General features: G+C 57.2%; 59 protein-coding genes (1 of these 59 only partly in view). 26 read left to right on the forward strand and 33 right to left on the reverse strand.

All coding sequences use genetic code 11. The features are described from left to right. Both GOW93_RS09920 and GOW93_RS09925 read right to left on the reverse strand, forming a co-directional pair. A protein-coding gene (locus GOW93_RS09920; protein ID WP_170383614.1) for a YbjN domain-containing protein crosses the window boundary here: on the reverse strand, positions 1-290 show its 5' portion. 211 nt of this gene lie to the left of the window's left edge; the window shows 290 of its 501 coding nt (coding positions 1-290); the start codon lies at positions 288-290; its stop codon lies beyond the left edge, outside the window. 310 nt (positions 291-600) lie between these two features. Then, positions 601-849, reverse strand: coding sequence for an accessory factor UbiK family protein (locus tag GOW93_RS09925; RefSeq protein ID WP_170383616.1), 249 nt, complete (start codon positions 847-849; stop codon positions 601-603). 97 nt (positions 850-946) lie between these two features. Between GOW93_RS09925 and lgt the strand changes: the two genes are divergently transcribed. The 5 genes from lgt to GOW93_RS09945 all read left to right on the forward strand — a co-directional run bounded on the left by lgt (position 947) and on the right by GOW93_RS09945 (position 5,174). Then, positions 947-1,843: a prolipoprotein diacylglyceryl transferase gene (gene lgt, locus GOW93_RS09930; RefSeq protein WP_170383618.1), complete on the forward strand. Its 897-nt coding sequence runs from the start codon at positions 947-949 to the stop codon at positions 1,841-1,843. After that, positions 1,840-2,907, forward strand: a complete 1,068-nt coding sequence (locus GOW93_RS09935; RefSeq protein WP_170383620.1) for a class I SAM-dependent methyltransferase — start codon at positions 1,840-1,842, stop codon at positions 2,905-2,907. Before lgt ends, GOW93_RS09935 begins: the two co-directional genes overlap by 4 nt. Next, positions 2,904-3,662: a peptidoglycan editing factor PgeF gene (gene pgeF / locus GOW93_RS09940; RefSeq protein ID WP_170383622.1), complete on the forward strand. Its 759-nt coding sequence runs from the start codon at positions 2,904-2,906 to the stop codon at positions 3,660-3,662. The genes GOW93_RS09935 and pgeF overlap by 4 nt, the downstream gene beginning before the upstream one ends. Positions 3,663-3,931: 269 nt before the next feature. Beyond that, the gene (locus GOW93_RS20840; RefSeq protein ID WP_302477006.1) at positions 3,932-4,060 is read left to right on the forward strand and encodes a hypothetical protein; all 129 of its coding nucleotides are present in this window, start codon (positions 3,932-3,934) and stop codon (positions 4,058-4,060) included. Positions 4,061-4,391: 331 nt separating this feature from the next. Next, complete coding sequence (locus GOW93_RS09945; RefSeq protein WP_170383624.1) at positions 4,392-5,174, forward strand: Hint domain-containing protein; 783 nt, start codon at positions 4,392-4,394, stop codon at positions 5,172-5,174. Positions 5,175-5,291: 117 nt separating this feature from the next. Here GOW93_RS09945 and GOW93_RS09950 read toward each other — a convergent pair whose 3' ends face one another. Next, positions 5,292-5,792 (reverse strand): Lrp/AsnC family transcriptional regulator, encoded by a 501-nt coding sequence (locus GOW93_RS09950; protein WP_170383626.1) that lies wholly within the window; start codon positions 5,790-5,792, stop codon positions 5,292-5,294. A gap of 223 nt (positions 5,793-6,015) precedes the next feature. On the opposite strand from GOW93_RS09950, the gene trxB reads away from it, so the two are divergent. The 4 genes from trxB to GOW93_RS09970 all read left to right on the forward strand — a co-directional run bounded on the left by trxB (position 6,016) and on the right by GOW93_RS09970 (position 11,095). Further along, positions 6,016-6,957 carry a thioredoxin-disulfide reductase gene (gene trxB / locus GOW93_RS09955; RefSeq protein WP_170383628.1) on the forward strand — a complete coding sequence of 314 codons (942 nt, stop codon included), beginning with the start codon at positions 6,016-6,018 and terminating at the stop codon, positions 6,955-6,957. A gap of 3 nt (positions 6,958-6,960) precedes the next feature. After that, positions 6,961-7,419, forward strand: a complete 459-nt coding sequence (locus GOW93_RS09960) for an RES family NAD+ phosphorylase (RefSeq protein ID WP_170383630.1) — start codon at positions 6,961-6,963, stop codon at positions 7,417-7,419. A gap of 70 nt (positions 7,420-7,489) precedes the next feature. Further along, positions 7,490-9,160 (forward strand): adenylate/guanylate cyclase domain-containing protein, encoded by a 1,671-nt coding sequence (locus GOW93_RS09965; RefSeq protein WP_170383632.1) that lies wholly within the window; start codon positions 7,490-7,492, stop codon positions 9,158-9,160. Positions 9,161-9,376: 216 nt separating this feature from the next. Beyond that, positions 9,377-11,095: a bifunctional sulfate adenylyltransferase/adenylylsulfate kinase gene (locus GOW93_RS09970; protein ID WP_170383633.1), complete on the forward strand. Its 1,719-nt coding sequence runs from the start codon at positions 9,377-9,379 to the stop codon at positions 11,093-11,095. 71 nt (positions 11,096-11,166) lie between these two features. Here the strand turns inward: GOW93_RS09970 and GOW93_RS09975 are convergent, their stop codons facing one another. The 3 genes from GOW93_RS09975 to GOW93_RS09985 all read right to left on the reverse strand — a co-directional run bounded on the left by GOW93_RS09975 (position 11,167) and on the right by GOW93_RS09985 (position 12,775). Beyond that, a complete protein-coding gene (locus tag GOW93_RS09975; RefSeq protein WP_170383634.1) occupies positions 11,167-12,045 on the reverse strand; it encodes a PhzF family phenazine biosynthesis protein in 879 nt (292 codons plus the stop codon). Positions 12,046-12,131: 86 nt separating this feature from the next. Continuing rightward, entirely contained in the window at positions 12,132-12,356 is a 225-nt protein-coding gene (locus GOW93_RS09980; protein WP_170383636.1) for a DUF1150 family protein, read from the reverse strand. 5 nt (positions 12,357-12,361) lie between these two features. Next, positions 12,362-12,775, reverse strand: a complete 414-nt coding sequence (locus GOW93_RS09985) for an Hsp20 family protein (protein ID WP_170383638.1) — start codon at positions 12,773-12,775, stop codon at positions 12,362-12,364. A gap of 165 nt (positions 12,776-12,940) precedes the next feature. On the opposite strand from GOW93_RS09985, the gene GOW93_RS09990 reads away from it, so the two are divergent. Beyond that, positions 12,941-13,165, forward strand: a complete 225-nt coding sequence (locus tag GOW93_RS09990) for a YdcH family protein (RefSeq protein WP_170383640.1) — start codon at positions 12,941-12,943, stop codon at positions 13,163-13,165. An 87-nt stretch (positions 13,166-13,252) separates the two neighbouring features. Here GOW93_RS09990 and GOW93_RS09995 read toward each other — a convergent pair whose 3' ends face one another. Continuing rightward, on the reverse strand, positions 13,253-14,638 hold the full coding sequence (locus GOW93_RS09995) for an FAD-binding oxidoreductase (RefSeq protein WP_170383642.1): 1,386 nt from the start codon (positions 14,636-14,638) through the stop codon (positions 13,253-13,255). Between the two features lie 161 nt (positions 14,639-14,799). Between GOW93_RS09995 and purE the strand changes: the two genes are divergently transcribed. Together purE and GOW93_RS10005 are read left to right on the forward strand one after the other, a co-directional pair. Beyond that, a complete protein-coding gene (gene purE, locus GOW93_RS10000; RefSeq protein ID WP_170383644.1) occupies positions 14,800-15,288 on the forward strand; it encodes a 5-(carboxyamino)imidazole ribonucleotide mutase in 489 nt (162 codons plus the stop codon). Then, a complete protein-coding gene (locus tag GOW93_RS10005; RefSeq protein ID WP_170383646.1) occupies positions 15,281-16,348 on the forward strand; it encodes a 5-(carboxyamino)imidazole ribonucleotide synthase in 1,068 nt (355 codons plus the stop codon). The genes purE and GOW93_RS10005 overlap by 8 nt, the downstream gene beginning before the upstream one ends. Positions 16,349-16,397: 49 nt before the next feature. On the opposite strand, the gene GOW93_RS10010 is transcribed toward GOW93_RS10005, so the two are convergent. From GOW93_RS10010 to GOW93_RS10035, 6 genes are all read right to left on the reverse strand, one after another. Further along, complete coding sequence (locus GOW93_RS10010) at positions 16,398-17,549, reverse strand: alpha-D-ribose 1-methylphosphonate 5-triphosphate diphosphatase (RefSeq protein WP_170383648.1); 1,152 nt, start codon at positions 17,547-17,549, stop codon at positions 16,398-16,400. Next, the gene (locus tag GOW93_RS10015) at positions 17,546-18,319 is read right to left on the reverse strand and encodes an esterase/lipase family protein (RefSeq protein WP_170383650.1); all 774 of its coding nucleotides are present in this window, start codon (positions 18,317-18,319) and stop codon (positions 17,546-17,548) included. Before GOW93_RS10015 ends, GOW93_RS10010 begins: the two co-directional genes overlap by 4 nt. Positions 18,320-18,357: 38 nt before the next feature. Continuing rightward, a complete protein-coding gene (locus GOW93_RS10020; protein ID WP_170383652.1) occupies positions 18,358-19,200 on the reverse strand; it encodes a DMT family transporter in 843 nt (280 codons plus the stop codon). Between the two features lie 175 nt (positions 19,201-19,375). After that, a complete protein-coding gene (gene groL, locus GOW93_RS10025) occupies positions 19,376-21,019 on the reverse strand; it encodes a chaperonin GroEL (protein WP_170383654.1) in 1,644 nt (547 codons plus the stop codon). Positions 21,020-21,075: 56 nt separating this feature from the next. After that, a complete protein-coding gene (groES, locus tag GOW93_RS10030; protein WP_039523824.1) occupies positions 21,076-21,363 on the reverse strand; it encodes a co-chaperone GroES in 288 nt (95 codons plus the stop codon). A gap of 152 nt (positions 21,364-21,515) precedes the next feature. Then, a complete protein-coding gene (locus GOW93_RS10035) occupies positions 21,516-22,190 on the reverse strand; it encodes a DUF2161 domain-containing phosphodiesterase (protein WP_170383656.1) in 675 nt (224 codons plus the stop codon). A gap of 135 nt (positions 22,191-22,325) precedes the next feature. On the opposite strand from GOW93_RS10035, the gene GOW93_RS10040 reads away from it, so the two are divergent. From GOW93_RS10040 to GOW93_RS10055, 4 genes are all read left to right on the forward strand, one after another. Continuing rightward, positions 22,326-23,306 carry a TraB/GumN family protein gene (locus GOW93_RS10040; protein ID WP_170383658.1) on the forward strand — a complete coding sequence of 327 codons (981 nt, stop codon included), beginning with the start codon at positions 22,326-22,328 and terminating at the stop codon, positions 23,304-23,306. Between the two features lie 110 nt (positions 23,307-23,416). After that, complete coding sequence (locus GOW93_RS10045; protein ID WP_170383660.1) at positions 23,417-24,337, forward strand: manganese-dependent inorganic pyrophosphatase; 921 nt, start codon at positions 23,417-23,419, stop codon at positions 24,335-24,337. A 153-nt stretch (positions 24,338-24,490) separates the two neighbouring features. Continuing rightward, entirely contained in the window at positions 24,491-25,366 is an 876-nt protein-coding gene (locus tag GOW93_RS10050; protein WP_170383661.1) for a TIGR01459 family HAD-type hydrolase, read from the forward strand. 100 nt (positions 25,367-25,466) lie between these two features. Next, positions 25,467-25,910: a MaoC family dehydratase gene (locus tag GOW93_RS10055; protein WP_058275518.1), complete on the forward strand. Its 444-nt coding sequence runs from the start codon at positions 25,467-25,469 to the stop codon at positions 25,908-25,910. Between the two features lie 82 nt (positions 25,911-25,992). Here the strand turns inward: GOW93_RS10055 and GOW93_RS10060 are convergent, their stop codons facing one another. Further along, on the reverse strand, positions 25,993-26,982 hold the full coding sequence (locus GOW93_RS10060; protein ID WP_170383663.1) for a methylenetetrahydrofolate reductase: 990 nt from the start codon (positions 26,980-26,982) through the stop codon (positions 25,993-25,995). After that, on the reverse strand, positions 26,979-27,560 hold the full coding sequence (locus tag GOW93_RS10065; protein WP_170383665.1) for a methylenetetrahydrofolate reductase C-terminal domain-containing protein: 582 nt from the start codon (positions 27,558-27,560) through the stop codon (positions 26,979-26,981). The genes GOW93_RS10060 and GOW93_RS10065 overlap by 4 nt, the downstream gene beginning before the upstream one ends. A gap of 258 nt (positions 27,561-27,818) precedes the next feature. Here GOW93_RS10065 and GOW93_RS10070 point away from each other — a divergent pair, with 258 nt between their 5' ends. From GOW93_RS10070 to GOW93_RS10080, 3 genes are read left to right on the forward strand one after another with little or no spacing between them, the layout of a single operon-like run. Beyond that, a complete protein-coding gene (locus GOW93_RS10070; protein ID WP_170383667.1) occupies positions 27,819-28,751 on the forward strand; it encodes a bifunctional riboflavin kinase/FAD synthetase in 933 nt (310 codons plus the stop codon). Further along, entirely contained in the window at positions 28,748-29,221 is a 474-nt protein-coding gene (locus tag GOW93_RS10075; protein ID WP_170383668.1) for a YcgN family cysteine cluster protein, read from the forward strand. Before GOW93_RS10070 ends, GOW93_RS10075 begins: the two co-directional genes overlap by 4 nt. Further along, on the forward strand, positions 29,221-30,255 hold the full coding sequence (locus GOW93_RS10080) for a threonine aldolase family protein (RefSeq protein ID WP_170383670.1): 1,035 nt from the start codon (positions 29,221-29,223) through the stop codon (positions 30,253-30,255). The genes GOW93_RS10075 and GOW93_RS10080 overlap by 1 nt, the downstream gene beginning before the upstream one ends. An 11-nt stretch (positions 30,256-30,266) precedes the next feature. Here the strand turns inward: GOW93_RS10080 and GOW93_RS10085 are convergent, their stop codons facing one another. Then, positions 30,267-30,869 (reverse strand): 2-hydroxychromene-2-carboxylate isomerase, encoded by a 603-nt coding sequence (locus tag GOW93_RS10085; protein ID WP_170383672.1) that lies wholly within the window; start codon positions 30,867-30,869, stop codon positions 30,267-30,269. Positions 30,870-30,977: 108 nt separating this feature from the next. Between GOW93_RS10085 and GOW93_RS10090 the strand changes: the two genes are divergently transcribed. Further along, positions 30,978-31,997, forward strand: coding sequence for a ribose-phosphate pyrophosphokinase (locus GOW93_RS10090; RefSeq protein WP_170383674.1), 1,020 nt, complete (start codon positions 30,978-30,980; stop codon positions 31,995-31,997). Between the two features lie 65 nt (positions 31,998-32,062). Beyond that, positions 32,063-32,512 (forward strand): ribose 5-phosphate isomerase B, encoded by a 450-nt coding sequence (gene rpiB / locus GOW93_RS10095; protein WP_170383676.1) that lies wholly within the window; start codon positions 32,063-32,065, stop codon positions 32,510-32,512. 30 nt (positions 32,513-32,542) lie between these two features. Here the strand turns inward: rpiB and GOW93_RS10100 are convergent, their stop codons facing one another. The 7 genes from GOW93_RS10100 to GOW93_RS10130 form a co-directional block, all read right to left on the reverse strand. Next, complete coding sequence (locus GOW93_RS10100; protein ID WP_170383678.1) at positions 32,543-32,893, reverse strand: H-type lectin domain-containing protein; 351 nt, start codon at positions 32,891-32,893, stop codon at positions 32,543-32,545. A gap of 118 nt (positions 32,894-33,011) precedes the next feature. Beyond that, positions 33,012-33,422 (reverse strand): F0F1 ATP synthase subunit epsilon, encoded by a 411-nt coding sequence (locus GOW93_RS10105; RefSeq protein ID WP_170383680.1) that lies wholly within the window; start codon positions 33,420-33,422, stop codon positions 33,012-33,014. A 12-nt stretch (positions 33,423-33,434) separates the two neighbouring features. Next, entirely contained in the window at positions 33,435-34,859 is a 1,425-nt protein-coding gene (gene atpD / locus GOW93_RS10110) for a F0F1 ATP synthase subunit beta (protein WP_170383682.1), read from the reverse strand. An 18-nt stretch (positions 34,860-34,877) separates the two neighbouring features. Beyond that, the gene (locus GOW93_RS10115) at positions 34,878-35,756 is read right to left on the reverse strand and encodes a F0F1 ATP synthase subunit gamma (RefSeq protein ID WP_170383684.1); all 879 of its coding nucleotides are present in this window, start codon (positions 35,754-35,756) and stop codon (positions 34,878-34,880) included. 12 nt (positions 35,757-35,768) lie between these two features. Further along, positions 35,769-37,307, reverse strand: a complete 1,539-nt coding sequence (atpA, locus tag GOW93_RS10120; RefSeq protein ID WP_170383685.1) for a F0F1 ATP synthase subunit alpha — start codon at positions 37,305-37,307, stop codon at positions 35,769-35,771. Beyond that, a complete protein-coding gene (locus tag GOW93_RS10125; RefSeq protein WP_170383688.1) occupies positions 37,308-37,868 on the reverse strand; it encodes a F0F1 ATP synthase subunit delta in 561 nt (186 codons plus the stop codon). It abuts the gene before it with no gap. Between the two features lie 301 nt (positions 37,869-38,169). Further along, on the reverse strand, positions 38,170-38,904 hold the full coding sequence (locus GOW93_RS10130) for a class I SAM-dependent methyltransferase (RefSeq protein ID WP_170383690.1): 735 nt from the start codon (positions 38,902-38,904) through the stop codon (positions 38,170-38,172). A 61-nt stretch (positions 38,905-38,965) separates the two neighbouring features. Here GOW93_RS10130 and gloB point away from each other — a divergent pair, with 61 nt between their 5' ends. From gloB to GOW93_RS10145, 3 genes are all read left to right on the forward strand, one after another. Next, positions 38,966-39,733 carry a hydroxyacylglutathione hydrolase gene (gene gloB, locus GOW93_RS10135; RefSeq protein WP_170383692.1) on the forward strand — a complete coding sequence of 256 codons (768 nt, stop codon included), beginning with the start codon at positions 38,966-38,968 and terminating at the stop codon, positions 39,731-39,733. A 173-nt stretch (positions 39,734-39,906) separates the two neighbouring features. Beyond that, entirely contained in the window at positions 39,907-42,231 is a 2,325-nt protein-coding gene (gene clpA / locus GOW93_RS10140) for an ATP-dependent Clp protease ATP-binding subunit ClpA (protein WP_170383694.1), read from the forward strand. Then, positions 42,232-43,182, forward strand: coding sequence for a M23 family metallopeptidase (locus GOW93_RS10145; RefSeq protein WP_170383696.1), 951 nt, complete (start codon positions 42,232-42,234; stop codon positions 43,180-43,182). Between the two features lie 3 nt (positions 43,183-43,185). Here GOW93_RS10145 and GOW93_RS10150 read toward each other — a convergent pair whose 3' ends face one another. The 3 genes from GOW93_RS10150 to GOW93_RS10160 all read right to left on the reverse strand — a co-directional run bounded on the left by GOW93_RS10150 (position 43,186) and on the right by GOW93_RS10160 (position 46,605). After that, entirely contained in the window at positions 43,186-44,823 is a 1,638-nt protein-coding gene (locus GOW93_RS10150) for a peptidoglycan -binding protein (protein WP_170383698.1), read from the reverse strand. Between the two features lie 3 nt (positions 44,824-44,826). Further along, positions 44,827-46,005, reverse strand: coding sequence for a biopolymer transporter ExbB (locus GOW93_RS10155; RefSeq protein WP_170383700.1), 1,179 nt, complete (start codon positions 46,003-46,005; stop codon positions 44,827-44,829). 69 nt (positions 46,006-46,074) lie between these two features. Beyond that, positions 46,075-46,605, reverse strand: coding sequence for a gamma-glutamylcyclotransferase (locus GOW93_RS10160; RefSeq protein WP_170383702.1), 531 nt, complete (start codon positions 46,603-46,605; stop codon positions 46,075-46,077). Positions 46,606-46,672: 67 nt separating this feature from the next. Here GOW93_RS10160 and GOW93_RS10165 point away from each other — a divergent pair, with 67 nt between their 5' ends. Further along, positions 46,673-47,674 carry a DUF2125 domain-containing protein gene (locus GOW93_RS10165; protein WP_170383705.1) on the forward strand — a complete coding sequence of 334 codons (1,002 nt, stop codon included), beginning with the start codon at positions 46,673-46,675 and terminating at the stop codon, positions 47,672-47,674. On the opposite strand, the gene GOW93_RS10170 is transcribed toward GOW93_RS10165, so the two are convergent. The 4 genes from GOW93_RS10170 to GOW93_RS10185 all read right to left on the reverse strand — a co-directional run bounded on the left by GOW93_RS10170 (position 47,671) and on the right by GOW93_RS10185 (position 51,981). Then, positions 47,671-48,501 (reverse strand): extensin-like domain-containing protein, encoded by an 831-nt coding sequence (locus GOW93_RS10170; protein WP_170383707.1) that lies wholly within the window; start codon positions 48,499-48,501, stop codon positions 47,671-47,673. The genes GOW93_RS10165 and GOW93_RS10170 overlap by 4 nt on opposite strands. Next, the gene (locus GOW93_RS10175) at positions 48,498-49,418 is read right to left on the reverse strand and encodes a prephenate/arogenate dehydrogenase family protein (RefSeq protein ID WP_170383709.1); all 921 of its coding nucleotides are present in this window, start codon (positions 49,416-49,418) and stop codon (positions 48,498-48,500) included. The genes GOW93_RS10170 and GOW93_RS10175 overlap by 4 nt, the downstream gene beginning before the upstream one ends. Further along, a complete protein-coding gene (hisC, locus tag GOW93_RS10180; protein ID WP_170383711.1) occupies positions 49,415-50,500 on the reverse strand; it encodes a histidinol-phosphate transaminase in 1,086 nt (361 codons plus the stop codon). The genes GOW93_RS10175 and hisC overlap by 4 nt, the downstream gene beginning before the upstream one ends. A 65-nt stretch (positions 50,501-50,565) precedes the next feature. After that, positions 50,566-51,981, reverse strand: a complete 1,416-nt coding sequence (locus GOW93_RS10185; protein WP_170383712.1) for an aminotransferase class V-fold PLP-dependent enzyme — start codon at positions 51,979-51,981, stop codon at positions 50,566-50,568. 103 nt (positions 51,982-52,084) lie between these two features. Between GOW93_RS10185 and GOW93_RS10190 the strand changes: the two genes are divergently transcribed. After that, the gene (locus tag GOW93_RS10190; protein WP_170383714.1) at positions 52,085-52,546 is read left to right on the forward strand and encodes an Lrp/AsnC family transcriptional regulator; all 462 of its coding nucleotides are present in this window, start codon (positions 52,085-52,087) and stop codon (positions 52,544-52,546) included. Positions 52,547-52,833: 287 nt separating this feature from the next. Here the strand turns inward: GOW93_RS10190 and rpsD are convergent, their stop codons facing one another. The 3 genes from rpsD to GOW93_RS10205 all read right to left on the reverse strand — a co-directional run bounded on the left by rpsD (position 52,834) and on the right by GOW93_RS10205 (position 55,701). Continuing rightward, positions 52,834-53,454 (reverse strand): 30S ribosomal protein S4, encoded by a 621-nt coding sequence (rpsD, locus tag GOW93_RS10195; protein WP_170383716.1) that lies wholly within the window; start codon positions 53,452-53,454, stop codon positions 52,834-52,836. Positions 53,455-53,659: 205 nt separating this feature from the next. After that, the gene (locus GOW93_RS10200; RefSeq protein ID WP_170383718.1) at positions 53,660-54,169 is read right to left on the reverse strand and encodes a hypothetical protein; all 510 of its coding nucleotides are present in this window, start codon (positions 54,167-54,169) and stop codon (positions 53,660-53,662) included. A gap of 1,163 nt (positions 54,170-55,332) precedes the next feature. Continuing rightward, positions 55,333-55,701, reverse strand: a complete 369-nt coding sequence (locus GOW93_RS10205; RefSeq protein WP_170383720.1) for a hypothetical protein — start codon at positions 55,699-55,701, stop codon at positions 55,333-55,335. Between the last annotated feature and the right edge of the window lie 805 nt (positions 55,702-56,506).

Here is a 56,506-nt window from a genome sequence, read left to right on the forward strand (position 1 = left end):
TAGGTAAACGCTCCGGCCCAACACTGATCATTCATCTTGTTCAGAAGCTCATACAATTCGGATTCACGATCCGAGGGGGGCTCCATTTCGAACGAACACACCATACGCAGGGTTTCGTCATAATTCGACCAGGCCAAAGTGATCGAATATGTGCGCCACTGCCCTTCGACGGCCATGGCAATCTGATCATCCCCGATCCGGTCAAAGTCCCAGTCGTGATGTTCGGCAAGATGTTCAACAATATCGATCGGATGAAGGTCTTCTTCGAGAAACTGCTCGGAAAGGGCCATAATGCCACCTCACTAATCTCTAGCATTTCGGGGCTGGCAGCGCCCCAGCGCTAGTTGCCTGCTCTACAAGCCGGGCTTCCCCCATGGGCCTGTACTAAATATGGTGCGATGCGAGATGGGTTCTGACAACCCTATTTCTTGGGGATAACAGCAATAAGTTGTGGACGAATGGCAACGGCGATCAAAATATTGGCACTGGCCGCAGCTTTGCCTTGATTAATTTTCACAAGGCGCCAAGATGCACGACACTGCACAACCCGAACCCGGATTGCGCGGCGGATAGCTTTAGCCCGAAATCAAGTTTAAGACGTTATTTGTCCAGCTTCGCCTCTAGCGCTGCGATACGCGCTTCGAGCGCTGCGTTTTCTTCACGCGCTTTCTGAGCCATCGCGCGGACAGCGTCAAACTCCTCACGCGTAACGAAATCGCGGTCGGCCAGCCAACGGTCCATCATCGACTTCATTGCATTCTCGGCCTCTTCCCGAGCGCCCTGCGCCACGCCCATGGCGTTGGTCATCAGCTGGGAAACATCGTCGAGGATCTTGTTGCGGGTTTGCATGGCTTTACTCCGAAATCGCGGTTGGTCTTTATATGGGGAAAGATTACGCCGGGCTCAAGGTTGACTTGCCCCGCAAACCCCGGGCAATGAGACGCACATGCAGGCTGTTCTGAATTTCCCCGATCTGTCGCCCGAATTGTTCTCGATCTCGTTGTTCGGGATGGACTTTGCACTCAGATGGTACGCTCTGGCCTATATCGCCGGTATTTTGATTGCATGGCGGATGGGGGTGATGGCACTAAAACGCCCAGCCTTGTGGCCAAATAAAATGCCACCGATAAAGCCCGAACAGCTTGAGGACCTGATCACCTGGATCATCCTTGGCGTGATTTTGGGCGGGCGGCTTGGGTTCGTGCTGTTCTATCAGCCTGCCTATTACCTTTCGAATCCAATTGAGATTCTGAAAGTCTGGCAAGGCGGCATGGCCTTCCATGGCGGACTGTTGGGTGTCGTAGTCGCATCTTACCTATATGCGCGGCGGCACCAGATTTCTGCTCTTTCTCTGGCCGACCTGATTGCGCACACAGTGCCGCCCGGCCTGTTGCTGGGGCGCCTGGCAAATTTCATCAATGCCGAACTTTGGGGACGGCCCAGTGAACTACCTTGGGCGGTCGTTTTCCCCGGTACCGCCGCGCAGAATTGCCCCAGCGTCTTGGCCGGAATGTGCGCGCGGCACCCTTCGCAACTGTACGAAGCGGCGCTTGAGGGCCTTTTGCTTGGTGCCATACTTCTATGGCTGGTCTATCGCCGCAGGGCGTTTCACAAGCCCGGCATGATTATGGGCGTCTTTCTTGCTGGATACGGAGCGTCGCGGTTTATTGTCGAGTTTTTCCGCCAGCCGGATGCACAGTTCATCTCACCCGGCAACCCGCTGGGTCTGGCTTGGCATATTGGGGGATACGGGCTTACGATGGGGCAATTGCTATCGCTGCCGATGATCGCGCTTGGCCTATGGTTCGCTCTGCGCATACGGCAGACCAGGAGCACGCCATGACCCTGAAGAAGCACCTGCTGGAACGGATCGCACAAGACGGCCCGATGAGTGTCGCCGACTATACAACCGAGTGCATGCTGCACCCGACACACGGTTACTACACCACCCGCGACCCATTGGGGGTAAAAGGTGACTTCGTCACAGCCCCTGAAATCAGTCAGATGTTTGGAGAACTGATTGGTCTGGCTCTGGCCCAAAGCTGGCAGGACCAGGGGCATCCTGAACATTTCGTTCTAGCCGAACTGGGACCGGGGCGCGGCACCTTGATGGCGGATATACTGCGCGCCACGGCTCGTGTGCCTGGGTTTCACGACGCGGCCGAAGTTGTTCTTTTCGAGGCCTCGCCCACCTTACGGGCCATCCAAGCAAAAACACTAAAGGGCCATGAACCGCGCTGGATCGGCTCTGTTGCGGACCTGCCCGAAGCGCCGCTATATCTGGTCGCGAATGAGTTCTTCGACGCCCTGCCCGTCCGCCAGTTTGTGCGCGATGGCAACGGCTGGCGGGAACGCCTGATCGGCTCTGAGGACGGCGCTCTCACCTGGGGGCTCGGACCGCAGGCGGAACAGGTGGCGCTTAAGGACAGGCTGAACGACACCAAGGATGGCGATCTGGTTGAACTTTGCGCGGCAGCGATCCCCATCATCACTGTGATCGCGGGGCGAATAGGAACCCATGGCGGCGCGGGTGTAATTGTGGATTACGGCGACTGGCATTCCCAAGGCGACACGTTTCAGGCCGTGCAGGCGCATGAACATTGCGACCCGCTGGCCATGCCTGGCAAGGCCGATCTGACAGCACATGTGGATTTCGAACCGCTGGCTTTGGCAACACGGGCTGCCGGCTGCGCCCATTCGCGCCTGACGTCGCAGGGAGTGTTCCTTGAACGGCTGGGAATCACCGCCCGTGCGCAGGCCTTGGCCACACAACTTGACGGGCCAAAACATGATGAACTTGTTGCCGCGCATCGCCGGTTGACGCACCCTGAGGAAATGGGAAATCTGTTCAAAGTTCTGGGCCTATACCCTTCCCCTTCTTCACCGCCGCCGGGACTGGAGCCATGACCTTGGAAATTCTGACCTCAGATTTGCTAGACCCACTGCGCCACGGCTTCTTCAGCCGCCGTGGCGGGGCTTCTTCGGGAATCTTTGCGGGGCTCAACTGTGGTTATGGCTCCTCTGATCAAACCGAGGCCGTCACGATCAATCGCAATCGCGTAGCCGACGCTATGGAGGTCGAACCCGAATCGATGATTGGCATACACCAGTTCCATTCACCTGTGGTTTTGACTGTGGACGCCCCCATAAATGGCGAAAAACCCAAGGCTGATGGCGTGGTCACGGCCACTCCGGGGCTGGCCCTGACGATTCTCACAGCCGACTGCCAACCGGTCCTTTTCGCCGACACTAACGCAAACGTGATCGGAGCTGCTCATGCAGGGTGGCGCGGCGCGCGGGACGGGGTACTCGAAGCAACGCTGGATGCGATGGAAGCCCTGGGCGCAAAGCGAGAAAACACCATGGCGGTGATTGGCCCGTCCATCTCACAAGCCGCTTATGAAGTAGGGCCTGAGTTTCTGGATGAATTCGTAGTGGAATCTCAGGAAAACCTACGATTCTTTGCAAATGGGAAAGGTGACAGGCTGCAATTCGATTTACCCGGTTATGGCCTTCACAGGCTGCGCCAAGCGGGTATCGGTCAAGCTGAATGGACACGCCACTGTACCTACTCCGACCCCGAGAGATTCTACTCTTATCGACGGTCGACCCACGCGAAGGAAGCCGACTACGGCCGCCTGATTTCCGCCATAAAACTTTAAGGTCAAACGCCAATTGTGGCGATTTCGCCGCTTTTTCGCCACATTTCTCGTGTCTTCTAACTCTCGAGAATTTGAAATTTATTGTCCGCTCTCAGATGTTTATCGGTCGATTCTCAAGAAGGGCGCGGCAATACAAGGCAAAAGGAATCGGAAATCTTCGTATGTCCTGAATTCAACCCGGATCAGCCTTATCGCCGCCGCAATGGTACTGCAGATTGGATACTGAGAGGAAAGCGGGACGAATGTCCCCACAGCGAGCAGGACACAACATGAAGACGAAATCGCGCTTTCTTAGCGCCGTGATTGCGGCCACCGGAAAGCAAGAGCTGGAAATGCCGTGGAAACGCGTCTCCAGCCAATCTGTCAGGGTTGTACGCCGTCTGGCGACGCGACGCTGATCTGCCAAACCCTTGGGGCCAAGCTGCCGGTTTCAAGGGAAAAGACGCGCAACGGAGGGGTGCTCCGATCCGCTGCGTGACCTGCTGACAACATTTTGTTCAGACAGGATCGGAGCGTGTATCGCCGGCAATTACGCCTGCGTTTGTTATGAGTTTGTCTGGGGGGTCAATGTGATGACCACGAATGTAGGAATAGTTAATGAGACAGGCGTCCTTTGCGTTTGTCATCCTGCGGTCACCGTTCTCTTTCAAGGCAATAAAGGAACCGAACAGGCGGGTCTGTATGGGAGTTCAGCCTGCCTGCGCGGAAACTAGAGGGGACGGAATTGTAATGGCTATTCCAAATTCTTTAGCGCGCGCCGCTAAGAATGCCGTAGAAACATCGGCATTGCTGCGGGACGCGCCAAGAACGGCGACAAAGCAAAAAGCGCAGTTGCGGCGCTATGAAGTTAGTACGCTAATGGAAAACGGGGATGTCGTTCAGACCCGCCACATCGCGCCAGCGCTGCAGGTGTTCGAGGACGCATTCTGCGCCTTTACCCGTGGCTCGCTGGTTGAAACCGAAACAGGACCGATGGCAATCGAGGACCTGCTGCCCGGCGACACCGTTCTGACGCAGAACGGCAGATCGGAAACAGTGCTTTGGAAAGGGTCAGTCACGCTGATCCCTGGTCGCGAAGATTCCCGGGGCCGGACACGCCCCCTGACCCGGATCATGGCCGATACGTTTGGCATGCAAAAGCCTATGTCAGGTGTGATTGCCGGTCCAGCTGCACGCTTGCTTGCCACGCCCGGACATCTTCGGCATCTGCATGGGGGTGGACCGGTCCTGACACCGATTCACGAGTTTCAGGATGGCACAAGCGTGGTCGAAACATTGCCGCCGACACCGGTCGAGTTGTTTCACATCTGCCTCAAGCGGCACGCAGTCATCAATGTCGACGGGTTGCAGTTCGAAACCTACCACCCCGGGCTCAACGCGGTGCGCAGGATAAGCCATTCGCTGCGGTCAATCTATCTGAACCTGTTTGCGCATATCGATTCACTGAATGATTTCGGCCCGCTGGCCTTGCCACGCGCCGGAGACGGAGAAGTGGATGCAATAACCGCTTAAATCTTAATGAGTTCTGCAATGTGGGGGCATTATGCAGTTAGTTCTAAGTTGGGTCTTGTGTATGATGGTGACAGCCTTGCTACCACCAGTAGAACCACATCCTACGTCACATAGGGATTAGGCTGTCCTGCTCATCCGTTCTTCCAGAACGTCAAAAGGCACGCCGGGCTCATCTTTTGCGCCGCGAATGACGAGCGAGGTTTTGACGCTGGCCACGTTTGGCGTGGTCAGCAAATCGCCTGTCAGGAACTGCTGAAAACTGCTCAGATCCGGCGCGACGCATTTCAAGATGAAGTCAACTTCGCCGTTCAGCATGTGGCATTCCCGAACCAGCGGCCATTCGCGGCAGCGTTCTTCGAATGCGCTCAGTTCAGTTTCAGCTTGGCTTTCCAAGCCGACCATCGCAAAGACCTGAACCTCGAATCCCAACTCACGCGAGTTTACATCGGCATGATAGCCACGGATCAGGCCCGATTCTTCCAGCGTCCGCACGCGGCGCAGGCAAGGCGGGGCCGAAATTCCCACGCGTTTTGCCAATTCGACATTGGTCATACGACCGTCTGCCTGCAATTCCGCTAGTATCTTGCGGTCAATCTCATCCAGCCGTATCGCGACCATCAAATACTCCTGATTTTTCGGTTGTTATAACAGCGCCCAACGGATGCGCAATAATCTTTCGTGAGTGCGCAATATTGTTTATTTACAATTTCTTTTTTGCTCACCATTTGCCGGACCCAAAACCGCTGTCAAAAGGAAGGGGCTTTAAGCGCGGCACAGGGGTCGCTATATCCATCCGCTAAGGGCCAAGTGCCCACATCAGGCAGATCGAGTTGGGGGTACCATGGCCGAAACACGTCACACTAAGGTTCTGATCATTGGGTCGGGACCGGCCGGTTATACTGCGGGTGTTTACGCAAGCCGCGCGATGCTGGAGCCTATTCTGGTGCAGGGTATCGAACCTGGTGGTCAGCTGACCACCACCACAGATGTCGAGAATTACCCCGGCTTTACCGAAGTTCAGGGCCCTGATTTGATGGTCAAGATGCAGGACCACGCAAAGGCGATGGGCTGCGAAGTGATCGGCGACATCATAAGCGATCTGGACGTCAGCAAGCGCCCCTTCACCGCTAAAGGTGACAATGGCACAACCTACACCGCTGACGCAGTCATTCTAGCCACCGGTGCCCGCGCCAAATGGCTGGGCCTGCCGTCGGAAGAGAAGTTCAAGGGCTTTGGCGTGTCTGCTTGCGCCACCTGCGACGGCTTCTTCTATCGTGGACAAGAGATCGTCGTGATCGGCGGCGGCAACACCGCCGTGGAAGAAGCACTGTTCCTGACCAACTTCGCCAGCAAAGTCACCCTGATCCATCGTCGCGATGAACTGCGCGCCGAAAAGATCCTGCAGGACCGTCTGCTAAAACATGAAAAGATCGAACCGATGTGGTTCCATGAGCTGGAAGAAGTCGTCGGCACCGATGCGCCTCTGGGTGTCGAGGGCGTGCGCGTCAAGAATGTGAAAACCGGCGAAATCACCGAGATCCCCTGTAAGGGCGTATTCGTGGCCATCGGCCATGCCCCGGCCAACGAGTTGGTAAAGGAATCGCTGGAAACCCATATGGGTGGTTACGTCGTGACAAAGCCAGGCTCGACCGAGACTTCGGTGCCGGGTGTGTTCGCAGCAGGCGACCTGACCGACCACATTTACCGCCAGGCCGTCACCAGCGCCGGTATGGGCTGCATGGCCGCGCTGGATGCCGAAAAGTTCCTGGCTGAGAACGAGTAAGCGATGCTGAACTTCTCCGGCCCAGTCTGGAGAATTCTGTATCAGTCACAAATCGCCGCCCCTTTGGCCGCCGCACAGGCACCTGAGGGGCGCTTTCATCATTCGGGACAAGCCGCGCTTTACTGCTCGCTCAGTGCCGAGGGAGCCGGCGTCGCCATCAGGCGTTATGTCTGTGCGAACGATCCACCGCGGGTATTGCAACGCGCCCAGGTTTCAAACGCAAGACTGGTCGATCTGCGCGGTCAACCCGGCGCCTCGATTGTCTGGCAGGACATCCGCGAACAGCAAGGAACGTCGCCGAAATGGAGCTATTCCGACAGCGCCCGCGACATTGGGGCTGACGGCCTGATGTACAGTTCACGGACCCGCCCCGAGCTTAGCCACATCGTACTTTTCGAATTCACTTCCGCCCTGATCCGCGCAGACACTCTGGCCATACCCTGGTCTCCACCCTACCTATAGCCACGAGCTTGACCCGCTCGTGCAGCCGTATCAGACTCGGGGATAAGCAAAGCGAATGCAGGTGGCTTGATTGAAAAGCGTGTTATGGCAAGGCGGGTGGACAACCCGGCTGAGGATCACCAGCGGCCTGGTCCTGTTCACATTTGCATTCTTTCATTTCATCAATATCGGGCTGGGTCTGTTTCACACTGACTATCTGCACGGCATGCAGGATGGCCGCCACGCCATTACCCGGCATGATCTGGGCAGCGTGATCCTGTATCTCGCGCTATTTGTTCATGCCGGACTGGCCCTCTATTCCATCAGTCAGCGCCGGACGCTGCGAATGCCGTTCGCCGTGGCGTCACAAGTTGTTCTGGGGCTTCTGATTCCGCTGCAATTGATCTCGCACATCGTGCACACGCGCTATGCCCACGAAATCTACAACGTCAATGACGAGATGGGCTATATCATCATTCTTATGTGGCCCAACTCTGCAATCTGGATGCAGAGTCTTCTGCTGCTGGTCGTTTGGGTCCACAGCTGTATTGGCTTGCACATGTGGCTACGGCTGACTCAATGGTGGCCCAGAATGGTGCCCTATCTGATCGGCCTGGCGGTGTTTATACCGTCATTCGCGCTGGCCGGGTTGCTGACCGAAGGGCGGCGTATTTGGGCCGACTTCGCCGATCCATTCCTGCGCGATCAATATATCGAACACTATAATTGGCCGTCGCCCGAGGCGTTTCAGACCATGTTCAGTGTCAAAAACAATGCTCTGGCTGCATTTGCGGTGGCTTTGGGGGTTTCACTGGCTGTCTTTTTCATCCGCAAGCTGTGGCGTCGGCGTCATTCGGTAAGAGTGAAATATGTCGATGGCCCCGAGATCGTGGCAGAAAAGGGCATGACTCTGCTTGAGATTTCGCAGGCCAACAGCATTCCACATACATCTCTGTGCGGGGGCAAGGGGCGTTGCACCACTTGCCGCGTGATCATCGAAGATGGCGGCGACACACTTCCCACCCCCAGCGATGTCGAGGCTCGCAGCCTTGCAGCCGTCAGCGCCCCCGAAGGCGCGCGGCTGGCCTGTCAAATTCGCCCAACAGAACCGATCACAGCGTTCCGAATGTTCCGCCCGGATGGAGGGCGCAGCCGGGCACATGCCAGTCAGGGGCAGGAACGCGAACTGGCGGTTTTGTTTCTGGACATGCGCGGTTTCACATCTCGAACGACCGGCCAGTTGCCCTATGACATCGTGTTCCTGCTGAACCGATTTTTTGATGCGATTGTCCCCGCGATCACAGCAGATGGCGGGGTGGTCGACAAATACATGGGCGACGGGTTGCTGGCAGTGTTCGAAACCTCAAGCTCGGAAAGTTCGGCAAAGGCAGCACTGCAGGCTGCTGCTGATGTCAGCCGCGCCCTGGACCGCTTTAATAAACAGCTTGAAACCGAAGGCAGCCCACGCATCCGTATTGGCATGGGCCTGCACCTGGGCGATCTAGTGTTGGGTGAAATTGGTGCCGATGGAAATTCTGCCCGCACCATCATTGGCGACGCAGTCAATGTGGCCAGCCGCTTGGAAAGCGAGACCAAGGCGCTTGGTGTGGAACTATTGGTGTCGGTGGAACTGCTGCACGCTGCGGGTCATGAAGGCGACCTGAGTAACATGCGTTCCTTTACGCTTCGCGGCGTTAACCAGCCGGTCTCGGCCCTTCCGCTGGCTGACGCTTCCGAACTTGCCGTGCATTGGGCCACATAAGAACACACGCACAAAATTTAGCCGATTGCCGCGCATCAACGGGAATATGGTCGCGAAAAACCGCACATGGCGGAAAATCCTTCCAATCCCAGCAAAAACCGCGCATATCGTCCTTTGTTTAGTAAATGTATATGGACTTCGACCTTCAGCCGAGGCACATGCGCCTCAAACACCTCTGAATCACCGGTAGAACCGCACTTCGACAAGAGTATTCCTATGACGATGTTAAGCAATCTGGCCCCGATCCCCGAACTGTACGTTTCGTACGAGTCGGCCCAGAAACTAAAAGTAGAAGCCGCCGACTTGACCAGCTGGGATCTGAGCCCGCGTCAGATCTGCGATCTGGAACTGTTGATGAACGGCGGGTTCAACCCGCTCAAGGGCTTCCTGTCCGAGGCCGACTACGACGGCGTCGTCGAAAATATGCGTCTGGCCGACGGCACCCTTTGGCCGATGCCCATCACCCTGGACGTCAGTGAAGATTTTGCCGAAAGCATCGAGCTGGGACAGGACATCGCCCTGCGCGATCAGGAAGGTGTCATCCTCGGCACCATGACCGTGACCGACCGCTGGACCCCGAACAAGGCCCGCGAGGCGGAGAATGTCTTTGGCGCTGATGACGATGCGCACCCGGCGGTGAACTATCTGCACAACGTGGCTGGCAAGGTTTATCTGGGTGGTCCCGTTGTGGGCATCCAGCAACCTGTCCATTATGACTTCCGCGGTCGCCGCGACACTCCGAACGAACTGCGCGCTTATTTCCGCAAACTGGGCTGGCGCCGCATTGTCGCGTTCCAAACCCGCAACCCGCTGCACCGCGCGCACCAGGAATTGACCTTCCGCGCCGCCAAAGAGGCACAGGCCAACCTGCTGATCCATCCGGTTGTCGGCATGACCAAACCGGGCGATGTCGACCACTTTACCCGCGTGCGCTGCTACGAAGCCGTTCTGGACAAATACCCGGCGTCGACCACCTCGATGTCGCTGCTGAACCTGGCCATGCGCATGGCTGGCCCGCGCGAGGCAGTCTGGCATGGGCTGATCCGCGCAAACCATGGCTGCACACACTTCATCGTTGGCCGCGATCACGCTGGTCCGGGCAAAAACTCTGCTGGTGAAGATTTCTATGGCCCCTATGACGCGCAGGATCTGTTCCGGCAGTTCCAGGACGAGATCGGCGTTGAAATGGTCGACTTCAAGCACATGGTTTATGTGCAGGAACGCGCCCAGTACGAGCCCAATGACGAGATCGCCGACAAGGATAACGTGACAATCCTGAACATCTCGGGCACCGAATTGCGCCGCCGTCTGCGCGAAGGTCTGGAAATCCCTGAGTGGTTTTCTTTCCCCGAAGTGGTCTCAGAACTGCGCCGCACGTCTCCGCCCCGCGCGGAACAAGGCTTTACCGTGTTCTTCACCGGTTTTTCGGGTTCGGGCAAATCCACCATCGCCAACGCACTTATGGTCAAGCTAATGGAGATGGGCGGCCGTCCGGTGACACTGCTGGATGGTGACATCGTTCGTAAGAACCTGTCCTCGGAACTGGGTTTCTCGAAAGAGCACCGCGACCTGAACATCCGCCGCATCGGTTACGTGGCCTCGGAAATCACCAAGAACGGCGGTATCGCCATCTGTGCGCCGATCGCGCCATATGCCACCACCCGCCGCGCGGTGCGCGAAGACATCGAACAGTTCGGTGCCTTCTGCGAAGTCCACGTTGCGACCAGCATCGAGGAATGCGAACGTCGTGACCGCAAGGGCCTCTACAAACTGGCACGTGAGGGCAAGATCAAGGAATTCACCGGCATCTCGGACCCTTATGATGTGCCCCAGAACCCCGAGCTGAGCGTCGAAACCGAAAATGTCGACGTCGACAACTGCGCCCATCAGGTGCTGCTCAAGCTGGAAAGCATGGGCCTGATCGCAGGCTCTTAAACGCTACTTACATTTTGCAAACGGCCTCCGGTTTTCGGGGGCCGTTTTCATTTACTGCCATTTGGTGATTTTTACACCGGCAAATCTACTTCGCCACGCATCAACACATGGCCGCGACCTGCCACCTTGATGCCGGTCATGGCATCAGCAGGGCCGACACGCGTGACGACTGCCTGACCGGGGCGCCCCAAATCGTGGCCCTGCTCGGCTATGAAACTGTCTTTTGGCATCAAACCGTATTTCCACAGATAGGCCGCCATCGCGCCGGTTGCTGATCCGGTAAACGGGTCTTCGGGCGGGCTGGGCGGCGCCATAAGCAGGCGCGAGAATGTATCACTTGCCTCAGTCGCGCCTTTCAGCGTCACCAGGAAAGGTTCTGCCATATCCGACCCCGAATAGCCGGCTTTCGCAGCTATCTTGGGAAGTGCGTCAACATTCAGCTTTGCTGCACGCAAAGCGTGATGATCGCGCAGAACGGTAATGCAGAAGGGCAAGCCAGTAGATACAAATTGCGGCGGAGAGATTATCGCGTCCTCAGGAAGATTGACGGCAGTTGCCACCAGACCGGCCGGGACAAGATCGCCGAATTGCGGCGCGACTTGCGTCATCTCAATCTCATCCCCTTGCAGACGGATTGTGACGATCCCGGCATTCGTCTCCAGTGTCAGTGCATCGCCTTCGAACTGGCCACGAGAGCGCATCGCTGCCACGGTTGCAATGGTGGGATGCCCAGCGAAAGGAATCTCCTTACTGGCCAGAAAATAGCGCACCCGTATATCCGCCACATCGGAAGGCCCGGTGAAGGTGCATTCGACCAAAGAGGTTTCACGCACATACGCCGTGCAGATATCCTCGGGCAGAATCGCTCCGCCATGAACCACGGCACAGCCATTTCCGCCAAATGCGTGGTCACTAAAGGCGTCTACCCAGTCAAAGTCAAACCAGCTCATGTGTCGCCCCTTTTAGATATGCGAACCGCTAAATGTCCGCATTTCTCGCCTGCGGGGCGACAGTTGTCACGGGGAAATCCTATGGATCAGTGCACGGCAACCGGAGAAAAGTCGTGCTCGCGCGCCAGAACGAATGCCAGCTTGCGATCGGCGACCAGCGCCAGCTGCTGACCGTCGGAATCATGGACCGCATAAAGCTGATCCAGATCACCGGCCTGCTCTCGCACTTCCCGAGGCAGATCAGCAACGTCGACTGCTTTTACATAGACGATCCGATTGCCTTCGGCTTTCAGTTCGATCGGTGTATTCATAGCTCTCACCCCTTCTTTATGTTGATCGTTTGCACCACGGTTTCAGGTATGGCGCGGGTCAGATCCACATGCAGCAGACCATTTTCCATGATCGCCTCGCCCACTTCGACACCATCGGCCAGTACAAACATGCGCTGGAACTGACGCGCCGCGATGCCGCGATGCAGGAATATGCGCCCCTCGCTGTCGTCACGTTGGCGGCCCCGTATCACCAATTGGCGATCCTCGATCGTGATCGACAGATCCTGTTCAGCAAACCCGGCCACTGCCAAGGTAATGCGATACGAAAAGTCCGAGGTCTGTTCGATGTTATAGGGCGGGTATCCTTCGTTGCCAGCCTTTGCAGACCGCTCCAGAAGGCGTTCCAACTGCTCGAACCCCAAAAGATGCGGGTATGAGCCAAGAGTAAGTTTTGACACGTATTATCGTCCTTTATTGCCAAAGCGACGTGTGATGCGGTCCCAATTCTGGCAACCGCGTACAGTAGAATATGGGAATATGCAGGGATGTCCACAAGGTCTGGCCGGATAAACCCTGACACACTATCTTGTGTGGTAAGCACCACAACAAATACTGAGTCGCCTATGAACGCGCCCACCGATCTTTCGATGAAAACAGACGAGGTTTTACGGGTTGAGCTGGAGGTTTTCCGCCGCCAACACCGTGATCTGGATGAAGCGATCGAGGCGCTACAAGCCACTGGTACGGCCGATCAGCTGACAGTCAAGCGGCTGAAAAAGCAGAAACTTCGTTTGAAAGACATTATTCGCCTGATCGAAGACCGCCTGACGCCTGATATCATTGCCTAATATACCCACTATCGGGGAAATGGCCTGAGCGTTACGCCCACCCAACCAAAATTGGGTGAGCCTTATTCAGAAATTGCAGGGCTTTAGTCAGGGTGCAATATTTGCGTTTGCGCTGAAGAAGTTGGTTGGATCATATTTCCGTTTAACCTCCTTCAACTGGCTCAGATTTTCACCAAAAGCTGTTTCTATCGCACTGTCCTCGTCGGCACCCAGATAGTTCAGATAGGTTCCCCCTGTTGAAAACGGCTTCATCGCGTCATGCATCGTGCGTGCCCACGCAATTTGATCCGCATCGTCGGATGGGTCCGTCCAAAGCGGCAATATTGCGATCAAGTAGTCATGACCCCGTTGTGCAAAGGCGTTGTCCCCATTCATTTTGGATTTCGCCGCCCCGGCGCAATGTTCAATCAGAATACCTGAGCCAGGAATGGTCATACCTTTGGACTGCGCAACAATAGTGTCGATTGCTTCGTCAGGCAGCGCGTTTAGGTATGCTGATTTCCAATAATTCCGACTGCCGGGGCCATAGGCTGCATCCAGCATGGATTGCATGGCCGGGAATGGCATTTCCTGTACGTCAGCAACCAAAGGCTCACCGATTTCCGTCAAGGGTTGAATCGCCTGACGCCCTGCTTCCTTGTCGTCGCCGATCCAGCACGGCACCAATGCAATCAGCGGTGTTCCATCCGGCCCCCAAAGCAGCGCAGAGTAAACGGTTAGTTCATCTGGAGCCCGAGACATAATATCCCGATAACCTCGAAGGATTTCTGGCGCCGCGTCACGCGGGTACGCGATCATGCCACCCAACACGGTGGAAAGAGGGTAGGCCTTATACAGAAAAGACGTGACCACTCCGAAATTGCCGCTGCCACCGCAAATTCCCCAGTAAAGATCGGGGTTGCTGTTTGCGCTGGCTGTTCTGATCGACCCATCCGCCGTGACGACCTCGGCTTCGATGACATTGTCACAGGCCGGACCGTATTTGCGCGCCAGCCACCCGAATCCTCCGCCAGTTGTCAGGCCGCCGATCCCGGTCTGCGAAACAACGCCCAAAGGTACGGCGAGGCCGTGCTGATGCGTTTCACGATCCACGTCGCCCAACAATGCACCGCCCTGCGCTCGCACAGTCTGGGCGTCCGGGTCGACATGCACAGCGCGCATGTTCGATAGATCAATGACAAGCCCGTCATCGCAGACCGCCCGACCACCCACATTGTGACCACCCCCTCTGACTGAGACCAGTATGTTGTTGGAAATTGCAAACCTGGCCGCGGCTGAAACATCGGCGGTGCCTTGACACCGCAGAATGGCACCAGGGTGTTTATCGATCAACGCATTCCAAATGCTGCGCGCATTGTCGTACTCGGCGTCACCGGGCAAAATGAAATCCCCCCGAATTTGCGTCCTGAACTCTTCAATACGGTCTTGCGGCACGGGCTCACCAGCCCGGTTCTTCAATACTGCAACTGTCATGGGTTCCTCCTCGGGGAATAAAATCCCGAGGCAATCATACACTATTTTGAATGTATTTTCAGCCGACCGCCAAAAGGGCTTTAGAGCACCCATACCGCATTGCCTACGGGACCGATTTGGCTATAGTGCGCGCTCTTTCTGAACGGCAGGGACGCAAGCGGATGAGCGATGTGAAAGTGGGGATCATCATGGGCAGCCAGTCAGACTGGCCCACGATGAAAGAAGCCGCAAAAATTCTGGATGAGTTGGGCATTGCGTATGAAAAACGCATCGTCTCAGCGCACCGCACCCCCGACCGCTTGTGGGACTACGGCAAAACCGCCGCATCCCGTGGTTTGCACGTTATTATTGCTGGTGCCGGAGGTGCCGCACACCTGCCTGGCATGATGGCCTCGAAAACGCGGGTGCCGGTGATTGGCGTCCCCGTGCAGACGCGCGCGCTGTCCGGTGTGGACTCGCTGTATTCCATCGTTCAGATGCCCAAAGGCTTTCCAGTGGCGACCATGGCGATTGGATCTGCCGGCGGTGCCAACGCGGGCCTGATGGCCGCCGGTATTCTGGCCCTGCAGGACGAAGCTCTGGCCCAGCGTTTGGACGCTTGGCGCGATGCGCTGTCGGCCTCAATCCCTGAGGAGCCTGTCGATGAGTGAAGCACTACAACCTGGCGCAAAGATCGGTATACTGGGTGGTGGTCAGCTGGGCCGGATGCTTTCCGTAGCAGCGGCTCGACTGGGGTTTGTAACGCATATTTACGAACCGGGCGCCAACCCACCTGCGGGTCAAGTGGCCGACCGCGTAACCACTGCCGCCTATGACGATGCCGACGCGTTGCAGGCGTTTGCCGAGTCAGTCGATGTAATCACTTATGAATTCGAGAACATCCCAACCGAAGCGCTGGATGTTCTTGAAGCCCATCGCCCGATCCGTCCAGGGCGCGAGGCGCTGCGGGTCAGTCAGGATCGACTGACCGAAAAGAACTTTCTGCAAGGGTTGGGCCTGAACACCGCACCTTTTGCCGATATAACCGATCTGGACAGCCTGAACGCTGCAATTGAGCAGATCGGCACGCCTGCCATTTTGAAAACCCGTCGTTTTGGCTATGATGGGAAAGGTCAGGCCCGACTGCGCGCTCCTGAGGATGCCGAGAGCGCACTGGCAGATATGGCCGGTGCACCGGCGATCCTAGAAGGGTTTGTTGATTTCAGCCACGAGGTTTCAATCATCGCGGCCCGCGGCCTGGACGGTCAGGTTGCCTGTTTCGATCCTGGCGAGAATGTCCACCGTGACGGCATCCTGCATACCACGACAGTCCCCGCCCGCCTACGCCCCGCGCAGCGCACCGATGCGGTCCTGCTGGCCGCAAATATCCTGAACGCGCTGGACTATGTCGGGGTGATGGGGGTTGAGCTGTTTGTGACGCCCGGTGGTTTGATCGTGAATGAGATCGCACCACGGGTGCATAATTCAGGCCACTGGACGCAGAACGGTTGTGCTGTGGACCAATTCGAGCAGCATATCCGCGCAGTGGTCGGGTGGCCCTTGGGCGACGGACAACGCCATTCGGATGTGGTCATGGAGAACCTGATTGGTTCCGATATGGACCGCGTTCCCGAGCTGGCACAGGAACGTGACGTGGCCCTGCATCTATATGGTAAGGCCGAGGTCAAGTCTGGCCGGAAGATGGGGCATTTCAATCGTATTTCGCGCTAGCGCGCGATGCCTCCGGCGGGAGTATTTGAGTAAAGATGAAGCTGCGGGTTCAAGCCATGAACCGCGCTGCGATATCTCCGGCCATGTAGCTGACGCGCCCGCCCGCCAATGTGGCGGCAACACGATGTGTGGCGGCATCCAGGATCACCAAATCGGCGCGCTTGCCAGAGGCAAGCGTGCCGCGGTCCATCAAGCCAAGTACGCGTGCTGGGCCGGATGACACCAATGCCCAGGCGCCAGCCATATCCATCAATCCCGACTTGGCTAACATCAATGCGGCTCGGCGCGGGCTGGGATAGTGGTAATCCGAAGCCAACGCATCGCAATATCCCATTGTGATCAGATCCAGCGCACTGGCATTTCCCTTGTGCGATCCACCTCGTACGACGTTGGGCGAGCCGAGGATAATGTAATCACCGGCAGAGCGGGCAGCTTCGGCGGCCTCGATCGTTTCGGGGAATTCGGCTATTTGCGCCCCGCGTGCGCGCCATTCGGAGCGTGTCTGGGCAGTAGCGTCGTCATGGCTCCCCATGCGGACCCCTTGTGCAGCTAAAGTTGTGCAAAGGTCATCCAATGCGGCAGGGACCTCGGCGTTGCGGGCATGCATGGACAGAAGCAACTCAAAATGCGCATCCGGGTTTCGCCCCGCTTTCAACGCCTGCCCTGTCAAGCGCGGCGGCTTGCGCCCTTCGGCCAAACGGTCATGCGGTAGATGATTGTTGAACACGATATAAGGTACTTTCCAGGCTGCAATACGCTCGGGCAGGCCCGCGTAGTCGTCCAGCATATGCGTTTCAAACCGCAGCTGGGGCATCAGGTCGGTGACAACTCGATCCTTGACCGAGGCGATCGCGTCAAAAACCTGCCCAGCAAATTCGGGGCCGCGCACGCCGCCCTCCCAGCTATGGAATTGGGCCAATACAGCGGTGGTTATGCCATTGGCGGCCAGCTCGGCCTCGACCGAAAGAATACCTTCATTCATCTGCTTCATTGCCCCACGGCGAGGCGCGATGTGGCGCTCGAACCCGTCACCGTGCAAGTCGATGATACCGGGCAGGACAAGGTAGCCTGACAGATCGATTTGACGCCCAATCCGGTCGGCCTGAATGATGCCGTCGGCAAACGGCAGATCGACAGGCACAAGACCTTTTTCCGGCTTCAGCACCTCTGCGCCAGTCAGGGTCAGGTTCAATGCGGTCAATGCGATGGCTCCGAAGCAGGTTCCGAGCAGTCCTGCCCGATGCAAATTTCGTCGATGACATCCATCACCCCGTCCAGCCAGGTTATTTGGGGATCAAATTGACCGTACTCGATGAAATGCAGCGCTTGGGCCATCACACGGGGATTGTTCATCATGAATGTGTGGGTGACCGGCAGAACGATGTGATCCTTCATCCCATCAACCTTTGTGGTCTGGACCGAGACCTTGCCGTCATCCTTCCCGTCGATCAGGGAGGAAAACAACGGGTTCAGCGAATTTTCACCGGCGATAACACCCACCTCGAAATCGACCGGGGGCAGCTTGCCCGGTATGCCCTCTGGGCCTGTGCCCAATGCCAGACCGGCAGGGCCGTTCAACATGCCGAAGACTTCATATGCGCCCAATTCGTCGACCAGCTGACTGCCCTGGTTCGGCGGGCCAAGCATGACCACACGCCCCAATTTTTCTGGATGATGGTCCTGCAGCCAATAGCGCAACAAGATGCCCCCCATCGAATGTGCCACCACATTCACTGTATCGTCGCCGCAGCCCGCGAAGGCGTCTGGAAGCGTCTGCTCGGCCAGTTCTGGGATTGGCAGGTCGGTCGACGGATACCCCGGACGAACAACTGAATATCCATGCGCCTGAAACAGCTGCTCCATGACGGTAAAAGAGGCCTCAGTTCGCGCCAGCCCGTGCAACAGCACCACGCATTTCGCATGGACCACTGCGGGAACAAGGAACAAAAACAAGGCGACCAGATATCTCATAGCCGCCAAATAAGCGCTAACCACCGGTGATGAAACCCCTAGCGCGGTTTCAAGCGCAGGACGGCCAGCGCAATCCCGCCCAGAACCAGCGCTGCACCCAGAACCAGGCGCAAGCTGATGGCCTCTCCCAACAAAGTAACTCCACCGAGAATGGCAATGATCGGTACGCTGAGTTGAACCACGGCCGCTGTCGTTGGTGCCAGCAGCGGCAGCACACGGTACCAAAGCGCATATCCCATCCCAGAGGTAACGCTGCCTGAAATCATGGCGAGGAAGCAGCCAAAACCGGTCATCTGCCAATCCCCTCCAAGTACCAGAAGGGACAGTGCAGTGACCGGCAGCGCGACAACAAAATTGGCAGCCGTCCCGGCCAAAGCGTCCGGCTCTGATCGTCCGACTAGGGAATAGACGCCCCACCCCACCCCGGCGGCGGTCATCAAGGCTGCCCCCGTCAAATCCACCTGCACGGTGCCCGCGGGCCAAAGCACATAAGCCAACCCCGCCAACGCGATCATAGCGCCAGCCAACTGTCGGGCAGTAGGGTTATTGCCTGTCAACGACGTCACCATGAACATAGTGATCTGCACCACCCCGAACAGGATCAAAGCGCCCAGCCCGGCATCCAGCGTCAGGTAGGCAACGGAAAAACCGATCATATAGAGCGACAACGCCCCCGCCCCTGCAATTCTGCGCCTATTGCGCAGCGGCAGATGCCCAGCCTTAAACCAGACAAGAACTGCCAGTACCACGGCACCGGCCAATACCCTCACAACAGCAAAGCCCGCAGGATCGCTGGCCCCGCTTTCAATAGCCAGACGGTTCAGGATCGAATTCGCCGCAAAGGCGCACATAGTCAGAGCGGTGAGCAGGAACAGCTTCATATCAACCGCATAGCGCTTTCGACCTGCTTTGCACATACACTTTGCTGCACAAGACGATCCGCGCTTCATCTTTTCAAAAATACTCCTGCCAGAGGCATGGCCGCGAAGCGGGCATTCAAAAAGAAACGGGGCCGCCCGAAGGCGACCCCGATCATAAGCCTATGGCTTAAGCAGCTTACATCATGCCGCCCATGCCGCCCATGTCGGGCATGCCGCCACCAGGTGCCGCGCCTTCTTTGGCCGGACGATCTGCAACCATTGCTTCGGTGGTGACCAGCAGGCCAGCAACCGATGCCGCATCTTCCAGAGCGGTACGGACAACTTTGGCCGGGTCGATCACACCGAACGAGAACATGTCGCCATATTCTTCGGTCTGAGCGTTGAAGCCAAAGGCTGCGTCAGCGGATTCACGGACTTTGCCCGCAACAACCGCACCGTCAACACCTGCGTTCTCAGCGATCTGGCGCAGCGGCGCTTCGATTGCCTTGCGAACGATGTTGATACCGGCGTTCTGGTCAGCGTTTGCACCTTCCAGAGTTTCCAGTGCTTTACCGGCCTGAACCAGCGCAACACCACCGCCAACAACAACGCCTTCCTGAACAGCAGCGCGCGTTGCGTTCAGAGCATCGTCCACACGGTCCTTACGCTCTTTCACTTCCACTTCGGTCATGCCGCCGACGCGGATAACGGCAACACCGCCTGCCAGTTTGGCAACGCGCTCTTGCAGCTTCTCGCGGTCGTAGTCCGACGAGGTTTCTTCGATCTGAGTGCGGATTTGAGCAACACGTGCTTCGATCTCGGCTTTCTCGCCAGCACCGTCGACGATGGTGGTTTCGTCTTTGGTGATCTCGATCTTCTTGGCGGTACCCAGCATGTCCATGGTGACGGACTCGAGCTTCATGCCCAGATCTTCCGAGATGACCTGACCACCGGTCAGGATCGCGATGTCCTGCAGCATGGCTTTACGGCGATCGCCGAAGCCCGGTGCTTTGACAGCAGCAATTTTCAGGCCGCCGCGCAGTTTGTTGACAACCAGAGTTGCCAGCGCTTCGCCTTCAACGTCTTCCGCGATGATCAGCAGCGGCTTTTGCGACTGGATCACCTGCTCGAGCAGCGGAACCATCGGCTGCAGCGAGGACAGTTTCTTTTCGTGCAGCAGGATCATGCAGTCGTCGAGTTCTGCGATCATCTTGTCTGCGTTGGTGACAAAGTAAGGCGACAGGTAGCCACGGTCGAACTGCATACCTTCGACAACATCGGTCTCGGTTTCCAGACCTTTGTTTTCTTCGACGGTGATAACGCCTTCGTTGCCAACCTTCTGCATCGCGTCTGCGATCTGCTGGCCAATTTCGGCTTCGCCGTTGGCCGAGATGGTGCCAACCTGAGCAACTTCGGCCGAGTCTTTGACTTCGCGCGAAGCGTCTTTGATGCCTTCAACAACCTTGGCAGTTGCCAGGTCGATGCCGCGCTTCAGGTCCATCGGGTTCAGGCCAGCAGCAACCTGCTTCAGACCTTCGCGAACGATGGCTTGTGCCAGAACGGTTGCGGTGGTGGTGCCGTCGCCGGCTTCGTCATTGGTGCGGCTGGCGACTTCTTTCACCATCTGCGCGCCCATGTTTTCGAACTTGTCTTCCAGTTCGATTTCCTTGGCAACCGATACACCATCTTTGGTGATGCGCGGTGCGCCGAAGGATTTGTCCAGAACCACGTTGCGGCCTTTGGGGCCCAGGGTCACTTTAACAGCATCGGCCAGGATGTTCACACCTGCCAGCATGCGGTTACGGGCATCGGTGTCGAACTTGACGTCCTTTGCAGCCATGTCGTTTCTCCTTGAGAAATATGTTAGGAATGAAGATCAGAGTGAAGCGCGCAGGCTTACTCGATGATCCCCATGATGTCGCTTTCTTTCATCATCAGCAGCTCTTCGCCGTTGACCTGAACCTCGGTGCCCGACCATTTGCCGAACAGGATCTTGTCGCCAGCTTTAACAGCCATTGCGATCAGCTCGCCGCTGTCCTTGCGTGCGCCTTCGCCGGTTGCAACGACTTCGCCTTCGCTGGGCTTTTCTTTTGCACTGTCAGGAATGATCAGGCCGCCTGCGGTTTTTTCTTCGCTTTCGGTACGGCGAACCAACACGCGGTCATGAAGCGGTTTCAATGCCATCTTTGCAGCTCCTTGGGCTCAAAGTTTATTTATCCTCCCCTCGCCGGCCGGCGAGGCATTAGCACTCGACCCTTGCGAGTGATAACGACGAATAGCTAGGGAGTCTGCCACCCCGAGTCAACAACCTGTGACGGATTTTTTGGCAATCGGCTTCAGTCGGCCGATTCCCAGCTGTAAGCCCAGTGTTTCAGCCCATCCCGACCGGCCTCGGTCAGGGTATAAATACCCTTTTCAACCTTACCGAACCAGCCGTAGTGGTTTTCTCGCATCAGACGGGTTGCCGCAGCGACACCCGTAGCTTTGGCAACGTCGGCCCCTTTTGTGGCCCCGCTCTCAGCCAGATGGGCTGCGCACTTCAACGCATCCTGACGGTAGGCCGTGACGATCCCATGCCGCGTGGCCCCACCCGCATTGGGATCACCCTCCAAGCGATCAAATTCACGCAGCAGCCGGGCGGCCTTGGCCTTGTTTTTGCGCGGCGCGTAGGGGCCAGGGTCGCACTGAACCTCAACCACGCCATCTGCGCGAACGGTGATCAGCCCAAGACCCAAACGTCTGCACAATGCCAGATTATCCTTCAACGCCCGTCGGGCCGTGCGACCCTTGGGTTTACAAACTGCAATATAAACCTGATCGGTCATTTTCAGCCGCGTTATCGCCTGATGAAACAGCGCCAGAGAAAACCGTAGCTTGAGTTCTACGATCACCGGCTCTTCCCCGGTCCGAACGGCAACAATATCGGCAGCGCCGACCTCGCCTTTGACGGTATAGCCCTGACGCTCTAACAGCGCTTTGATGGGGGGATAAAGGTCCTGCTCACGCTCCATGTCTGCATGCTAGGCGATTTGTTGTGGAATGCCAGACACAGATAGGCCGGACATCACAGCAAGTTGCTTGAACCAGCGCCACGGCCACGGCAAGGTCACAGTAAATATCATTTCTAAGTTCACTGGATGGCCCTGATGCGTATTTTGTTCCTTTTCATTTTTTTGTTCTTGCCAATCAGCGCCTATGCGGCCTGCGAAGGCCGCGACCTTAGGGCGGATCTGACACCCGAGCTAAAGGCCGAGATTGAACAGGCGCTGGCCGACACCCCATTTCCCGAAGGCAATCATTGGACCGCGACCAAAGGCGACACTGTTCTGCATCTGATCGGGACACTTCACAGCAACGATCCACGCATGGATGCTGTGGTCGAGCGTCTGACACCTGCGCTCAGCCAAGCCGACGCATTTTTCTTCGAAGTCACCGAAGACGAATTGACAGCCTTTGAAAAGAGCCTTGCCAGCGATCTTAGCCCAGTTCTGATCACTTCGGGGCCGACTCTGATCGATATGATGCCAGAAGAGGACTGGACCGCCCTTTCAGCCGGACTGGCCGAGCGTGGAATCCCAAGCTGGATGGCCGCCAAAATGCGCCCTTGGTTTCTTAGCATGATGCTGGGCATTCCCCCCTGCATGATGCAGGACCCCAACGCCAAACACGGGATGGACGCACGCCTGACCGATCTGGCCGAAGAACACAGCATTCCACAGTACTCGTTAGAGGAAATTGACGATCTGATGGCCATGTTCGACAGCCACCCCATTGAGAAACAGGTGCAGTCCCTTGTCCGGATGGCCGGAGCGTTTGAGGGTAGCGAAGATCAGTTGGCGACCATGGCCAATGCCTATATCGAAGAGCAGCACGGCCAGATCATTCAACTGGCACGCCTTCAGGGGCGCGATGCGTCCGGCCTATCGCAAGAGGACTTTGATGAGGAGTGGGCCGGGTTCGAGCAGCAGCTTCTTGTCGGGCGGAACAACAACTGGATGAAACACATTCTGGATATCCAAGATCAGACCGCGGTGATCGCGGTAGGTGCAGGACATCTGGGCGGAGAGCACGGGCTTCTGAACCAGCTGCAGCAAGCCGGGTACACTCTGACCCGCGCCCCATTCTGAGCGTGTCCGCCAAATATCAGACCAACCGTCGCAGCCTGATCACTGCCGGGTGACAACCCCGGCAGAGCGCCCTATAAGGCGCGCAAATTTATCATCCTCAGGACGCTGACATGACAACCCTTGTATTTGGTCACAAATCCCCCGACACCGACTCCACCGGCTCACCGATCCTGTGGTCATGGTATCTAAACAAAGTCAAAGGCGAGAAGGCCGAGCCAGTACTGCTGGGCGAGCCAAACACCGAGGCCGCCTTCATGCTGCAGCGTTGGGACCTGCCCAAGCCGCGCATCATCGCCGATGTTGAAGCAGACGCACCGGTTGTCATCGTTGACACCAACAACCCGGCCGAGCTGCCCGCCAGCGTCAACAGCGCCGATATCCGCGCCATCATCGACCACCACAAACTGGTCGGTGGCCTGGAAACCAAAGGCCCAATCGACATCACCGTGCGCCCGCTGGCCTGCACCGCGACCATCATGGTTGACCTGATGGGCGACGACGCCGCCAAAATGCCCGAGGCCATCAAAGGCGCTGCGCTGACTTGCATCCTGTCGGACACGCTGGAATTCCGGTCGCCCACCACCACCGCGCATGACCGCGAAGTGGCCGAGAAACTGGCCGCCGATCTGGGCCTGGACGTTTCGGCCTATGCCGCTGACATGTTCGCGGCGAAATCGGATGTCTCGTCCTTCTCGGACGCCGAACTGATCCGCATGGACAGCAAGGAATACGAAGTCGACGGCACCAAGTTCCGCGTCTCGGTTCTGGAAACCACTGCGCCCGGCGTTGTACTGGACCGCAAGGCCAGCCTGGCGGACTCGATGGTCGACGTAGCCAAAGAAGACGGCGTCGATCAGGTTCTGCTGTTCGTTGTCGACATCCTGAACGAAGAAGCCACCCTGCTGGTGCCGAACGATCTGGTCAAAGGCGTAGCCGAGAAGAGCTTTGGCGCATCGGTCAATGGTGACGCCGTTGTTCTGCCCGGCATCATGAGCCGCAAAAAGCAGATCATTCCGAACCTCAAGGTTTGATCCAAATTGCATATTGTGGAAAAGGCGTCCAATTTGGGCGCCTTTTTTCATGGCCACCGCAGAATTGCCCGACATACATCAATGCGGGATGGCCAACGCCGGAAAGCTTTGCCATAGGTGAGGCAACTCCCATTTCAGACCCCGAGGTCCCTCATGACACAGATCATTCACGCTCTTTCCGAGGTTTCAGACCGTTATCAAGCACTATTTGTTGACCTTTGGGGTTGCGTTCACAACGGCATCACGGCTTTCCCTGAGGCCGTCGCTGCCCTGCAAGATTACCGTGCAAAAGGCGGGATTGTTGTACTGGTCACGAACTCTCCGAAACCGCGTGCGGGCGTGGCCGAACAGTTGAAACAGTTCAATGTGCCTGCAGATGCTTATGACACCATTGCCACCAGCGGAGATTCCGCGCGGTCAGCGATGTTCCGGGGCGCAGTGGGCGAAAAAGTTTATTTCATGGGCGAATGGCAGCGGGATGCGGGGTTCTTTGAACCACTGAAACTGCTGCACCACCCGATCCATATTGACCGCGTACCGCTGGCCGAAGCTGAGGGGATCGTCTGCTGTGGCCCGTTTGATCCGATGGCAGACCCATCCGTAAACCGCGCGGATTTCCTCTATGCCAAACAGAAGGGTATGAAACTGCTCTGCGCCAACCCCGATATCGTGGTTGACCGGGGTGAGGTTCGGGAATGGTGCGCCGGTGCGCTGGCGAAGCTATATACCGAGATGGGTGGCGAGAGCCTTTACTTCGGCAAACCCCATCCGCCGATTTACGATCTGGCCCGCCGCCGCCTTCAAGAACTGGGTCACGACATCCCGGATGCCGACATTCTGGTGATTGGTGACGGGCCCCATACCGACATCCTGGGGGGCATGGGAGAGGGGATTGATTCTCTGTTCATCTCGGGCGGATTGGCCGCGGCAGAAACAAAAACTGAGCACCATCCGCACCACGAATCTCTAACCGATTATATTGCCAGGGAAAATATAAACCCCACCTACACAATCGGCCGCTTGAGATAGTCAGAAAAGACTTGATTTTCTGCGCTTGCGAAGTAATAAAGTTGCCGAACCTGGGCGACATTGATCCTTTTGTTGCTCAATGATTGCAAGTGAGGGCGACATGTTGGACAATCTTCCGCGCGGCACGATCTGTATTGAAGACATCGAAATGGGCATGACCCGTCACCTGCGCAAAGTGGTGACGGACGAAGATATCGAGATGTTCGCGCAGGTATCGACCGACCGGAATCCGGTTCACCTGGATGACGACTACGCCCGCGATACGATCTTTGAAGGCCGCATCGCGCACGGAATGCTGACTGCGGGGCTGATCTCGGCCGTGATTGGTGAACAGTTGCCCGGTCACGGCACGGTTTACATGGGTCAGTCGTTGAAATTCCTGGCCCCTGTGCGCCCCGGCGACATGGTATATGCCGAGGTCAAGGTGATCGACATCGACTTTGCCAAGCGCCGCGTGAAGCTGGATTGCCATTGCGCCGTCGACGGTAAGAAAGTGCTGATTGGCGAGGCGATGGTTCTGGCCCCGTCCCGCAAATTCGACTGATCGGCTTAAATTTACTATCGGAAGGCGCCAAATGGCGCCTTTTTTGTTGTCCTAAACAACAGCGTCACTGATCATAGGATTTTCAGGCTAGTCGCGTGCGCTTGCGCCCCTTTAACGCGCCGGATTCCAGAATAATTTTAGAAACCAAGTGTTCGCGCCGATAGGCCATAACATGCACGCCAGAGACTCCGGCGATTTCCCGAATTTGTTGGATCAATTCGATGCAAATCATTTTACCTTCTTCAGCTGGGTCGCTCGCTTTTTCCATCCGTTCGATGACCTCGTCTGGGACGTGAATACCCGGCACGTTGCTACGCATCCAACGGGCCGAGCGTGCGGACGCAATCGGGCCAACGCCGGCGATTATGAATACTTTCTTGTCCAAACCGCTATCCCGTACACGCGCCATGAATTTTTCAAACAGCGGAATGTCGTAAATATAATTGGTCTGAATGTACTCAGCGCCGGCCTCGACCTTCTTTGCCAACCGATCCGGACGCCAATCATATGGGGGAATACAGGGATTCTCTGCCGCCCCCAGAAACAGTTGCGGCGGGCGCGTGATCTTTCGACCGGACAGAAACGTCCCTTGATCGCGCATGGTTCGGATGGTGCGTAACAATGTAAGAGAGTCAAAGTCGAATACCGGCTTGGCCCCAGGCTGATCCCCGACGCCGACCCCGTCACCCGTCAGGCACAAAACATTGCTTACGCCCAATGCAGCGGCTCCAAGAACATCACCCTGGATGGCGATCCGGTTTCGGTCACGGCAAGAGATCTGATAGACGGGCGAATATCCCGCCCGCGTTAACAAAGCACAGATCCCGATCGATGACATATGGCAATTGGCGCCCGAAGCATCTGTCGCATTGATTGCATCTGCAACTTCTCCCAAAGGCTGTGCAGCCTGAAAAACATCTTCTGGGTCGGCACTGTCAGGTGGATTCAATTCCGCTGTCACTGCAAAACGGCCCGAGCGCAGAACTTTCTCTAGCCGACTATGCGAAACATACCCCTCGGGCGTTGGGACATAGCCCGTGGTTTCTATTTCGCCTCTGCGCGTATCACTCATTTCTTCAGATCCCGGTTGATCGCATTGGGCGGCTCAGCGGCCAGCGGTGCCGCAGAAGGCTCATTTTTGCGCGCCTCGGGGAAGGCCTGCGCCAGTGTCTCGCGCGCAGCATCCCGCGCCTGTCGTTCTTTCGCGGCGATTTCTCGACTGACCCGCAGCCACGACGATGATCCGCGTAACGTATGCTCGACTGGAGGAAGGACTTCTTTTATCTTGTCCCCGCCGTCCCGCATGCGGCTGGCCCCGTCCCAAGCCAAAGCCCAAACACATTTCATGTCGGGCTTTACTTCGCAGTACTCGCCGGGCCGCACGCCTCCGCATGGTCCGTTTCGCAATTGTTTCGGACAATTCATCGGGCAGGACATTCCAGTCGAAGACAGGACACATTGCCCACACATCTTGCAGTCGAACAGCAAAGTCTTCACACCTTTTTCGACCAGCGCGATTGGGCGTTCAACCCGGTTGTAACCGATTTTCGCGAATACCGGATCCAGCGAGACCATAGCGCGTTCGACGCACTTATAAATCCACTCGAAAGTGCGGGCATGGCGTATCGCGAACAAACGCAATCTATACACAACTCTGCCTCCTCTGCTGGGTTCACCTGAACCTCGTCAGGACGCTAACCCGAAACATTTCATTCCCGGTGGTCGAACTTTCAGTCTACACTCAGGTTTTTTTTTAACTCAAGCAGTTGTGGACCAACCGCTGACTTCGCAGGAACACACAGCCAACCTTGACCAAACCGAAAAGGGCTGTCGGTAAGTGCGCCAACGCACCGTCAAAGTTCATTCTGGAGCTTGAACATGTGTCCCTGCCCGGTTACGCAAACTCTCATGCGCATCATCCGGGATTTTCAATTCATCGAGCCTGAAGACCGCGGCGCCAGCGTGGCGATCGGGAACTTTGACGGCGTTCATATCGGCCACCAATCGGTGATCGAGCTGGCACGAAATGCCGCGCCGAATGCCCCCCTAGGCGTGCTTACATTTGAGCCTCATCCACGTGAGTATTTTGCGCCCGATGCCCCCCCTTTTCGACTGATGCGCGGCAATGCCCGCGCGCACCGGCTAGAGAAGCTGGGTGTCAAGAAACTGTATGAACTGCCCTTCAACGCCGCCTTGGCTGGGCTGACCCCGGAAGAGTTCGCGCGAAACGTAATTTGCGACGGGCTGGGCCTGTCGCATGTGGTGGTTGGTGCCGATTTCTGCTTCGGCAAAGGGCGCAGCGGCTCGGCTGAAGACATGGTTCGATTTGGGCAACAATTGGGGTTTGGCGTCACCATCGCGCCACTGATGGAACGCTCTGAGAATGTCGTGTCGTCTACGGCCATCCGCACCGCCCTGACCGAAGGTCGCCCCAGTGACGCAGCCAACATGCTGGGCCACTGGCACCGGATCGAGGGTGAGGTGATCGGCGGTGAACAGCGCGGGCGCGAGTTGGGCTTTCCCACGGCCAACATGTCTATCGAAGGTCTGCACCCGCCGAAATTTGGCGTCTATGCAGTGCTGGTTGACGTCTTGGACGGGCCGCATCACGGCAGCTATCACGGCGCAGCCTCGGTTGGGACACGTCCGATGTTCAATGGCGAAGTACCCAATATCGAGACTTTCCTCTTTAATTTCTCGGGCGACCTGTACGGCGCGACGTTATCGGTCGGGCTGGTCGAGTACCTGCGCCCCGAGTTGACCTTTGACGGCCTCGAAGGTCTGATCGCGCAGATGAATTCCGATTGCGACAAGGCCCGCACCGTGCTGGCCGCGCTATGACCACTGACCCGATTGACCGCAACGGCCTCAGCCCCCGCTTCTGGGAACGCAAGCCCCTAACCAAGATGAACCAGCGCGAGTGGGAAGCGCTGTGCGACGGCTGTGGCAAGTGCTGCCTGAACAAGCTTGAGGACGAAGACACTGGCGAGGTTGCCCTAACCTGTGTCGCCTGCCGCCTGCTGGACGACGAGAGCTGCCGCTGCACGCAATACGACATCCGCCACCAATTCGTACCGGAATGTATCGTGATGAAGCCCGAAAATATCGACGATCACGCCTATTGGTTGCCGCAGACCTGCGCCTATCGGCTGCTGTGGGAAGGGAAACCGCTTTACGACTGGCACCCTTTGATATCTGGTACGCCAGACAGCGTGCACGCCGCAGGTATTTCGGTTCAGGGGCGCACGGTATCCGAGTTTGAAACACCCATCGAAGAGTGGGAAGACTATATCATCGAGGAGCCCAACTGATGTATTTCGCTTCTGACAATTCCGGCCCGGTTCACCCTCAGGTCATGGCCGCTTTGAACGAAGCAAATCAGGGCTATCAGATGGCCTACGGGGCCGACACCATGATGAACGAAGTGCGGGATCGCATCCGCGGCATCTTCGAAGCCCCCGGCGCGGCGGTGTATCTGGTGGCCACCGGGACGGCGGCAAACGTGCTGGCATTGTCGACACTGGCAAACCCCTGGGAGACGATCTTTTGCTCTCCTGTCGCCCACATCCATGAAGACGAGTGCAACGCGCCGGAATTTTACAGCGGTGCCAAGCTGACGCTGGTACCCGGCGGCGACAAGATGGAGCCTGAGGCCCTGCGCCAGTCTATCCTTGCCGAAGAAACGCGCGGCGTACATGGTCCGCAACGGGGTCCAGTGTCGATCACGCAAGTGACTGAACGCGGCTCGGTCTATTCGCTGAGTGAATTGCACGCGCTGTGCGGCGTCGCCAAGGAATATGGGTTGCCGGTCCACTTGGACGGTGCGCGATTTACCAACGCTCTGGTGGCGCTGAATTGTTCCCCTGCCGAGATGACATGGAAGGCGGGCGTGGATGCCGTCAGCTTTGGCGGTACCAAGAACGGGTTGATGGGTGTTGAGGCAGTCGTATTCTTTGACGAAACGAAAGCCTGGGAATTCGAGTTGCGCCGGAAAAGGGGCGCGCATCTTTTCTCAAAACATCGCTATCTGTCTGCTCAGATGGCAGCGTATCTACAAGATGACCTTTGGCTGCAGTCGGCACGCGAGGCTAACGCCAAATGCGCCCGGCTGGCTGACGGTCTGCGTGAAAAGGGCGCGAGTTTCCTGCATGAACCACAGGCGAACATGATCTTTGCACAGTTTTCCCGCGCCCGGCACAAGCAACTGCACGAGGCCGGGGCCGTTTACCACCTGTGGGGGGCCGAACTGGACGGGGCAAACGACGAAGAAATCCTTGCCTGCCGCCTTGTCTGCGACTGGTCGATCAGCAACGAAGATATCGACCGCTTCCTCGCCCTACTCTGACGAGAGGTCTGTCAGCCGCTCAATTCGGTCAGGTGGCGGTCCAGGTCATCCAACCGGTCCTGCCCCCAGAACCTCTGATCGTCTTCAGTGATGTAGAACGGAGCGCCAAAGGCCCCGCGTTCAACGGCTTCTTCCAGATTGGCGGCATAGGTCTCGGCCCCAACCAACAATCCACTATCGGCAAGGCTTGGATCGAACCCGGCTTTCGACAGGCAATCACGGATCACGTCATCTTGTGCGATGTCCTTTTCCTCGGCCCAGCAGGCCCGCAGAAAAGATTGAACCAGTTTACCGACATCCCCTGACCCATCCTTCACCGCCGCAATTACCGCATAGGACGACGGTGCCATATTGGTTGGCCAATGCGCGGGCTGCAGGTTAAAATCCATGCCTAGGGCTTTTGACTGCCGCAGCAATTCCTGGACCCTGTATTCAATGCGCGAGGGATGGCGATCTTTCGGCGGAGTTCCCCCGGTACATCCGAACAGCGCCATGATATCTAGCGGTTTGTAATTGATCGTAGCGCCATGCTTGGCCGCAATCTCTTCGAGCCGCGAACCTGCCAAATAAGTGTATGGCGAGATTGTCGCAAAAAAGTAGTCAATTTGGGCCATGTGCACTTTCTCCGCTGCGTTACCTTTGCTGGACGGTAAGGCCATGCTAAGCGGTGTCAAAATCACGAATCTGTCACATTTGCCATAGCTGCCCGGGGACCTCAGCCGATGCCGACACTCCACGAACCCAAGCTAATCGCTGGGAACGCGAACCTTCCGCTTGCCGAATCCATTACTCGCCGCATGAGCCTGTATCGCGGTGTCGACCAAGGTCTGGTCGATGCGCGGGTCGAACGGTTCAACGACGGTGAAATTTTCGTCGAAGTGTTCGAAAACGTGCGTGGTGAGGATATGTTCATCGTCCAGCCGACGTCGAACCCAGCCAATGACAACCTGATGGAGCTGCTGATCATCGCCGATGCTCTGCGCCGGTCGTCGGCCCAGCGGATTACAGCCGTGATCCCCTATTTCGGCTATGCCCGACAGGACCGCCGCACCAAGGCCCGCACACCGATCAGCGCCAAGCTGGTCGCCAACATGCTAACCGGCGCCGGGATCGAGCGCGTCCTGACCATGGACCTGCACGCGGCCCAGATTCAGGGCTTTTTCGATATTCCAGTGGACAACCTCTATGCCTCGCCGATTTTTGCGCTGGATGTGAAAAACCAGTTCAAGGGGCAAATGGACGAAATCATGGTTGTCTCTCCTGATGTGGGCGGCGTGGCCCGCGCCCGCGAACTAGCCAAGCGGATCAACGCACCGCTGTCGATCGTCGACAAGCGCCGCGAGAAAGCCGGTGAAGTGGCCGAGATGACCGTGATCGGTGACGTAAAGGACAAGATCTGTCTGATCGTCGACGACATGTGCGACACCGCCGGAACGCTGTGCAAAGCGGCTCAAGTGCTGCTGGATAACGGCGCGAAAGAGGTACACTCCTACATCACCCACGGCGTCATGAGCGGCCCCGCGGTCGAGCGCGTGACCAACTCGGTGATGAAATCACTGGTGTTGACCGACACGATCCAGCCGACGCCCGAGATCAACAAGGCCAAGAACATCCGTATCGTGCCGACCGCACCGATCTTTACGCAGGCGATCCTGAACATCTGGAATGGTACCAGCGTGTCTTCCCTGTTCGAGGATAAGACCCTGACACCGATCTACGAATCCATGTACAATATGGACTAAACCCGATGGGCGGCCCGCTTGGTCGCCCTTTTTTACATTCACCGACACAAAGGCAGGACTTTTCCGTGACCGCCAGCAAACGCATTGTCCTATCCAGCGACCACGCAGCCATTGAGCTGCGCCAAGCTGTAGCAAACCACATCGCCGCGCTGGGCTGGGACGTGGTCGACATCGGCCCCACCACCCCTGAAAGCACACATTACCCACTGCACGGCAAAGCCGCAGCACAGGCCGTCGCGTCGGGTGATTGCCAGCTTGGAATCGTTCTGTGCGGCACCGGTCAGGGCATCATGATGGCGGCAAACAAAGTGCCGGGCATCCGTTGTGGCGTGTGCTCGGACGCGTTCTCGGCCCGGATGATCCGCCAGCACAACAATGCCAATATGCTGTCCATTGGTGCGCGTGTTGTCGGCGAAGGTCAGGCCTTGGACATCGTGGAGGCGTTTCTGACCGCCGAGTTCGAAGGCGGCCGTCACGCAACGCGCGTGAACATGATCGAGGCACAAGACAGCTGACACCATTTCCAGCGCGCTGTTCACAGCGCGCTAGGAAATATCCCAGTCATCCTCGTGCGCGACTTCTCCAAACGCGGTCCAATTCACCCGAATTCGAGCGACCCGGGTGTCAGACCAGGTCCGAAAGACCGCGCTGAACCCTTCGGGCGTAATGTCAGCAGTCGTTACTTCGGCCCGCAGAGCCGAGGACGTATCCACATCCCAAAGTGACACGCCGATCTGAACCACGGGTGCCGAGCGGAATGGCTGGCTGAACTTAATAGCTGAATACCGCTCACGCGGCCCCTCACCTGTCCACATATCGCCGCCGTCGGCGAAATCGGAGAACAGCACTGCTTCACCTTGGTCAACGCCAATCGGGTGGGTTCGAAAAGTCTTCATTCTGGTAATCTTTGTCTATTTATCCCTTACACTTATCCTGCGCCCCCGGCAAAATCACGACAAAAAAAACGGCCCCGCCCAGGCGGAACCGTTTTTGTTCTTTAGTACTTCCAGAGCCTTACAGGCTCATATGCGTCCCAAGGGCTTCCATATCGGCCAGCAGCTTGGCGGCATCGTCGACGATGGTTTGATCGTCGCCTGCCTTGGCCGCTTCGTGCGAGGCGCGTGCGTCAGCGATCAGGTCGTCCAGATGCGAACGGGTCACTTCAGCTACCGGAATAGCCTTTTCGGCCAGAACCGACAGGCCATCGCCGTTGATCTGAGCAAACCCGCCGGTGACCAGGTATTCGCTGGACACTTCGGGTGCCTCAACCTTCAGCAGACCGGGGCGCAGCGTGGTGATTGTGGGGGCATGATCGGGCATCGCCGTCATATCCCCGTCCGCGCCGGGAATCTGGACCGCGGTAACCGTGAGCGAAGCTAGGCTCCGCTCGGGGCTTACGAGGTCGAATTGCATCGTGTTTGCCATCAGGGATACTCCTTAGGCGGCTTCTGCGGCCATCTTTTCCGCTTTGGCGATCACTTCTTCGATGCCGCCAACCATCAGGAAGGCCGCTTCGGGCAGGTGATCGTATTCGCCGGCCACAACGGCCTTGAACGACGCGATGGTCACATCCAGAGGAACCTGAACACCCGGCGAACCGGTGAAGACTTCGGCCACGTCGAACGGCTGCGACAGGAAGCGTTCGATCTTACGGGCACGGGCCACGGTCAGTTTGTCCTCTTCCGACAGTTCGTCCATACCGAGGATGGCGATGATGTCCTGCAGCGACTTGTAGCGCTGGAGGATCTGCTGAACGTCGGTCGCAACCTTGTAGTGCTCTTCACCAACAATGGCCGGATCGAGCAGGCGCGAGGTCGAGTCGAGCGGGTCAACCGCAGGGTAGATACCCTTTTCCGAGATCGCACGGTTCAGAACGGTGGTCGCGTCCAAGTGAGCGAACGAGGTCGCCGGCGCTGGGTCGGTAAGGTCGTCCGCAGGCACGTAGATCGCCTGCACCGAGGTGATCGAGCCCGACTTGGTCGAGGTAATGCGTTCCTGCAGCGCGCCCATGTCGGTGGCCAGAGTCGGCTGGTAGCCCACAGCGGACGGAATACGACCCAGCAGAGCCGAAACCTCGGAACCCGCCTGCGTGAAGCGGAAGATGTTGTCGACGAAGAACAGAACGTCGGTACCGGACTGGTCGCGGAACTGTTCGGCCAGCGTCAGACCGGTCAGAGCAACACGTGCACGCGCTCCCGGAGGTTCGTTCATCTGACCGTAAACCAGGGCCACCTGCGACTCAGACAGGTTGTCCGGCTTAATAACGTTCGATTCGATCATCTCGTGGTACAGGTCGTTCCCTTCACGGGTCCGTTCACCAACACCCGCGAACACCGAGAAGCCCGAGTGCACTTTTGCGATGTTGTTGATCAGTTCCATGATCAGAACGGTTTTACCAACGCCGGCGCCGCCGAACAGGCCGATCTTACCGCCTTTGGCGTAAGGGGCCAGCAGGTCAACAACCTTGATGCCGGTGACCAGAACTTCGGACTCGGTCGACTGTTCTGCAAAGGTAGGTGCGGGCTGGTGGATCGCGCGGGCTTCGGTTGCTTCAACCGGACCTTTTTCGTCGATCGGCTCACCAACCACGTTCAGGATGCGGCCCAGGGTGGCGTTGCCAACCGGAACCGAGATCGGTGCGCCGGTGTCGGTCACTGCTTCGCCACGGACCAAACCTTCGGTCGCGTCCATCGCGATGGTGCGGACGGTGTTTTCACCCAGGTGCTGAGCAACTTCCAACACCAGGCGCTTGCCATTGTTGGTGGTTTCCAGCGCGTTCAGAATTTCAGGCAGTGCGTCATCGAACTGCACGTCAACGACGGCCCCGATGATCTGTGTGACTTTGCCTTTTGCATTCGCCATGTTTCGTCTCCGGTTTTCTTACAGCGCTTCGGCGCCGGAAATAATTTCAATCAGCTCGTTGGTGATCACGGCCTGACGCGAGCGGTTGAACTGGATCGTCAGCTTGTCGATCATTTCACCCGCGTTGCGTGTCGCGTTGTCCATAGCGGACATCCGTGCACCCTGTTCAGACGCTCCGTTTTCGAGCAGAGCCGAGAAGATCGCAGTCGCAACCCCCTTGGGCAGCAAGTCAGCCAGAATGGCCTCTTCGCTGGGCTCGTAATCGAAGATGGCACCGCTGTCGTCACCTGCCGCTTCGTCCTCGAACGAGGCGGGGATGACCTGCTGTGCCGTCGGGATCTGGGTCACAACGTTGACGAACTTCGAGTAGAAGATCGTTGCAACATCGAACTCACCCCCGTCGAAGCGAGACAGGATGTCCTTAGCGATGTCTTGTGCGTTGGAATACCCCAGACGCTTGACCTCGCTCAGGTCCACATGTCCGACGAACAGATCGCCCAAATCACGCTTGAGCGCGTCGCGGCCTTTTTTGCCGACGGTCAGAACCTTGACCGTCTTGCCTTTGCCGCGCAGCTCTTCCGCCTTTTGGCGGGCCAGCTTGGCGATGTTCGAGTTGAAGCCGCCGCAGAGGCCGCGTTCAGCTGTCATCACAACCAGCAGATGGACATCATCACTGCCCGTACCACGGAGCAGCTTGGGGGCGCTGTCGCTGCCCCCGACCGACGCCGCCAGCCCCGCCATCACGGCATTAAACCGCTCGGCATAGGGGCGCGAGGCTTCGGCAGATTCCTGGGCGCGGCGCAGTTTTGCAGCCGCGACCATCTGCATGGCCTTGGTGATCTTGCGGGTCGATTTGACCGACTCGATCCTGTTTTTAAGGTCCTTCAGACTAGGCATCGGAACCTCCTATCAAGCGAAGGTCGCGGCGTATTCGTCGATCGCTGCCTTGATCTTGTCGGACGCGTCACCTTTGATCTTCGGATCTTCGTCGGTGATCCATGTCAGCAGGTCAGCGTGCTTGCCGCGCAGGTGCGCCAGCAGACCGGCTTCATAGCGGCCAACATCCGATACGTCGATCTTGTCGAGGTAGCCGTTGGTGCCCGCGAAGATGACGCAGACGATTTCCGCGTTGGTCAGCGGCGAGTACTGCGGCTGTTTCATCAGCTCGGTCAGACGCGCACCACGGTTCAGCAGCTGCTGGGTCGCGGCATCCAGGTCGGAACCAAACTGCGCAAAGGCCGCCATTTCGCGGTACTGAGCCAGTTCCAGCTTAACCGGACCAGCAACCGATTTCATCGCGTTGGTCTGAGCCGAGGAGCCCACACGCGAAACAGACAGACCGGTGTTCACAGCAGGACGGATGCCCTGGTAGAACAGTTCGGTTTCTAGGAAGATCTGACCGTCGGTGATCGAGATCACGTTGGTCGGAATAAACGCCGAAACGTCACCACCCTGAGTTTCGATAACCGGCAGAGCGGTCAACGAGCCCGCACCGAAGTCTTCGTTCAGCTTCGCCGAACGTTCCAGCAGGCGGGAGTGGAGGTAGAAAACGTCACCCGGATAGGCTTCACGGCCCGGCGGGCGGCGCAGCAGCAGGGACATCTGACGATACGAAACAGCTTGCTTCGACAGGTCATCATAAATGATCAGCGCGTGGCGGCCGTTGTCACGGAAGTATTCTGCCATCGCAGTCGCGGCGTAAGGCGCCAGGAACTGCATCGGTGCCGGGTCGGACGCGGTCGCAGCAACAACGATCGAGTATTCAATCGCGCCAGACTCTTCCAGTTTCTTCACCAGCTGCGCAACGGTCGAACGCTTCTGACCAACCGCAACGTAGACACAGTACAGTTTCTTCGACTCGTCGTCGCCTGCTGCGTCGTTGTAAACTTTCTGGTTCAGGATGGTGTCCAGAGCCACAGCGGTTTTACCGGTCTGACGGTCACCAATGATCAGCTCGCGCTGGCCACGGCCAATCGGGATCATCGCGTCAACCGACTTCAGACCGGTTGCCATCGGCTCGTGCACCGATTTACGCGGGATGATGCCCGGTGCTTTAACGTCAGCAACGCCACGCTTGGAAGCGTTGATCGGGCCTTTGCCGTCCAGCGGGTTACCCAGACCGTCAACAACGCGGCCCAGCAGTTCGTCACCGATCGGAACATCCACGATCGAGTTGGTGCGCTTAACAGTGTCACCTTCTTTGATGTCACGGTCGGAACCGAAGATAACGACACCAACGTTGTCGCTTTCCAAGTTCAGGGCCATGCCCATGATGCCACCGGGGAATTCTACCATCTCACCGGCTTGCACGTTGTCCAGGCCGTATACACGGGCAATCCCGTCACCGACGCTCAGCACGCGGCCGATCTCGGCCACTTCGGCTTCCTGACCAAAATTCTTGATCTGGTCCTTCAGGATTGCAGAAATCTCTGCAGCTTGGATTCCCATTTATCCGACCTCTTTCATTGCATTCTGTAGGGAGTTCAGCTTCGAACGGATCGAACTGTCGATCATTTTCGAGCCCACTTTAACGACAAGACCGCCGATGAGGCTTTCATCAACGGTCGCATTGATTGTCACGGTCTTGCCCACGCGCTCGGACAGCGTCTTGGACAGTTTTTCCAGTTGTGTCTTGGTCAGCGCCTTGGCTGAGGCGACATCGGCGGTCACTTCGCCACGCTCATCCGCCAGCATGCCGCGCAGGACCTGCACCAGTTGCGGTACAACAAACAGGCGACGCTTTTGCGCCATCAGGCCCAGCGTGTTGCGTAGAATGGCGTTCAGGCCCATCTTGTCGGCAACGGCTGTGATTGCGCTTTCTTGTTCAGCGCGGGAAACCAGCGGAGATGCAATCAGGTCGCGCAGCTCGGCGCTTTCGCCCAGTGCTGTTGCCAGATCGTTGATGCCGGATTCCAGACCTGCGAGGTCATTATTCTCTTTGGCGATCTCGAAGATCGCTGTGGCATAGCGCTCGGCAATGCCTGTGGAAATCGAAGCTGGTTCGGACACGTCCACCCTTCCGATATTTGAGGCCCCGATTTTGAGTAGCGGCCGCTACTTTGGGGCGTGAGGAAACCCCGTCCATTTAGGGCGGGGATCAAAATCACCGGGGATGTAGCAGAGCCGAACCAACCTAGCAATACGCTATAGCGGTAACAGATTTATCCACAAATCTTTAGTTTTCATACACTTACCACAAGTGCGACGGTTTGAACCCATTGGCCCAGTTGAAAAATGTTACGAATATGCAGTTTTTTGCGATTCCTGTGACCTATTTCCCGCATTTTTTCCGCCCCAGGAGGGTGAATTTTCACGCGGGCTTCAACAACCCATCCAGGGCCTTGATGGGTCGCCGCTCGGTCTCTTTGGTGACGCTGCCACTGGGTGGCTGGATATGTTTGGTAACCTCGACCATCAGAACGCCCCCAGCCATAACCGTGGGGACACGTTGCCCGGTTTTTTCAATCAGGCTTCCCGATTTTAGCCAAAAGCGTCGAAACGACGGCGGCATGTATAGAGCCGAACAATGCCTTTCCGGCAGAAAGTGATGTGCCTTTAACTGGCTTTCTAATTGCGACGCCGAATAGGGGCGCCCAAACCCGAATGGCGTTCTATCCGTCCGAGACCAAAGACCCGCCCGGTTCGGCACAACGAACAGAGCCCGCCCACCGGGGCCTAGAACCCTCCAGCATTCATTCAACAAATCGCTGGGGCGGCCAGAGGTTTCTAGCCCGTGCATAACAACCAGCTTATCGACATGGCCGGTTTCAATCGGCCACAATGTCTCTTCGGTCAGGACCGAAACATTGGGCATCCCCGCTGGCCAGGGCATCACGCCCTGCGGACCGGGCATAAGTCCAATCACCCGCCGCGCATCAGCCAAATATGGTCGCAGCAGAGGCACGGCAAATCCAAACCCCACTACAGTCTGACCCTTGGCTTCAGGCCACATTTCGGTCAGCCGACCACGAATGGCCGCCTGCGCAGCGCGACCCAATGTGCTGCGGTAGTAGAAATTCCTCAGATCCTGCACGTCAAGATGCATTGCGGACACCCGGTCAATCGGCTTAGCTGAGCACACTCTAGCAACGAAAGGGCAAAAGGCCATGCCTCTTGAGATCGTCACCATCCCTTGCCTCAGCGACAATTACGCATTTCTGGCCCATGATCCTGCCAGTGGCCAGACCGCCCTTGTCGACGCGCCCGAGGCGGCCCCGATTCTAGCCGCGCTGGACAAGCGCGGATGGACGCTCAGCTACGTTCTGCTGACGCACCACCATTGGGACCATGTAGACGGCTTGGCGGGTATTCTGGAAAAACAGCCCGCCAAGGTTATCGGCGCCGCCGCCGACGCCCACCGCCTGCCCCCGCTGGATGAACGCGTGACCGAGGGCGATGAGTTTGAGATCGGTAGTGAACCGGTGCGGGTTCTGGATGTTTCGGGGCATACAGACGGCCATGTTGCTTACTATATGCCGCAAAGCGCAGCCGTATTTACCGCAGACAGCCTGATGGCGCTTGGATGCGGTCGCCTGTTCGAAGGCACCGCGCCACAGATGTGGGCCTCTCTGTCCAAGCTGGCCGCCCTGCCCGACAACACGCTGGTGTGTTCCGGCCATGAATACACGCAGTCCAACGCGAAATTCGCCATAACAGTCGACCCGGACAATGCCGCACTGCAGCAGCGCATGGCCGAAATCGAGAAAGCCCGGGCAGCCGGAAAGCCCACTGTACCGTCAACCTTGGCGCTGGAAAAAGCGACAAACCCGTTCTTGCGCGCCACTGATCCGGCGATTCAGGCCGAGCTGGGCATGGAAAACGCCGATCCGGCTACGGTTTTTGCCGAAATCAGGGCTAGAAAAGATCGATTTTAATGCCTAATTCGCTCTCTTCATGGCAACGGTCACGTTAAATGTGACTGTCAAGTGAAAGAAAACCCTTGAAGCCGGGCCACGATCAACCAAACTCTAATAGTATGAGGACATGGTTGGAATGGGGTTCCGGCCGAAAACCTGCCCCTTTCGACCCAAGACAGAGGAGCACCCGCGTGCCTTCATTCTCGAGCACATTAGAACAAGCCATTCACGCGGCCTTGGCGGCTGCGAATGAACGGCGCCACGAATTTGCAACGCTGGAGCACTTGCTGCTGGCGCTGCTTGAAGAACCTGATGCAATCCGCGTCATGAAAGCGTGCAGCGTTGATCTGGATGAACTACGCAGCACGCTGGTCGAATTCATCGACGAAGATTTGTCGAACCTGGTGACTGATATCGACGGGTCCGAGGCCGTGCCAACAGCCGCCTTCCAACGCGTGATACAGCGCGCCGCGATCCACGTACAAAGTTCGGGCCGAACCGAAGTGACAGGCGCTAATGTGTTGGTCGCTATTTTTGCCGAGCGCGAAAGCAACGCCGCTTATTTCCTGCAAGAACAGGACATGACCCGTTATGACGCGGTGAATTTCATCGCGCATGGTGTGGCGAAAGACCCGGCTTATGGCGAAAGCCGCTCGGTTTCCGGTGCGGATCAGGTCGAAGAAGAAGAACAAGCGACGCCGAGCGACGCCGATCAGAAAGAGAGCGCGCTTGGCAAATATTGCATTGATCTGAACGCGAAGTCGCGCGCAGGCGACGTTGACCCCCTAATCGGCCGCGCCGATGAGGTCGAACGCTGCATTCAGGTGCTATGCCGCCGCCGTAAGAACAACCCCCTGCTGGTGGGTGATCCGGGCGTGGGCAAAACAGCCATTGCCGAGGGTCTGGCCCACAAAATTGTGGGCGGCGAAGCGCCGGATGTACTGTCCAACACCACCATCTATTCGCTGGATATGGGCGCATTGCTAGCCGGAACCCGCTATCGCGGCGATTTCGAGGAGCGCTTGAAGGCCGTCGTGACCGAGTTGGAAGATCACCCTGACGCGGTGCTGTTTATCGACGAGATTCATACTGTGATCGGCGCCGGTGCCACGTCAGGCGGCGCAATGGATGCGTCGAACTTGCTGAAGCCTGCCCTGCAGGGCGGCAAGCTGCGCACCATGGGATCGACAACGTATAAAGAATTCCGTCAGCATTTCGAAAAAGACCGCGCGCTGAGCCGCCGTTTCCAGAAGATCGACGTGAACGAACCTTCGGTCGAGGACAGCGTGAAAATCCTGCGCGGTCTTAAACCCTATTTCGAAAAGCATCACGAGATCAAATATACGGCGGACGCAATCAAAACCGCGGTGGAACTGTCGGCGCGCTATATCAATGACCGCAAGTTGCCCGACAAGGCCATTGACGTGATTGATGAGGCCGGTGCCGCACAGCATCTGGTCGCGGAAAGCAAACGCCGCAAGACCATCGGCGTGAAAGAAATCGAGGCGGTCGTTGCCAAGATCGCGCGTATTCCGCCCAAGAACGTCACCAAGGACGATGCTGAGGTTCTAAAAGACCTCGAAGCCTCGCTAAAACGGGTGGTGTTTGGTCAGGATGAGGCCATTGAAGCGCTGTCCAGCGCGATCAAGCTGGCCCGTGCCGGTCTGCGTGAGCCTGAAAAGCCAATCGGCAACTACCTGTTCGCCGGTCCAACCGGTGTGGGTAAAACCGAGGTGGCGAAACAGTTGGCGGATACGCTGGGTGTGGAACTGCTACGCTTTGATATGTCGGAATACATGGAGAAGCACGCGGTTTCCCGTCTGATCGGCGCGCCTCCTGGCTATGTCGGGTTCGATCAGGGCGGTCTTCTGACCGATGGCGTCGACCAACATCCGCATTGCGTGTTGCTGCTGGATGAGATCGAAAAGGCACATCCGGACGTGTTTAACATCCTTTTGCAGGTGATGGACCATGGTGAGCTGACTGATCACAACGGACGCACGGTTAATTTCCGCAACGTGGTGCTGATCATGACCTCGAACGCGGGCGCGCAGGAACAGGCCAAGGCTGCCATCGGCTTTGCCCGTGATCGCCGCGAAGGTGAGGATACTGCCGCGATCGAGCGCATGTTCACCCCGGAGTTCCGCAACCGACTGGATGCAGTGATTTCCTTCGCACCGCTGCCGAAAGAGGTCATCCTGCAAGTGGTCGAGAAATTCGTCCTGCAGCTTGAAGCGCAGTTATTGGATCGTGGCGTGACCATAGATCTGACGCCGAAAGCTGCCGAGTGGCTGGCCGACAAGGGATATGATGACAAGATGGGCGCACGCCCGCTTGGCCGTGTCATTCAGGAGCACATCAAGAAACCGCTGGCCGAGGAACTGTTGTTCGGCAAATTGGCGAAAGGTGGTGTTGTCCGTGTCTCGGTCAAAAAGGGCGAGTTGGATTTGCAAATCTTCGGCCCCGATCAGCCCCGCATTCCGGGGGACAAGCCTCCGTTGCTGACCGCCGACTAAATGCGATCCATTCTGACGGTATTGATAACGCTCGCTGCCACACCGGCGGCGAGCGACTTCGTTTTACGCCAACCCGTTGACTGCGTGTTGGGGGAAACCTGTTATATCCAGAATTATTTCGATCAAGATCCCGGCGAAGGGATTTTCCGCGATTTTCGCTGCGGCGAACTAAGCTATGATGGCCACAAGGGAACTGATTTTGCTCTGCCAACCCATGCCGACCTTGATAACCGTGTTGCGGTCTTGGCCGCTGCAGCAGGCGTCGTCAAGAATACCCGTGACGGCGTAGCGGATGGAGGTTTCGATCAGAGCGTTTCCGGTCAGGAATGCGGCAATGGCGTTGTCATCGTGCATGAGGACGGGTGGCAGACGCAGTATTGCCATTTGCGCATGGGATCGGTCCGGGTCTCACCTGGCGACCGGGTCTCAGCCGGCGCAGTGTTGGGTGAAATTGGACTAAGCGGAGCAACGCAGTTCCCACATCTACACCTGTCGGTGCGAAAGGACGGAAAGCGCATTGATCCCTTTGCGCCACAGACCAGCGGTGACTGCTCTGCCCCCGATTCCAGCCTGTGGGAGCAACCGATACCTTACGTTTCCGGCGGGCTGTTATCTATCGGGTTTTCCGATGACGTGCCCAACTATGATGACGTCCGCGCCGGAACCGCTGCACATGCGGTTTTACCTGTCGATGCCGGGGCGATCGTGCTGTACGGTCACGCATTCGGCACCCGCAAGGGTGATATATTGCGGCTGGAAATCACTGGCCCCGAAGGCGGAATTCTATCGCAGGACGTAGCCTTGGAAAAAACTCAGGCACAGGTATTTCGTGCCTCGGGCCGTCGCCTGACAAAACCCAACTGGCCTGCCGGGGAGTATCACGGCAAGGTCACCATGATCCGTGCCGGAGAAGCAATCAGCCAAAAAACCGTCGTGGTATCAGTCGAATAGCGTTCAACGCTCTGTCAGCTTCAATTCGATCCGGCGGTTCTGCGCGCGGGCTTCGGGCGTATCGGCTGGATTGACGGGTTGGAACTCGCCAAAGCCATTGGCCGCCAACCTGTTCGGCGGAATGCCCAGCGCTTCGACCATATAGCGCACGACGGACAACGCCCGCCCCTGGCTAAGCTCCCAATTGTCGCGATACCGCCCGGATCCGGCCAAGGGTACGTTGTCCGTGTGGCCGTCAACCCGGATCACCCAGTTCAGACCATCGGGAATTTCAGCCGCGACGCTGCGCAGTATATTGGCCACTTTCGCGACCTCCTGCTGACCAACCGGAGACAAGACGGCTGACCCGGTATCAAACAACACCTCGGACGAAAAAACGAACCGGTCACCTTCGATCCGAACGCCTTCCTCGTCGCCCAATACATCCCGCAACCTGCCAAAGAACTCGGACCTGTATCGCTGCAAATCCTCGGCCTGAGCCGCCAATTCTTCAGCTTCCGCCTCAAGACGAACACGCTCTGCTTCTTCCAGCAGGCGGCGACGGCGCTCTTCCGAGGCCGCACGGGCCAATGCAGCGTTCAGGTCTTGGCCCAGCGTCTGGATACGGATATCGGCCGCGGCATTGCGCTCTGCGTAATCGTCCAGCAGGGCCTGCAACCCGCCCAATTGCTCGCGCAGCGCAGCCATCTGCTGATTAAGCAACGCAGTTTCGCGCTGCGCTTTTTCGGAAATGGCCTGTTCAGCCGACAATGTGTCACGCGCCACTGCCAACAAGGCCGCCCGTTCTTCGGCCAAAGTGCGTTGTTGCTGCGCCTCAGCCTGCGCCTCTGTCCGTGCGGCAAGCGCTGCCTCAAGCTGGGCTTTCAGATCTTCTTTCTTCAGTTCGCCGAACTGCCGCTCCAGCTCCGCTTTGGCGGCCTGTGCCGCCGCCAAAAGTGTCAGTGTTTCTTCGGCCTCTTTACGCTGGGCTTCCAAGGCAAGAGTCATCGCCGTCAGCTCGGCATCCGCGTTCTGCAGCCGGTTGCGCAGGTTTTCAGCGGCGGCAGCCTCGGCTAGCTTGGCGGCCTCTTCCGCGCTCAGCTGTTCTTCAAGCTCGGATATCCGAGTGGTCTGCGCCGCATCACTCTGTTCCAGATCAGCCACGAGGGCTTCTAGCGCTTCTCGTTGGGCCGCGGCCAGGCGGGCTGCCTCAGTTTGTTCGTCAATTTCAGCCCGGCTTTGTGCCAAAGCCAGGTTCAAAGCGTTCTGCTCGCTCTGCAAGTCGGCAATTTCACCCTGCGCGCGCTCCTGCGCTAGCAACAGGGCCGCAACCTGAGCTTCGAAATCGGTCAACTGGGTCTGCGCCTGTGCCAGCTCTGTCTCGACTTGATTCAACGTCGAGTTCAGCACGCCCAGCCGCGCCTGCAACCGGCTGTTTTCCCGTTCCTCTAGCCCCAATGCTCCGGCCAGCGCCGCGACCTCATCTGACAAGGCGCTTAGCTCATCCTCCTGTCCGGAAATGGTTTCCCGCAGCACGTATTGAACCACCATGAAGATGGTCAGCACAAAGGTCAGCACCATCAAGAGCCCAGTGATGGCATCAACAAAGCCGGGCCAGACCGAACCCTGAAACCGTTGACCTGTGCGTCGGGAAAGAGCCATGGATTACTCTCCTTCCGGAGCGGTACGCACAGCGCCTCGGGGTAATGTCAGGGCTTTGACCAGCAGTTCGATATCCTTGCGCAGTTCGCTCATGCTTTCCTGACGACCGGCCGAGATTTCTTCGAGGATGCGCAACAATTGAACGTCCATCGAGCGCAAACGCATGCGACTTTCAGCGTCGATCCCGTCGCCGCTGCCCTGTTCACGCATGTGATCCAGCAAGGCATCCTGCCCAAGTGCCACCCGTTCCAAGGCTGCCGTCACACCATCGTTGTTTTCCTGACGCTGGTTCATCTGACCAATCGAATCCGCCAACTGGCCCAACCTGGAAGACACCGAAGCACGATCTGCTTCTTGCGCGGCAAACAGATCCTGCAACGCGTTCATCTGTTCGGACATTGCGTCCAGTACAGGTGTCAGTACCGCCAGCTCGGCGCCCCCTTCGTCACTGGCCGCAAAGCCAACACGCGTGATCGAGGAGAGCCATTCCTCCAACTCACGATAAAATCGGTTTTGCCCGTGACCAGCGAATAACTCCAACAGGCCGACAATCAGCGACCCGGCCAGACCCAACAGGGACGACCCGAAGGCCACGCCCATGCCCTGTAGCTGTGATTCCAGTCCAACCATCAGGCGGTTGAAGACAGCCAGCCCTTCTTCGCCCTCTTGCGGATTGAGGCTGCGGATGGTGTCGACAATCGCCGGAACAGTCGTGGCGAGGCCAAAGAACGTACCCAAAAGACCCAGATAGATCAGAACGTTGGTGATATAGCGCGTGATCTCGCGCTCTTCTTCGACGCGTTCGGCCACGGAATCCAAAATGGAACGTGTCGAAGTCGAACTGATCTGCGATCGCGCACCACGATCGCGCAGCAATGACGCCAAGGGGGCCAGCAATTGTGGCGTGCGCGCATCCTCGCGAACGACACCGCCGACAAAAGCCTCGATCCAGCGAACCGAGCCAATCAGCTGCGTGACCTGATAGAAACAGGCAAACACGCCGATGACAAACACCAATAGGATAAAGCCGTTCAGGTATGGGTTGGCCTGAACCACCGGCATCACATATGGCAACGCCATGAACACGCCCAGCCCTGCCAGACCTATTGCGACCAACATCATCACAATCTGACGAATGGGATGCGAGAATTGGGGTCTCGCGCCCTGATGTGCCTGCGCCATGCGCGTCGTTCCCGGTTTTTATCTGCTCTGGGCTGAATCTAGCGAAAATCCGCCGGTGACGCCAAGGGTTTATGCGGTAATGTTACGCACCCGTTGCGCCAACCACTCAAGATCGGGGTCGTGTAGGTCAATCTCGGCCAGATGTTCGGTGGTATTATACAGGTATTCGGTATTTGGCCCGCGCCCGCCAACCGCATGCGCGATGATCTGGGCCTGTTCCTCAAGTGGCATGCCACCGCAATACTGCACGTGGTCAGCATCAATCACATAGGTCACCGCGTTGACCACCTCGCCGTTGTCCAGATGCACATCCAGCATCTTCTCGATATAGGCAGAAGAAATCAACTCGCGCTCGCGAAGCTCGTGCAGGGTGCGGTCTTCGTGACCGGCTTCGACCGCCAGCGCCAGACCTGTACAATGCGAGTCATCTTGCTCATCTAGCGCCAGAACCAGTCCGGGATGATCTTCGGTACCGCGGTGATGGATCGAGCTCATGCAAAAGGATCGGGCATAGCCATGCAACGTAGCACGTTCGCTGCGGGCCACCGGAAAGCCCGGATTCCACAGCAGCGATCCATATCCGAAAACCCACATCGTCATAGCACTGGTCCTTGCCCGTTTGCGCCTATAAACATCAAAACCAAGGTGGGAAAAAGGGCGAACTGCCATGCGCAGCCTGATACGAGTTGTCATATTCATAGTTGTGATCTGGAGCGCCTATTGGTTCGTCGCCGGTTTCGGGCTGCGCAATGCGATCACCGCGTGGTTCGACGCGCAGCAGGACCGGGGTTGGCAGGCCGAATTCTCGGACGCCGAGACAGCCGGATACCCGTTTCACCACGTGACTCGCCTGAACAGCCCGGCGTTGGCCGATCCGGTGAACGGCACCGCCTGGAGCGCCGACTGGATCGAATTCCAAAGCCCTGCAATCTGGCCCGGTCGTCAGGTGTTGCGGTTCGCCGATACGCCCCAGCGGCTATCCTACTACGATCAGACGGCCACCATCGAGGCCAACGATCTGCAGGCCGAATTGCAACTGCAGCCGGGCGTCGCACTTGTGCTGGAAAAGATGGCGCTCACCAGCGGAGCGTGGTCGATCGCTGACGAAACCGAGGCGCTGGCCGCCGGCGACACGTTGGCCCTTGTGATGGAACAGACGGCCACCCCCGAAGCTTACGTGATCAGCGCCCGGGTTGACGGCTTCACACCCGGAGACGAATTACGCGACCTGATGCGGTCAGCCACCACACTGCCGCAGGCATTTGACACGCTGGAACTGGACATGACAGCCACGTTCGACAAGGTCTGGGACCGGTCCGCCTTAGAGCAGAGCAGACCACAACTGGTCGAGATCGACCTGCGACTGGCCGAAATCAAGTGGGGCTCGCTGCGATTGTTTGCGGCCGGAGAGTTGGACATCGACGCGCAGGGCATTCCAACTGGAGAGATTGCAATCCGGGCCGAGAATTGGCGGGACATGATCGCCATGGCCAACGCAGCAGGTGCCCTGCCCGATCAGGCCGTCGACACAGTAACACGGGCACTGAACTTTATGGCCGGTCTAGGTGGCAATCCGAATGCGCTGGATTTGCAGCTGAATTTCCGTGACGGATTTGTGGCATTGGGACCACTGCCTCTTGGCCCTGCCCCGCGCCTGATCCTGCGTTAACGACAGTAAGGTCCGCGGCGATGGCGTGCCGTGTCCAGATGGAAATGATCGCGGTGAAAGCGATCCGCATTTGGCCCCAGTACTGTGCCAAACGGGCCGCACGCCCCGCGCCAGACCTTGGTCAATTGGCGCTTAGAAGGGTTCTTGCGCCAGCCATTCAGAACGGTCACGACTTCTCCGTCAGCCATTTTGAAGCCTGATATATCTATCGCACGGCCTTTACCGTGTTCAGAAATCTTGGCCCCTTTTTGGTTATTCCGGGTCCGGCATGCGTAGTGGGCGGCAACCTGAATCTCGGCCACCGGCCCGCGCCGTTTGAAGGTGGGTTTAACTGTCTTGTCGACCCATTTGTTCAACGCAATAGCCGTGCCGCAATCCATGGTCGACGGACGGCTGAGCGCCACACCTGAAACCGAGGTGACCTGAACCGCGTCCTTAATCCCGCATGCCTTGATTCTGCCGGGCACGTTGCCGACGGGTTTGCCCTGAATGTCGATGTCTCCACAGACCGAACCTTTGCGCAGCTTGCGTTTTTTAAACAACGCTTCCTGTTCCACCGCTTTTGGTCGAAGGTAGGGCATCAGCGAAGTGTCCGGCCCCAGCAGAGGTAAATCTGAAGGACGCGCGGCAAACGCCAGAACCTGCTGCGACACCGGGCGCAGCTCTGGTCGAATTTCCGCATTGGGTGCCGATGCGGAACTTGGCAATACGGGCTCTACTGGGGTTCGTGCCACGGGAACCAGAGATTGATCCAGAGGTGCCGCGATGGCTGCTGTGGCGCTGAAAGCCAGGCAGCCAATCATCATGCCCTTCCAAACGCGCCTCATGAGCTTACTTTTCCCCGTCCGAAATCAGGCGCATCCGTATCCTGCCCCGCGTCGATGATTCCGCGACGGATCGCGCGCGTGTGGGTGAAATAGTTGAACAGATGCTCACCGTCGCCTGTACGGATGGCCCGCTGCAAGGCGAACAGCTCTTCAGTGAAACGCCCAAGGATTTCCAGCGTAGCGTCTTTATTGGTCAGAAATACGTCACGCCACATGGTCGGGTCCGAGGCCGCGATCCGTGTGAAATCCCGGAAACCGGCAGCGGAGTATTTGATCACCTCGCTATCGGTGACGCGGCGCAGGTCGTCGGCGACACCGACCATCGTATACGCAATCAGGTGTGGCGCATGGGACGTCACCGCCAGAACCAGATCATGGTGATCCGCGTCCATCTCATCCACATTCGCGCCCATGCCCTCCCACAGCGCGCGCAGGCGGGCAATGGCATCAGGGTCCGAGCCTTCTACCGGCACCAGCAAGCACCAGCGATTGTCGAACAACTCGGCAAACCCGGATTTGGGACCAGAATGCTCGGTCCCAGCAAGCGGGTGTGCGGGAATGAAGTGCACGCCTTCGGGGATATGCGGCGAGACCGCCTGAATCACGTGGCGTTTAACCGAACCCACATCCGTCACCGTCGCACCCGTCTTCAATACCGGCGCGATATCTGCTGCAACCGTGCCCATAGCACCGACAGGCACGCAAAGAACAACCAGATCAGCGCCTTCAACAGCCTCTTGTGCCGTATCACAGACGCGATCGCATAAACCAATCCGACGGGCGGTGTCTCGCGTGGCTTCAGACCGGGCATAGCCGGTAACCTCACCTGCAAGGCCCGAGCGTTTGATTGCCCAGAACATGGACGACGCGATCAGGCCTAGCCCGATCAACGCGACGCGGTCGTACACCTGGCTCATGCGGCACCCCCTTTGAACTTAGTAATTACCGCAACGACGCGGCGGCAGGCTTCCTCATCACCGACGGTGATCCGCAGGGCATTTGGCAGGTTGTACCCCGCCACGCGACGCACGATCAGACCCTGAGTTTTGAGGTAATCGTCACAAGCCTCAGCCTCGGCCTGATCCGAGAAACGGGCGAGGATGAAATTGGTACAGGACGTATCTGACGGTACGCCGATCTTGCCCAATTCTTCGGACAACCACACACGCAGGCGCGCGTTTTCAGCCTGACAGAAGGTCAGGAATTCCACATCCTTCACCGCTGCCTCTGCCGCCGCCAACGCGGTTAGCGACAGGTTGAACGGCTGGCGTACCCTGTTCAGAACGTCGATGATCGGCTGCGTCGCGTAACCCCAACCGACACGCATGCCGCCCAAACCGTAAACCTTCGAAAAGGTCCGGGTCATCATCACGTTCTCGAACCGATCCACCAGCGATGCACCGCCGTCGAATCCGTCGACAAACTCGGCATAAGCCCCGTCGATTACCACAAGGCAGGTCTCGGGCAGAGCCTCGGCCAACCGCACCAGTTCTACCTCGGAGATCATGGTCGACGTCGGGTTGCCCGGATTGGTCACGAACACGATCCGGGTTTGTTCGGTCACCGCAGCAAGGATGTTGTCGACATCCACATGCCGGTCCCGCTCGGGCACCATGATCGGGGTCGCACCGGCCATGCGAGCGATGATCGGGTACATGGAAAATCCATGCTCGGTATATATCACCTCATCCCCCGGCCCGGCATAGGCCTGAGCGATGAATTGCAGCACTTCGTCACTGCCTACGCCGCAGATGATCCGTGCTGGGTCCAAATTGTGGCGTTCGCCAATCGCAGCCCGCAGGCTGGCATGGTCGGTGCTGGGATAGCGATGAAGGGTGGCGGCACTTTCGCGCACGGCCTCTATCGCCTTAGGACTGGGGCCGAACGGGTTTTCATTCGAGCTGAGCTTGATCACATGCTCGACCCCGGCCACATGCGACTGACCGCCCTGATACAGCGCGATGTCCATAATGCCGGGTTGAGGGGTGATCTTGTTCATAAGAGGCTCCGTTGATTGGGGCCTCTCATACCTGTCTCAACGCGTTGAGAAAAGCGGCAATTCCGTCACGCCGCTTTGAAGCGGGCCGTCGCCGGGTCGGCGCTGTAATATGGCGCGAACTCTTCGGTTCGGCGCGACAGGTCGTTGACACTGTCGATGATGAACTGAACAGTCTCCTCGCTCATCAGATACGAGAAGTTCAGCCGCACCCAGCCGGGTTTTTTCATCTCTTCACCAGCAGACAGCGCAGTGTGCAACTCCTCCGACATTTCGCGGTCGATCCCCAGCAACCGGTGTGCATACGGGCCGGCGCAGGCACATCCGCCACGCGCTTGAATGCCGTAGATATCGCTGAGCATCCGTGTGAACAGCTGTTGATGCACCGGCTCACCGGAATTGTCCCGCACGAGGAAGGAATAGATCGGAAGACGATGCGGGTTATCCGTGCCCAACAACGTCAAATTGGGATTGTCCCCCCATCCTTCCAGCGCCATGCGATTGTATTGCGCCTCTCGGCAGGCGATTTCATCGGTGCCCACAGCATCCTTGACCATGAAAGCCAGCGCAGCGCGGATGTCGCCAATTACATTGGGTGTTCCGGCCTCTTCGCGCGCTGCCAAATCCTCACTGTAATCATGCCGCCAGGGAGAGACGAAACTGACCGTACCGCCACCGGGCCAGCTGGGGCATGTGCGCTTTACCACATTCTGATTCACGACCAGCACGCCAGACGCGCCAGGCCCGCCGGGGAACTTATGCGGAGAGACCACGATCGCGTCCTTACGAGCATCCTCAGGCCCCATATCCATCGGCAAATATGGTCCGCCACCAGCATAGTCCCAGACCGAAACCGCGCCATGTGCCTTGAGCAACCGTGTGATCGGATTCGGGTCCGTTATGATGCCAGTCACGTTGGATGCCGCAGAAAATGAACCGATGATCAGATCGGAAGTAGCATGGTCCTCCAACATCCGTTCCAGAACGGCAAGATCAACACCACCATCGGGTGCTTCGGGAATTTCGATCACACGCGCCTTGCTTTCCCGCCAGGGCAAGATGTTCGAGTGATGTTCATACGGGCCGATCAAAACGACCGGCCGGTCAGCCGCTTCCACTCCCAACAAGCTGACCAGCCGGTTTAGACCCGCAGTGGCGCCGGACCCGGTGAAGATCACCGCGTCCGCTCCCTTCGCACCAACGATGCGGGCTATCTCTGCGCGAGCTTCACGGCGTAACCGGGTCATGAAAGATCCGCAATATGAAGCCTCGGTATGACTGTTAGCATAGAATGGCAACACCTGTTCGGCCACAAAATCTTCAACCTGCCGCAGCGCACGGCCCGAAGCGACGTAATCCGCGTAAACCAGCGGCACGTCTCCATGCAGGCCTGGGATCAGAACATTCTCTCCGATCAGCCCATCGCGCAGGCTTGAATTGCGAGCGGCGGATCGAATGTTTTCGCGAAATTTGGACAGGGTCATGATAGGGCCTCCATACTGCTCCTTTTATTATGATTGGATACACCCGAGGAAACTCCATCTATCTTTTGATGGTTTTCCAATTTTTTGTGTCATATGATTAGATATGGCGAAAAAAATAGATCATATTGACAAAAGCATCCTGCGTGAACTGCAAACGGATGCCACGCTGTCCCAACGCGAATTGGCGGATCGGGTCGGGCTATCACAAAACGCCTGCTGGCGTCGCCTCAAGGCGTTGAATGACGATGGTGTGATCATCGGCTCAACCGCGCGAATCGCGCGCGAGGAATTGGGGCTGAGCCTTGTGGTGTTTGTCATGCTTCGCACGCGGCATCATTCCGCCGATTGGCTACAAGCCTTTCGCAGCCATGTCCTGACCATCCCCGAGGTGGTGGATTTCCATCGCATCGGCGGTGACTATGACTATCAATTGAAAGTCGTCACGCAGGACATGGCCTCATACGACAAGGTCTATCAACGCCTCATCGAAAAGGTCGAGTTGGACAGCGTGACCTCGTACTTTGCAATGGAAGCCATAGCCGAAGGGCGACCGTTGCCTATCTGATCAGGTCCTAAACAAGGAACGGTTTTCGCGGAATTGAGAAAAGCAATCCGACGAAATGCTCCGAGCCTTAGTGACGGCCGGACATCCAGATCCGCGTCAACCCAGCCCACCGCGCCATTGTATCAGTCCCAGCAAAAAGTCAGCGCTGGATTAGCTCAACGACCCCAGCCTGAGAAATCTTCACGTTCTACGGAAACGCAGGCGCTTCGGACATCAATTTGCTTGGCTGAAACGAAAAGAGCCGCGCTTGTCAGCGCGGCCCTGAATTTCAATCGGATCAGCGAAGATTAGTTCTTCGCGTAGAATTCGACCACCAGGTTCGGTTCCATCATGACCGGGTAAGGTACATCGCTCAGGCCCGGTGCGCGCACGAAGGTCGCGGTCATTTTCGAGTGATCGGCGTCGATGTAGTCAGGCACATCACGCTCAGCCAGAGCAGCAGCTTCCAGAACAAGAGCCAGCTGCTTGGATTTGTCACGTACTTCGATCACGTCGCCTTCTTTGACACGGTAGGACGGGATGTTGACCCGCTTGCCGTTCACTTTGACGTGGCCGTGGTTCACGAACTGACGTGCAGCAAACACGGTCGGCACAAACTTGGCGCGGTAGACTACGGCGTCCAGGCGGCGCTCCAGCAGACCGATCAGGTTTTCACCGGTGTCACCTTTGACACGCTCGGCTTCGGCATAGATGCGGCGGAACTGCTTCTCGGTCAGGTCGCCGTAGTAGCCTTTCAGCTTCTGCTTGGCACGCAGCTGCAGACCGAAGTCCGACAGTTTGCCCTTGCGGCGCTGGCCGTGCTGTCCGGGGCCGTATTCACGACGGTTGACCGGGGATTTCGGACGACCCCAGATGTTTTCGCCCATCCGGCGGTCGATTTTGTACTTGGCAGACGTGCGTTTGGTCACGGCTGATCTCCTTCGTTTAGGTCGAGGCCCAGAAAGGCCACTATGAAGGGCGTTGTCCTCTTGAGGTTTCCCCCATGACAGGTATCCCCTTGCGGGGGCCACCAACACCAATGAAGCCGCGCTTATATCTGCGGAACCGGCAGAGTCAACACACCGCTCCGCCTTACACTGGAATTTCCGCTAAAAGGCAGGGTTTGCCAATGGCTCAATCAGCTCCAAGGCTGGCAGAGACCGCCCGCCGCTCGCCCTGGTTACCCAGGTTCGGAATCTGTCTGTGTGGAAAGGCGACAACCGAGGTGTTCACTTCGGGTACTTCGCCATTTTCGATTTCAATCTCGGTGAACTCGCTGATCCAAAACTCTTGATCCCGCGCCGGGCAATCGCCATCAAAGACCAGCACCGGCGCTGTTTCCCCCGCAACTTGGAATAAAATTGCCGAGAAGGTTTGCGCACCATTGGTCAAAACAAGCAAACCTCTTGCGACCTCAGGCAGTATCTGAAGTTGTTCATAGTGTCCCAGATTTTTCGCTACGCAGCCATGGGCGCCTCTTGAACGCCCTATCGCTTGTTCGGTTGATTCGGCCAGAAATTGCAGTTGACCGCGCCAGGACCAAGCTGCCCCGACACGCAAAAAGGACAGAGGCGCAGCCTCTAGACCGTCAATTTCCGTTTGCCCCCACTGTATCGCTACACGACCGCTTTGTCCGGCTCTCATTGTACCGCCCGCACCTTCTACCCATCACTGCTCACAAGACCGTCTTATCAAGGTAAAATAAGGCGGAAAAGAGACGTTAATACAGAGTTAACGAAAATGTGGCTTGAGAGAATCAGATACTCTACCCTTAGCGGGAAAGCGCCTGGCGATACTAAACCAATTGTTGTTTAAGCACCAACCCATCAGAACTCAGGGCACGCGGATGTTTCTCTATAAATAAGGAGAATTTCTCTAAACATTTTATTGCCGGTAGCCAAATCACCTGTACGACAAAGTCATTTCCCACACCAAAAAAGATCACTTGCCACAAAAAAGACCGCCCAATGGAGCGGTCTAAATAGAAAATCTGTGGGTCATGTCTTCAGAGGTCGGAGACCCTGTAGAACTCCACACCGGCAAACTCTGGATCCACATTGGACTAAGGCCCTTGGCGATCAGTTTTTCCGCGCAAGCGTTCAGGCTTGTTATTCCAATAACATTCAATGGTTTAGAGTTGTCGAAGAGGCTCCCAACCTTGTACAAGCGTTCGTAGTCTACCCGCTCGCGAATAGCCCCATGTGAAGCACCTTTCCGTTGTATTCCAACACGGGATGGCCATCTGTTTCCTTTGCCTGCAAAAGAATTTGTACAGTGTTCTGGAGCGCACGTAGCTCTCATGAGGTCTCAGAGATTGTATATCCCGGCTGTCCTGCTTTTACGCCAACACTGACTGGAACTTGAGGTCAATCGGTAGAAAGTCGATTTTGTTCAAGTGACCGTCGAGCAATGAATTCAGAGTCCCGATGGATAGTGCTTGGAGGGCATTGCTGTATCGCCAATAGTCGATATGCCTCCGCTTGGCTCAGCAACCTAGTGACTGGCCTGAGGATGCCGCTCTGTGACAAAAGGTTAGCCTGCGGCCTGTTGCACCCAATATTCTCTGGAACGTTGGATACCGGAGTTGCCTGTCTTAGGTCGTACGGACAAACGGGATTCACACCGTCCGCCGGGCCTGAGCCAAACTGGCGTTAGCTATAAAGACCAGCTCGGCACGAGGCCTCATGTCAGACAAAGGATGGGCGTTCTCTGAGCATTTTCTTCTGGCTGTCCACGCACAGAACTGACGATAATCTATCGACCCTCGCCTTTTTCCTGACGGAAATTTCTGGATGCTCAGGCTGTCCTCAAGGTTCCGAGCAATTGTCCAGCATGTGGACCTTGACGGTGTGGCTCTTGTTATTGGGATTATGGCATATGCAGTGGGTCTTGTTTTGCCCTGTATTTGGTGCGCAGGTCACATTAGACACAGGGCTAGAGCAGCTAAATTCGAAACTACTCTTGGTTTGTTGCTCATATTCAGTTTGGCTTAACCCATAGCATTCAGGAAAGATATCGGCCTTTCCCTTCGGAATAGTGATGTCTTTCGTAGAGTTGCCGTCGAAGTTTACATTCTGTGAATCAGCCCGGGCCGTTCCCGGCCCTCCTATCCCGCTACAAATCGGTTGAAGCAGAAACGCCGCCGACAGAATGAACACAGGAGCAATGCGTTTCATCGAGAGTGCACCTTTCCATTTGAGAATGTCGTCACGATCAAAGAATACACTTGGCCTTCCCTGTGTCCAACTGATCTATGCCGGATAGACCAATAGGAGCGGATTGAGGGGCCATTAACTGGCCCATTAGTACGCTTTAGACCAAACCCATCAGCACGTAATTTGCGCTTTTGCTTTGTATTTATATCCATTGGACGGGTCCACATTGCACTTGCATTCCCGGTACGTACTGGTGCTTGAGGGTTCCCCGCAATCGATAATAACGCTCGGTGATGAGCAGTGCATTTTTTCAGGTATTTTTGGTGCCGCCGGTGTTCCGCAGTAGGCTTGAATAGTTAATTGAGTATGAGTTCCGACGTCGAATTCAGGATTGCAACTTTTGCCTGAAGCAGCAGTGCAATTATACGACTGCGTTTGGTAATGTTGCTGTGCGTTTGCGACACCAAAACTAAGCACTACAAGTATGGTGGCAAGCGATGCGGTTAATTTCTTAACACTCAATTGCAATAGTACAGCTATAGTTCCCTTCATTTCATCGAACCTCTGACCAATGTGCTATAAATGTCCAGATTATCACCGTGTCTTAGCAAACCAACAAATATTTAGCTTGGCGGGACTCGAACCCGAAACCTCCGGCAAAAGTTTCTAACTCCATATCTGCCTTAGAACGCAAGTGATGCACTAGTCGGCTGAGCTCCCGCACTGAAAAACGATGCTTTGCAAACAGTGGGTTTGTCAAAAATACAATCGCCGATCTTTGGAGTAGTTCGTAAGCACCGTTGGCTGTATTCTGTCATTGTGCCGA

The organism is Ruegeria atlantica (assembly GCF_013032455.1).
Lineage (GTDB): Bacteria > Pseudomonadota > Alphaproteobacteria > Rhodobacterales > Rhodobacteraceae > Ruegeria > Ruegeria atlantica_B.

Coding starts and splice junctions, on each gene's coding strand:
- GOW93_RS09950 (WP_170383626.1), bottom strand. CDS start 5,792: ATGGTCGCGATACGGCTGGATGAGATTGACCGCAAGATACTAGCGGAA.
- atpD (WP_170383682.1), bottom strand. CDS start 34,859: ATGGCGAATGCAAAAGGCAAAGTCACACAGATCATCGGGGCCGTCGTT.
- GOW93_RS09970 (WP_170383633.1), top strand. CDS start 9,377: ATGACGATGTTAAGCAATCTGGCCCCGATCCCCGAACTGTACGTTTCG.
- GOW93_RS09980 (WP_170383636.1), bottom strand. CDS start 12,356: ATGAATACACCGATCGAACTGAAAGCCGAAGGCAATCGGATCGTCTAT.
- GOW93_RS09990 (WP_170383640.1), top strand. CDS start 12,941: ATGAACGCGCCCACCGATCTTTCGATGAAAACAGACGAGGTTTTACGG.
- GOW93_RS10045 (WP_170383660.1), top strand. CDS start 23,417: ATGACAACCCTTGTATTTGGTCACAAATCCCCCGACACCGACTCCACC.
- GOW93_RS10005 (WP_170383646.1), top strand. CDS start 15,281: ATGAGTGAAGCACTACAACCTGGCGCAAAGATCGGTATACTGGGTGGT.
- GOW93_RS10040 (WP_170383658.1), top strand. CDS start 22,326: ATGCGTATTTTGTTCCTTTTCATTTTTTTGTTCTTGCCAATCAGCGCC.
- GOW93_RS09995 (WP_170383642.1), bottom strand. CDS start 14,638: ATGACAGTTGCAGTATTGAAGAACCGGGCTGGTGAGCCCGTGCCGCAA.
- GOW93_RS10115 (WP_170383684.1), bottom strand. CDS start 35,756: ATGCCTAGTCTGAAGGACCTTAAAAACAGGATCGAGTCGGTCAAATCG.
- pgeF (WP_170383622.1), top strand. CDS start 2,904: ATGACCTTGGAAATTCTGACCTCAGATTTGCTAGACCCACTGCGCCAC.
- GOW93_RS10130 (WP_170383690.1), bottom strand. CDS start 38,904: ATGCATCTTGACGTGCAGGATCTGAGGAATTTCTACTACCGCAGCACA.
- GOW93_RS20840 (WP_302477006.1), top strand. CDS start 3,932: ATGAAGACGAAATCGCGCTTTCTTAGCGCCGTGATTGCGGCCACCGGA.
- hisC (WP_170383711.1), bottom strand. CDS start 50,500: ATGAACAAGATCACCCCTCAACCCGGCATTATGGACATCGCGCTGTAT.
- GOW93_RS09960 (WP_170383630.1), top strand. CDS start 6,961: ATGCTGAACTTCTCCGGCCCAGTCTGGAGAATTCTGTATCAGTCACAA.
- GOW93_RS10175 (WP_170383709.1), bottom strand. CDS start 49,418: ATGAGCCAGGTGTACGACCGCGTCGCGTTGATCGGGCTAGGCCTGATC.
- GOW93_RS10070 (WP_170383667.1), top strand. CDS start 27,819: ATGCGCATCATCCGGGATTTTCAATTCATCGAGCCTGAAGACCGCGGC.
- GOW93_RS10105 (WP_170383680.1), bottom strand. CDS start 33,422: ATGGCAAACACGATGCAATTCGACCTCGTAAGCCCCGAGCGGAGCCTA.
- GOW93_RS10200 (WP_170383718.1), bottom strand. CDS start 54,169: ATGAGAGCCGGACAAAGCGGTCGTGTAGCGATACAGTGGGGGCAAACG.
- GOW93_RS10015 (WP_170383650.1), bottom strand. CDS start 18,319: ATGAGATATCTGGTCGCCTTGTTTTTGTTCCTTGTTCCCGCAGTGGTC.
- groES (WP_039523824.1), bottom strand. CDS start 21,363: ATGGCATTGAAACCGCTTCATGACCGCGTGTTGGTTCGCCGTACCGAA.
- GOW93_RS10205 (WP_170383720.1), bottom strand. CDS start 55,701: ATGAAACGCATTGCTCCTGTGTTCATTCTGTCGGCGGCGTTTCTGCTT.
- gloB (WP_170383692.1), top strand. CDS start 38,966: ATGCCTCTTGAGATCGTCACCATCCCTTGCCTCAGCGACAATTACGCA.
- GOW93_RS10185 (WP_170383712.1), bottom strand. CDS start 51,981: ATGACCCTGTCCAAATTTCGCGAAAACATTCGATCCGCCGCTCGCAAT.
- GOW93_RS10085 (WP_170383672.1), bottom strand. CDS start 30,869: ATGGCCCAAATTGACTACTTTTTTGCGACAATCTCGCCATACACTTAT.
- purE (WP_170383644.1), top strand. CDS start 14,800: ATGAGCGATGTGAAAGTGGGGATCATCATGGGCAGCCAGTCAGACTGG.
- groL (WP_170383654.1), bottom strand. CDS start 21,019: ATGGCTGCAAAGGACGTCAAGTTCGACACCGATGCCCGTAACCGCATG.
- GOW93_RS10145 (WP_170383696.1), top strand. CDS start 42,232: ATGCGATCCATTCTGACGGTATTGATAACGCTCGCTGCCACACCGGCG.
- GOW93_RS10075 (WP_170383668.1), top strand. CDS start 28,748: ATGACCACTGACCCGATTGACCGCAACGGCCTCAGCCCCCGCTTCTGG.
- GOW93_RS10020 (WP_170383652.1), bottom strand. CDS start 19,200: ATGAAGCTGTTCCTGCTCACCGCTCTGACTATGTGCGCCTTTGCGGCG.
- GOW93_RS10050 (WP_170383661.1), top strand. CDS start 24,491: ATGACACAGATCATTCACGCTCTTTCCGAGGTTTCAGACCGTTATCAA.
- GOW93_RS09945 (WP_170383624.1), top strand. CDS start 4,392: ATGGCTATTCCAAATTCTTTAGCGCGCGCCGCTAAGAATGCCGTAGAA.
- GOW93_RS10150 (WP_170383698.1), bottom strand. CDS start 44,823: ATGGCTCTTTCCCGACGCACAGGTCAACGGTTTCAGGGTTCGGTCTGG.
- atpA (WP_170383685.1), bottom strand. CDS start 37,307: ATGGGAATCCAAGCTGCAGAGATTTCTGCAATCCTGAAGGACCAGATC.
- GOW93_RS10155 (WP_170383700.1), bottom strand. CDS start 46,005: ATGGCGCAGGCACATCAGGGCGCGAGACCCCAATTCTCGCATCCCATT.
- GOW93_RS10165 (WP_170383705.1), top strand. CDS start 46,673: ATGCGCAGCCTGATACGAGTTGTCATATTCATAGTTGTGATCTGGAGC.
- GOW93_RS09935 (WP_170383620.1), top strand. CDS start 1,840: ATGACCCTGAAGAAGCACCTGCTGGAACGGATCGCACAAGACGGCCCG.
- GOW93_RS09925 (WP_170383616.1), bottom strand. CDS start 849: ATGCAAACCCGCAACAAGATCCTCGACGATGTTTCCCAGCTGATGACC.
- GOW93_RS10160 (WP_170383702.1), bottom strand. CDS start 46,605: ATGACGATGTGGGTTTTCGGATATGGATCGCTGCTGTGGAATCCGGGC.
- GOW93_RS10055 (WP_058275518.1), top strand. CDS start 25,467: ATGTTGGACAATCTTCCGCGCGGCACGATCTGTATTGAAGACATCGAA.
- GOW93_RS10190 (WP_170383714.1), top strand. CDS start 52,085: ATGGCGAAAAAAATAGATCATATTGACAAAAGCATCCTGCGTGAACTG.
- GOW93_RS09975 (WP_170383634.1), bottom strand. CDS start 12,045: ATGAGCTGGTTTGACTTTGACTGGGTAGACGCCTTTAGTGACCACGCA.
- GOW93_RS10080 (WP_170383670.1), top strand. CDS start 29,221: ATGTATTTCGCTTCTGACAATTCCGGCCCGGTTCACCCTCAGGTCATG.
- GOW93_RS10060 (WP_170383663.1), bottom strand. CDS start 26,982: ATGAGTGATACGCGCAGAGGCGAAATAGAAACCACGGGCTATGTCCCA.
- GOW93_RS10170 (WP_170383707.1), bottom strand. CDS start 48,501: ATGAGGCGCGTTTGGAAGGGCATGATGATTGGCTGCCTGGCTTTCAGC.
- GOW93_RS10035 (WP_170383656.1), bottom strand. CDS start 22,190: ATGGAGCGTGAGCAGGACCTTTATCCCCCCATCAAAGCGCTGTTAGAG.
- GOW93_RS10090 (WP_170383674.1), top strand. CDS start 30,978: ATGCCGACACTCCACGAACCCAAGCTAATCGCTGGGAACGCGAACCTT.
- trxB (WP_170383628.1), top strand. CDS start 6,016: ATGGCCGAAACACGTCACACTAAGGTTCTGATCATTGGGTCGGGACCG.
- GOW93_RS10100 (WP_170383678.1), bottom strand. CDS start 32,893: ATGAAGACTTTTCGAACCCACCCGATTGGCGTTGACCAAGGTGAAGCA.
- lgt (WP_170383618.1), top strand. CDS start 947: ATGCAGGCTGTTCTGAATTTCCCCGATCTGTCGCCCGAATTGTTCTCG.